Annotated in this window: 47 protein-coding genes (2 of these 47 only partly in view); 12 read left to right on the top strand and 35 right to left on the bottom strand. The window is 72.6% G+C overall.

All coding sequences use genetic code 11. The features are described from left to right. Positions 1-1,315, bottom strand: the 5' portion of a protein-coding gene (locus ACZ4NT_RS11260; protein WP_467724817.1) for an urease subunit alpha. Its footprint begins 410 nt before the window's first position; only the first 1,315 of its 1,725 coding nucleotides appear in the window; its start codon is at positions 1,313-1,315; the stop codon falls past the left edge of the window. Continuing rightward, positions 1,312-2,016 carry an urease subunit gamma gene (gene ureA / locus ACZ4NT_RS11255; RefSeq protein WP_121406143.1) on the bottom strand — a complete coding sequence of 235 codons (705 nt, stop codon included), beginning with the start codon at positions 2,014-2,016 and terminating at the stop codon, positions 1,312-1,314. Before ureA ends, ACZ4NT_RS11260 begins: the two co-directional genes overlap by 4 nt. Before the next feature lie 167 nt (positions 2,017-2,183). On the opposite strand from ureA, the gene ACZ4NT_RS11250 reads away from it, so the two are divergent. Then, positions 2,184-3,617 (top strand): cytosine permease, encoded by a 1,434-nt coding sequence (locus tag ACZ4NT_RS11250; RefSeq protein ID WP_467724814.1) that lies wholly within the window; start codon positions 2,184-2,186, stop codon positions 3,615-3,617. 88 nt (positions 3,618-3,705) lie between these two features. Here ACZ4NT_RS11250 and ACZ4NT_RS11245 read toward each other — a convergent pair whose 3' ends face one another. Both ACZ4NT_RS11245 and ACZ4NT_RS11240 read right to left on the bottom strand, forming a co-directional pair. Continuing rightward, positions 3,706-4,794 (bottom strand): branched-chain amino acid aminotransferase, encoded by a 1,089-nt coding sequence (locus ACZ4NT_RS11245; protein WP_467724812.1) that lies wholly within the window; start codon positions 4,792-4,794, stop codon positions 3,706-3,708. A gap of 251 nt (positions 4,795-5,045) precedes the next feature. Continuing rightward, a complete protein-coding gene (locus ACZ4NT_RS11240; RefSeq protein ID WP_121406140.1) occupies positions 5,046-6,098 on the bottom strand; it encodes a 3-isopropylmalate dehydrogenase in 1,053 nt (350 codons plus the stop codon). Between the two features lie 154 nt (positions 6,099-6,252). Between ACZ4NT_RS11240 and ACZ4NT_RS11235 the strand changes: the two genes are divergently transcribed. Next, positions 6,253-7,818: a purple acid phosphatase family protein gene (locus ACZ4NT_RS11235; RefSeq protein ID WP_467724811.1), complete on the top strand. Its 1,566-nt coding sequence runs from the start codon at positions 6,253-6,255 to the stop codon at positions 7,816-7,818. Positions 7,819-7,884: 66 nt separating this feature from the next. Here the strand turns inward: ACZ4NT_RS11235 and ACZ4NT_RS11230 are convergent, their stop codons facing one another. Together ACZ4NT_RS11230 and ACZ4NT_RS11225 are read right to left on the bottom strand one after the other, a co-directional pair. Further along, on the bottom strand, positions 7,885-8,013 hold the full coding sequence (locus ACZ4NT_RS11230; protein ID WP_121406138.1) for a hypothetical protein: 129 nt from the start codon (positions 8,011-8,013) through the stop codon (positions 7,885-7,887). Between the two features lie 269 nt (positions 8,014-8,282). Next, complete coding sequence (locus ACZ4NT_RS11225; protein ID WP_121406137.1) at positions 8,283-9,182, bottom strand: LysR family transcriptional regulator; 900 nt, start codon at positions 9,180-9,182, stop codon at positions 8,283-8,285. A gap of 101 nt (positions 9,183-9,283) precedes the next feature. Between ACZ4NT_RS11225 and ACZ4NT_RS11220 the strand changes: the two genes are divergently transcribed. Further along, positions 9,284-10,351 carry an MDR family NADP-dependent oxidoreductase gene (locus ACZ4NT_RS11220; RefSeq protein WP_121406136.1) on the top strand — a complete coding sequence of 356 codons (1,068 nt, stop codon included), beginning with the start codon at positions 9,284-9,286 and terminating at the stop codon, positions 10,349-10,351. A 19-nt stretch (positions 10,352-10,370) separates the two neighbouring features. Here the strand turns inward: ACZ4NT_RS11220 and ACZ4NT_RS11215 are convergent, their stop codons facing one another. After that, positions 10,371-10,910, bottom strand: a complete 540-nt coding sequence (locus ACZ4NT_RS11215; protein ID WP_467724809.1) for a GNAT family N-acetyltransferase — start codon at positions 10,908-10,910, stop codon at positions 10,371-10,373. A gap of 152 nt (positions 10,911-11,062) precedes the next feature. Between ACZ4NT_RS11215 and ACZ4NT_RS11210 the strand changes: the two genes are divergently transcribed. Next, on the top strand, positions 11,063-11,977 hold the full coding sequence (locus ACZ4NT_RS11210) for an alpha/beta fold hydrolase (protein WP_467724807.1): 915 nt from the start codon (positions 11,063-11,065) through the stop codon (positions 11,975-11,977). 3 nt (positions 11,978-11,980) lie between these two features. Here the strand turns inward: ACZ4NT_RS11210 and pruA are convergent, their stop codons facing one another. Together pruA and ACZ4NT_RS11200 are read right to left on the bottom strand one after the other, a co-directional pair. Further along, positions 11,981-13,612 carry an L-glutamate gamma-semialdehyde dehydrogenase gene (pruA, locus tag ACZ4NT_RS11205; RefSeq protein WP_121406133.1) on the bottom strand — a complete coding sequence of 544 codons (1,632 nt, stop codon included), beginning with the start codon at positions 13,610-13,612 and terminating at the stop codon, positions 11,981-11,983. Between the two features lie 37 nt (positions 13,613-13,649). Next, positions 13,650-14,576, bottom strand: a complete 927-nt coding sequence (locus tag ACZ4NT_RS11200; protein WP_121406132.1) for a proline dehydrogenase family protein — start codon at positions 14,574-14,576, stop codon at positions 13,650-13,652. A gap of 170 nt (positions 14,577-14,746) precedes the next feature. Here ACZ4NT_RS11200 and ACZ4NT_RS11195 point away from each other — a divergent pair, with 170 nt between their 5' ends. After that, positions 14,747-16,015 carry a PucR family transcriptional regulator gene (locus ACZ4NT_RS11195; protein ID WP_467724805.1) on the top strand — a complete coding sequence of 423 codons (1,269 nt, stop codon included), beginning with the start codon at positions 14,747-14,749 and terminating at the stop codon, positions 16,013-16,015. Positions 16,016-16,120: 105 nt separating this feature from the next. Here the strand turns inward: ACZ4NT_RS11195 and ACZ4NT_RS11190 are convergent, their stop codons facing one another. Further along, positions 16,121-16,720 (bottom strand): TetR/AcrR family transcriptional regulator, encoded by a 600-nt coding sequence (locus ACZ4NT_RS11190; protein ID WP_467724803.1) that lies wholly within the window; start codon positions 16,718-16,720, stop codon positions 16,121-16,123. A 123-nt stretch (positions 16,721-16,843) separates the two neighbouring features. On the opposite strand from ACZ4NT_RS11190, the gene ACZ4NT_RS11185 reads away from it, so the two are divergent. Together ACZ4NT_RS11185 and ACZ4NT_RS11180 are read left to right on the top strand one after the other, a co-directional pair. After that, positions 16,844-18,394 (top strand): MFS transporter, encoded by a 1,551-nt coding sequence (locus tag ACZ4NT_RS11185; protein ID WP_467724800.1) that lies wholly within the window; start codon positions 16,844-16,846, stop codon positions 18,392-18,394. Between the two features lie 233 nt (positions 18,395-18,627). After that, positions 18,628-21,642, top strand: coding sequence for a helix-turn-helix transcriptional regulator (locus ACZ4NT_RS11180; protein WP_467724798.1), 3,015 nt, complete (start codon positions 18,628-18,630; stop codon positions 21,640-21,642). Positions 21,643-21,722: 80 nt separating this feature from the next. On the opposite strand, the gene serA is transcribed toward ACZ4NT_RS11180, so the two are convergent. The 6 genes from serA to ACZ4NT_RS11150 form a co-directional block, all read right to left on the bottom strand. Then, the gene (gene serA, locus ACZ4NT_RS11175; protein ID WP_121406126.1) at positions 21,723-23,312 is read right to left on the bottom strand and encodes a phosphoglycerate dehydrogenase; all 1,590 of its coding nucleotides are present in this window, start codon (positions 23,310-23,312) and stop codon (positions 21,723-21,725) included. Between the two features lie 330 nt (positions 23,313-23,642). Then, the gene (gene ilvC / locus ACZ4NT_RS11170) at positions 23,643-24,644 is read right to left on the bottom strand and encodes a ketol-acid reductoisomerase (RefSeq protein ID WP_121406125.1); all 1,002 of its coding nucleotides are present in this window, start codon (positions 24,642-24,644) and stop codon (positions 23,643-23,645) included. A 155-nt stretch (positions 24,645-24,799) separates the two neighbouring features. Continuing rightward, entirely contained in the window at positions 24,800-25,324 is a 525-nt protein-coding gene (gene ilvN / locus ACZ4NT_RS11165) for an acetolactate synthase small subunit (RefSeq protein WP_121406124.1), read from the bottom strand. A gap of 26 nt (positions 25,325-25,350) precedes the next feature. Continuing rightward, positions 25,351-27,204 (bottom strand): acetolactate synthase large subunit, encoded by a 1,854-nt coding sequence (locus ACZ4NT_RS11160; protein WP_121406123.1) that lies wholly within the window; start codon positions 27,202-27,204, stop codon positions 25,351-25,353. A 229-nt stretch (positions 27,205-27,433) separates the two neighbouring features. Then, a complete protein-coding gene (locus ACZ4NT_RS11155) occupies positions 27,434-30,442 on the bottom strand; it encodes a putative bifunctional diguanylate cyclase/phosphodiesterase (protein ID WP_467724794.1) in 3,009 nt (1,002 codons plus the stop codon). A 397-nt stretch (positions 30,443-30,839) separates the two neighbouring features. Beyond that, a complete protein-coding gene (locus ACZ4NT_RS11150; RefSeq protein ID WP_467724792.1) occupies positions 30,840-31,781 on the bottom strand; it encodes a 2-hydroxyacid dehydrogenase in 942 nt (313 codons plus the stop codon). Between the two features lie 75 nt (positions 31,782-31,856). On the opposite strand from ACZ4NT_RS11150, the gene ACZ4NT_RS11145 reads away from it, so the two are divergent. Together ACZ4NT_RS11145 and ACZ4NT_RS11140 are read left to right on the top strand one after the other, a co-directional pair. Beyond that, positions 31,857-32,855, top strand: coding sequence for an aldo/keto reductase (locus tag ACZ4NT_RS11145; protein WP_121406120.1), 999 nt, complete (start codon positions 31,857-31,859; stop codon positions 32,853-32,855). 111 nt (positions 32,856-32,966) lie between these two features. Next, positions 32,967-34,115, top strand: coding sequence for a PQQ-dependent sugar dehydrogenase (locus ACZ4NT_RS11140; protein WP_467724790.1), 1,149 nt, complete (start codon positions 32,967-32,969; stop codon positions 34,113-34,115). Between the two features lie 29 nt (positions 34,116-34,144). Here the strand turns inward: ACZ4NT_RS11140 and ACZ4NT_RS11135 are convergent, their stop codons facing one another. From ACZ4NT_RS11135 to ACZ4NT_RS11070, 14 genes are all read right to left on the bottom strand, one after another. Continuing rightward, positions 34,145-34,492, bottom strand: a complete 348-nt coding sequence (locus tag ACZ4NT_RS11135; protein ID WP_467724845.1) for a DUF6191 domain-containing protein — start codon at positions 34,490-34,492, stop codon at positions 34,145-34,147. A gap of 33 nt (positions 34,493-34,525) precedes the next feature. Further along, positions 34,526-37,594, bottom strand: coding sequence for a helix-turn-helix transcriptional regulator (locus tag ACZ4NT_RS11130; protein WP_121406117.1), 3,069 nt, complete (start codon positions 37,592-37,594; stop codon positions 34,526-34,528). 188 nt (positions 37,595-37,782) lie between these two features. Beyond that, entirely contained in the window at positions 37,783-37,980 is a 198-nt protein-coding gene (locus ACZ4NT_RS11125; RefSeq protein WP_467724788.1) for a hypothetical protein, read from the bottom strand. Between the two features lie 187 nt (positions 37,981-38,167). Then, entirely contained in the window at positions 38,168-38,743 is a 576-nt protein-coding gene (locus ACZ4NT_RS11120; RefSeq protein WP_121406115.1) for a hypothetical protein, read from the bottom strand. Between the two features lie 97 nt (positions 38,744-38,840). Further along, a complete protein-coding gene (locus ACZ4NT_RS11115; protein WP_467724786.1) occupies positions 38,841-41,132 on the bottom strand; it encodes an MMPL family transporter in 2,292 nt (763 codons plus the stop codon). Positions 41,133-41,399: 267 nt separating this feature from the next. Continuing rightward, the gene (gene gatB, locus ACZ4NT_RS11110) at positions 41,400-42,914 is read right to left on the bottom strand and encodes an Asp-tRNA(Asn)/Glu-tRNA(Gln) amidotransferase subunit GatB (protein ID WP_121406113.1); all 1,515 of its coding nucleotides are present in this window, start codon (positions 42,912-42,914) and stop codon (positions 41,400-41,402) included. A 16-nt stretch (positions 42,915-42,930) separates the two neighbouring features. After that, complete coding sequence (locus tag ACZ4NT_RS11105; protein ID WP_121406112.1) at positions 42,931-43,173, bottom strand: hypothetical protein; 243 nt, start codon at positions 43,171-43,173, stop codon at positions 42,931-42,933. Further along, positions 43,170-44,675, bottom strand: a complete 1,506-nt coding sequence (gatA, locus tag ACZ4NT_RS11100; protein WP_121406111.1) for an Asp-tRNA(Asn)/Glu-tRNA(Gln) amidotransferase subunit GatA — start codon at positions 44,673-44,675, stop codon at positions 43,170-43,172. The genes ACZ4NT_RS11105 and gatA overlap by 4 nt, the downstream gene beginning before the upstream one ends. A 5-nt stretch (positions 44,676-44,680) precedes the next feature. After that, on the bottom strand, positions 44,681-44,977 hold the full coding sequence (gene gatC / locus ACZ4NT_RS11095) for an Asp-tRNA(Asn)/Glu-tRNA(Gln) amidotransferase subunit GatC (RefSeq protein WP_037622623.1): 297 nt from the start codon (positions 44,975-44,977) through the stop codon (positions 44,681-44,683). A gap of 254 nt (positions 44,978-45,231) precedes the next feature. Further along, positions 45,232-47,475, bottom strand: a complete 2,244-nt coding sequence (locus ACZ4NT_RS11090; protein ID WP_121406110.1) for a bifunctional diguanylate cyclase/phosphodiesterase — start codon at positions 47,473-47,475, stop codon at positions 45,232-45,234. Positions 47,476-47,735: 260 nt separating this feature from the next. Beyond that, a complete protein-coding gene (gene ligA, locus ACZ4NT_RS11085) occupies positions 47,736-49,940 on the bottom strand; it encodes an NAD-dependent DNA ligase LigA (RefSeq protein ID WP_121406109.1) in 2,205 nt (734 codons plus the stop codon). A gap of 15 nt (positions 49,941-49,955) precedes the next feature. Then, positions 49,956-50,963, bottom strand: a complete 1,008-nt coding sequence (locus tag ACZ4NT_RS11080) for a methionine synthase (protein ID WP_467724780.1) — start codon at positions 50,961-50,963, stop codon at positions 49,956-49,958. A 31-nt stretch (positions 50,964-50,994) separates the two neighbouring features. Continuing rightward, positions 50,995-51,693: an SDR family oxidoreductase gene (locus ACZ4NT_RS11075; protein ID WP_121406107.1), complete on the bottom strand. Its 699-nt coding sequence runs from the start codon at positions 51,691-51,693 to the stop codon at positions 50,995-50,997. 7 nt (positions 51,694-51,700) lie between these two features. After that, complete coding sequence (locus ACZ4NT_RS11070) at positions 51,701-52,240, bottom strand: LOG family protein (RefSeq protein WP_467724778.1); 540 nt, start codon at positions 52,238-52,240, stop codon at positions 51,701-51,703. 52 nt (positions 52,241-52,292) lie between these two features. Between ACZ4NT_RS11070 and ACZ4NT_RS11065 the strand changes: the two genes are divergently transcribed. Next, positions 52,293-52,616 carry a DUF427 domain-containing protein gene (locus tag ACZ4NT_RS11065; protein ID WP_121406105.1) on the top strand — a complete coding sequence of 108 codons (324 nt, stop codon included), beginning with the start codon at positions 52,293-52,295 and terminating at the stop codon, positions 52,614-52,616. A gap of 111 nt (positions 52,617-52,727) precedes the next feature. On the opposite strand, the gene mnmA is transcribed toward ACZ4NT_RS11065, so the two are convergent. Then, entirely contained in the window at positions 52,728-53,855 is a 1,128-nt protein-coding gene (mnmA, locus tag ACZ4NT_RS11060; protein ID WP_467724776.1) for a tRNA 2-thiouridine(34) synthase MnmA, read from the bottom strand. A 60-nt stretch (positions 53,856-53,915) separates the two neighbouring features. On the opposite strand from mnmA, the gene ACZ4NT_RS11055 reads away from it, so the two are divergent. Then, on the top strand, positions 53,916-54,596 hold the full coding sequence (locus ACZ4NT_RS11055) for a peptidoglycan recognition protein family protein (RefSeq protein WP_121406103.1): 681 nt from the start codon (positions 53,916-53,918) through the stop codon (positions 54,594-54,596). 77 nt (positions 54,597-54,673) lie between these two features. Here ACZ4NT_RS11055 and ACZ4NT_RS11050 read toward each other — a convergent pair whose 3' ends face one another. The 3 genes from ACZ4NT_RS11050 to ACZ4NT_RS11040 form a co-directional block, all read right to left on the bottom strand. Further along, a complete protein-coding gene (locus ACZ4NT_RS11050; protein WP_121406102.1) occupies positions 54,674-55,843 on the bottom strand; it encodes a cysteine desulfurase family protein in 1,170 nt (389 codons plus the stop codon). 72 nt (positions 55,844-55,915) lie between these two features. Further along, on the bottom strand, positions 55,916-56,182 hold the full coding sequence (locus ACZ4NT_RS11045) for a DUF4190 domain-containing protein (RefSeq protein ID WP_121406101.1): 267 nt from the start codon (positions 56,180-56,182) through the stop codon (positions 55,916-55,918). 68 nt (positions 56,183-56,250) lie between these two features. After that, entirely contained in the window at positions 56,251-56,418 is a 168-nt protein-coding gene (locus ACZ4NT_RS11040; protein ID WP_467724773.1) for a hypothetical protein, read from the bottom strand. Between the two features lie 151 nt (positions 56,419-56,569). On the opposite strand from ACZ4NT_RS11040, the gene ACZ4NT_RS11035 reads away from it, so the two are divergent. Continuing rightward, complete coding sequence (locus ACZ4NT_RS11035; RefSeq protein WP_467724771.1) at positions 56,570-57,196, top strand: TetR family transcriptional regulator; 627 nt, start codon at positions 56,570-56,572, stop codon at positions 57,194-57,196. Positions 57,197-57,324: 128 nt separating this feature from the next. Here the strand turns inward: ACZ4NT_RS11035 and ACZ4NT_RS11030 are convergent, their stop codons facing one another. Next, on the bottom strand, positions 57,325-57,671 hold the 3' portion of the coding sequence (locus ACZ4NT_RS11030) for a helix-turn-helix transcriptional regulator (RefSeq protein ID WP_467724769.1). The gene runs 646 nt beyond the window's last position; only the last 347 of its 993 coding nucleotides appear in the window; its start codon lies off the right edge, out of view; it ends in the stop codon at positions 57,325-57,327.

Here is a 57,671-nt window from a genome sequence, read left to right as displayed (position 1 = left end):
CCAGCTTGCCGGTCTCGATCGAGCCGACCTCGTGGGCGAGGCCGTGTGCGATGGCCGGGTTGATGGTCAGCTTGGCCATGTAGCGCAGGACGCGCGCGTTGTCGTCGCCGGTCTCCGCGGAGCCGTCGAGGGGGCCGAGCTCGGCCTTCATCTTCCCCGCCATCGCGAATGTGCGGCGTACGGTCTCGCCCGCCCGGCCCATGCCCTGCGCGTCCGACGAGGTGATGCCGATCGCGCCCAGGTCGTGCAGCACGTCCTCGGCGCCCATGGTCCCGGCCCGGATCCGGTCGCGGGCCATCGCGGCGTCGCCGGGCAGGTCGGTCTTCAGGTCGTGGACGGAGACGATCATCCCGTAGTGCTCGGCGACGGCGTCCCGGCCGAAGGGCAGAGTCGGGTTGGTGGAGGAGCCGATGACGTTCGGGACGCCCGCCATCTTCAGGACGTTCGGCACGTGGCCGCCGCCGCAGCCCTCGATGTGGAACGCGTGGATGGTGCGCCCCTCCAGGACCCGCAGGGTGTCCTCCACGGAGAGGCACTCGTTCAGCCCGTCGCTGTGCAGCGCGACCTGTACGTCGTGCTCCTCGGCGACCCGCAGCGCGGTGTCGAGCGCGCGGGTGTGGGCGCCCATGTCCTCGTGGACCTTGAAGCCGGACGCGCCGCCCTCGGCCAGCGCCTCGACGAGGGGCGCCTCGTGCGAGGACGAACCGCGGCCCAGGAAGCCGATGTTGACGGGCCAGGCGTCGAAGGCGTTGAAGGCGTGGCGCAGGGCCCAGGGCGAGTTGACGCCGACGCCCCACACCGGTCCGAACTCCTGGCCGATGATCGTGGTGACGCCGGAGGCCAAGGACGCCTCCATGATGCGCGGCGACAGCAGGTGGACGTGCGTGTCCACGGCGCCCGCGGTGGCGATGAGCCCTTCGCCCGACACGATCGACGTGCCGGTGCCGACGACCACGTCGACCCCGTCGAGGGTGTCCGGGTTCCCGGCCCGCCCGACGGAGCAGATCCGGCCCTCGCGGATGCCGATGGACACCTTCCTGATCCCCTGCGCGGCGTCGATCACGACGACGTTGCTGATGACGACGTCGCAGGTGTCGCGGACGGCCGCGGCCTTCAGGTGCAGCCCGTCGCGGGCGGTCTTGCCGAAGCCGGCGAGGAACTCGTCGCCGTACCGCTGGGCGTCGGCCTCGACCCGGACCGTCAGCCCGGAGTCGCCGAGCCGGATCCGGTCCCCGGCCCGGGGGCCGTGGGTCGCGGCGTACTCGTACGGGGTGAGGCGGCGGGGCTCCGCCGGGTGGCCTCCGGGGCGGCTCATCGCTCGGCCTCCTGGTCGCGGGTGTCCGGAACGCCGAGGTATCCGCAGGCGGCGGCCCGGCGCAGGGCCTCTTCCCTCGCTCCGGGCGCGTCCAGGGGGCCGTCGACCAGACCGGCGAAGCCGATGGCGATCCGTTCGCCGCCGATCGGCACGAGACCGACCTCGGCGCTCTCGCCGGGGCCGAAGCGGACGGAGGACCCGGCGGGGACCGCGAGCCGCATGCCGTAGGCCGCCGCCCGGTCGAAGTCGAGCCGCGGGTTGGCCTCGAAGAAGTGGAAGTGGGAGGTGACGGAGACCGGGACCGTCGCGGTGTTGGTGACGGCGAGCGCGACGGCGGCCTCGGGCTCGGCGTGGGCGGGCCCGGGCAGCAGCGCGCCGGGCGCGTTCGCGCCGAGCCCCGCGCCGATCGGGTCGCTCACCACCGCGAGCCGCGAACCGTCGTCGAACACGGCCTCCACGTGGACCTCGGTCACCACGTCGGCGACGCCCGGCAGGACGTCGTCGGGGCCGAGCACCGCCCGTGCGGCCGTGATCGCCTCGGCGAGACGGCGTCCGTCGCGGGCCGCCTCGCAGACGGTGTCGGCGATGAGGGCGGTCGCCTCGGGGACGTTGAGCCGCAGGCCCCGGGCCCGGCGGGCCCGTGCCAGTTCGGCGGCCCCGAAGAGCAGCAGCCGGTCACGCTCGGTGGGGGTCAGTCTCACGACGCGACACCTCCTTGCCTTCCACGATTTAGAGCATCACTCTAACCACAGCCTAACCGCGAGGAACATCCATGGGAAACATTGACGGGCCACCTTCGAACGCGTCACATTGAACGCCGCTCAAACTTTGGGTGTGCACACAGGCGGCCGATCGAAGGAGACCAGCCATGCCGATAGAACAGCGCGGAGTCGACACCATCCCCGACGAGGAACGCACCAGCGGCCCCCGCGACCTCGTCTCGATCCTGATCGGGTCCAACCTGTGCCTCGGAGTCGTCATCTTCGGCTGGCTGCCGCCGTCCTTCGGCCTCGACTGGTGGGCGTCGGTCAGCTCGATCGTGGCGGGCACGGTCGTCGGCACCGCGGTCACGGCCCCGCTCGCCCTGGTCTCGCTGCGCACGGCCACCAACCTGTCGACCTCCTCGGGCGCCCAGTTCGGCGTCCGCGGCCGGCTGATCGGCTCGGTCGTGGGCCTGTTGCTGGCCCTCGGCTACACCGCGCTGACCGTCTGGATCGGCGGCGACGTGATGGTGAGCGTCCTGAACCGGCTCTTCGGGCTGCCGGTGACGGACACCTCGTACGCCGTGGTGTACGCGCTGCTGGCCGCGGCGACGGTGGCCGGGGCGGTGTACGGCTACCGGGTGCTGCTCGCCGTGTCCCGTGTGCTGGCCGTCGGCATGACGGCGCTGCTGGTCGTGGGCGTGCTGGCGTACGCACCGCACTTCACCACCGCCGCGCTCCCGGAGACCGGCGGCTACCTGCTCGGCTCGTTCTGGCCGACGTGGCTGCTGGCGGCGGTCGCGGCGGGACTGTCCGGACCCATCGCCTTCATCACCCTGCTCGGTGACTACACGCGCTACATCTCGCCCGCCCGCCACACCTCCCGCACGGTCCTGCACGCCACCTGGCTCGGCCTGACCGCCGGGCTGCTGGTCCCGCAGCTGTTCGGCACCTTCACCGCCTACGCGGCCCGCGCCGCCCTCGACTACGCCGGACCGCTGGTGGCGGCCTCCCCCGGCTGGTACCTGGTCCCGCTGCTGCTCGCCGCCTCGGCCGGCTCGGTCGGCAACGCGGGGCTGATGCTCTACTCCATGGGCCTGGACCTCGACGCGATCCTGCCGCGCGCCTCCCGCGCCCGGGCCACCCTGACGGTCGCGGTCGTCGCCACGGCCTGCGTCTTCGTCGGCCACTACGCGTCCAGCGCCCAGGACGCGATGACGTCCTTCGTCCTGCTGCTCACGGCGATCGGCACGCCCTGGGCCGTCATCACCCTGATCGGCTTCGCCCGCTGTCGCGGCGTCTACGACCCGGACGCCCTCCAGGTCTTCAACCGCCGTGCCAGGGGCGGCGTCTACTGGTACCGCGGCGGCTGGAACGTGCGGGCGACGGCGGCCTGGGCGCTGGGCGCCTGCACCGGCCTGCTGGCCGTCTCGCTCCCCTCGTACGAGGGTCCGCTGCTGTCCCTGACGGGCGGTGTGGACTGCAGTTTCCTGCTGTCGGGGGCGGTCGGCGGCGCCGTGTACCTCGCCCTGACCCGGGGCACGGCCCGGACCCCGGCTCCCTCCGACACCGAGCACCGCCCGGCGCCGGTCGCGCCGTAGGGACGCCGCGAGCCCGCCCCCGTGCGGGGGCGGGCTCGTGCGGGACGGTGCCGCGGGCCTCGGGTGCCGGCCCGGCGGGGGGCGTGACTCAGCCCAGGGGGTGCATCCAGCCGTGCTTGTCCTCGCTGATGCCGCGCTGGATGTCCAGCAGGGCCTCGCGCAGCCGCAGGGTCACCTCACCCGGCTCGCCGCCCGACTGCTGCCACTCGGTGCCGGTGCGCTTGACCGTGCCGACCGGAGTGATCACGGCGGCGGTGCCGCAGGCGAAGACCTCGGTGAGGGTGCCGTTCTCCGAGTCGCGCTGCCACTGGTCGATGGAGATGCGGCCCTCCGCCGACTCGTAGCCGAGGTCGCGGGCGACGGTGAGCAGCGAGTCACGGGTGACACCGGCGAGCAGGGAGCCGGTCAGTTCGGGGGTGACGATCCGGTCGCCGTACACGAAGTACAGGTTCATGCCGCCGAGCTCCTCGACCCACTTGTGCTCCACGGCGTCGAGGTAGGCGACCTGGTCGCAGCCCTTCGCGGCGGCCTCGGCCTGCGCGAGCAGCGACGCGGCGTAGTTGCCGCCGGTCTTGGCGTCGCCCATGCCGCCGGGGACGGCGCGGACACGGTCCTCGGAGAGCCAGATGGAGACGGGCCGGACGCCCCCGGCGAAGTAGGCGCCGGCGGGCGAGGCGATGACCAGGAAGAGGTACTCGTTCGCGGGCTTCACGCCGAGGCCGACCTCGGTCGCGATCATGAACGGCCGCAGGTAGAGGGACTCCTCACCGCCGTGCGCCGGGACCCAGGCCCGGTCGTGCTGGACCAGGACGTCGCAGGCCTCGATGAACGTCTCGACCGGCAGCTCGGGCATGCCGAGGCGGCGGGCGGAGGACTGGAAGCGCCTGGCGTTCATCTCGGGGCGGAAGGTGGCGACGGACCCGTCGGGCTGGCGGTACGCCTTGAGGCCCTCGAAGATCTCCTGCGCGTAGTGCAGGGTCATGTTCGCCGGGTCGAGGGAGAGCGGGCCGTACGGCACGAGCTGGCCGTCGTGCCAGCCGCGTCCCTCCGTCCACCGGATCGTCACCATGTGGTCGGTGAAGTGGCGGCCGAAACCGGGGTTGGCCAGGATGGCCTCGCGCTCCGCCTCGGAGAGGGGGGCGGCCGAGGGCTTGAGCTCGATGGTGGGCGTCGTCATGAGTGGTTGTCCTTCACCGGTTGTGTGTGACGAGCCGCGCTCACGCCTGTACTGCCAGTGGCCAGTGCTAGGACGTCCGAGCATTCCCTCATTCCGCGGCTCCGTGTTCGATTATCGCGTGTGCGGAGCCTTGGACGAAAACGGTGTGAATGCGGCCCGGGGACTGATGGTGGCACCCGGCGAGGGCATAAGAAAAGCCGCCGGGTGCGGATGCGACCCGGCGGCTCCTGTGGAACGAGAGTGGCGCGGGGTCAGCCGGCTACTCGTACGGCGAGGGCGTCGCCGATCTCTTCGGTCGTGCGGGCCGGCTTGCCGACGCGCTCGGCCAGGTCGGCGGCGACGGCCTCCTCGATGCGGGCGGCCTCCGCCTCGTGGCCGAGGTGGCGCAGCAGCAGGGCGACGGAGAGCACGGTGGCGCTGGGGTCGGCCTTGCCCTGGCCCGCGATGTCGGGCGCCGAACCGTGCACGGGCTCGAACATCGAGGGGTACGCGCCGGTCGGGTTGATGTTGCCCGAGGCGGCGACGCCGATGCCGCCGGAGACGGCCGCTGCCAGGTCGGTGATGATGTCGCCGAAGAGGTTGTCGGTGACGATCACGTCGAAGCGCTCGGGCTGCGTGACCAGGTAGATCGTCGCCGCGTCCACGTGCATGTACTCGGTGGTGACCTCGGGGAACTCCTCGGCCACCCGGTTGAAGACGTCCGTCCACAGGTGACCGGCGAAGGTCAGCACGTTGTTCTTGTGGATGAGGGCGAGCTTCTTGCGCGGGCGGGCCTGGGCCCGGGCGAAGGCGTCCCGGACGACGCGCTCGACGCCGAAGGCCGTGTTGACGGAGACCTCGGTGGCGACCTCGTGCGGGGTGCCCTTGCGGATGGTGCCGCCGTTGCCGGTGTACGGGCCCTCGGTGCCCTCGCGGACGACGACGAAGTCGATCTCGGGCTGGCCCGCCAGCGGGGTGGCGACACCCGGGAGGAGCTTCGACGGACGCAGGTTCACGTGGTGGTCGAAGGCGAAACGGAGCTTGAGCAGGAAGCCGCGCTCCAGGACGCCGGACGGGACCGAGGGGTCACCGATCGCGCCGAGCAGGATCGCGTCGTGCTTCTGCAGCGCGTCCAGGTCGGCGTCGGTGAGGGTCTCGCCCGTGGCGTGGTAGCGCCGGGCGCCGAAGTCGAACTCCTTGGTCTCCAGCTTCACATCCTGCGGGAGGACGGCGGAGAGGACCTTCAGTCCCTGGGCCACGACCTCCTGGCCGATGCCGTCACCGGGAATCACTGCGAGATTGATGCTGCGAGAGCTTGCCGACATACGCAGCACCGTACTCCTTGTCCCATGGGATGACACGCGGTGTCCGGCATACGGACAGGACGGGGAGACCCCGCCCGGCCGGCGGAGACATTCGTCAGACTCCGTTCACCCGTGCGTTTGGCGGTGGTTGGGGATTGCTGGGAAGTTCACCGGCATGGACACCCCCGACGTCGGCATACCGGAGCAGCTCGCGCGCCGCATGAGCATGGCCGAGCAGCACGAGTACCTGCGCACGAGGCTGACGCGGCGCCGCGCGCTGGTGTCGGCGAGCGCGTTCGCGGGCGGCGGGCTGCTGGCCGGCTGCACGCCGGGCACCGGGAGCCGCCCGCGGACGGCCGACGCGTCACCGCGTCCGGCCACCGGCCGGGTTCCGGGCTCCGCCGTCGTGCCGTTCGGGCGTCACCTCGCCTTCGGCGCGGACCCGAAGACGCAGATGCGGATCTCCTGGCAGGTGCCGTCGGCGGTACGGAAGCCGTACGTCCGGGTGGGGCTGACACCCTGGTCGCTGAGCCGGCGGATCGAGGCCGAGGTGCGCGACCTGCACACCCCGGGCGTCGCCGGGCAGCGGCTCGCGCTCGACCAGTACTACCTGCACGCGGCGCTCGACGGGCTGCGCCCGGGGACGACGTACTACTACGGCGTCGGCCACGAGGGCTTCGATCCGGCCGGCAAGGAGCACCACGCGACGGTCGGCCACTTCCGCACGGCGCCCGCGCGTCCGGAGAAGTTCGTCTTCACGGCCTTCGGCGACCAGGGCGTCACGCCCGACGCCCTCGCCAACGACAAGGTGCTGCTCGGTCGCGGTCCGGCCTTCCACCTGCACGCGGGCGACATCTGCTACGCGGACGGGACCGGGCACGGCGAGGAGTCGGACGTCTACGACCCGGCCGCCTGGGACCTGTTCCTGAGGCAGACCGAGACGGTGGCCCGCACGGTGCCGTGGATGGTGACGACCGGCAACCACGACATGGAGGCCTGGTACTCGCCCAACGGCTACGGCGGCCAGTCCGCGCGCTGGTCGCTCCCGGACAACGGCTTCGACGCGGAGCGGGCGCCGGGCGTCTACTCGTTCGTCTACGGCAACGTCGGCGTCGTCGCGCTGGACGCCAACGACGTGTCGTACGAGATCCCCGCCAATCTGGGCCACTCGCACGGCAGGCAGACCGCCTGGCTCGACAGGCGGCTCGGGGAACTGCGCGGCCGGGTCGACTTCATCGTGGTCTTCTTCCACCACTGCGCCTACTCGACGGCGACGCACGCCTCCGACGGAGGGGTCCGGGACGCCTGGGTGCCGCTGTTCGCCAAGCACCAGGTGGACCTGGTGATCAACGGGCACAACCACGTCTACGAGCGGACCGACGCCATCAGGGGCGGCACCGTGGGGCGGCAGGTGCCCGTGGGCGCCACGACCGACCCGACCCGCGACGGCATCGTCTACGTCACGGCGGGCGGGGCGGGCAAGAGCCTCTACCGGTTCCCGGACGGGGTGAAGGACAGCTACGAGGGAAGGGTGAAGGACCGCGAGTCCGTCGAGACCTTCCACTGGACGAAGGCGCGGCGGCGGAAGCCGGACGCCGTCGAGTGGTCGCGGGTGCGGTACACCGGCTACTCGTTCCTCTCGGTGGAGGCCGAGGCCGGCCCGGCACCGCGGCTCACCGTGTCGGCGCTGGCGCAGGACGGGCAGCGGATCGACCACTTCGAGGTGCGGCGCGGCGCCTGAGCTCCGCGCCGCACCCCGCGCGGGTGCGGCTCCCGGCGAGTGGGCGGATCAGGGACGGGGCGGGCCTCAGTGGCCCGTCGCGCCGCCGTTGTCCCTGCGGTCGAGGGCGCGCTGGAGCGCGGCGGCGGCATTCTTGCGGTCGGACTCGCTGGTACGGGAAACGTGACGGACTCGGCGGACGGTCGTCTCGGCCATGACGGTCGGCTCCTTGCCTCCGGAAAACGGCAACCGGAAGTGGGGTGAGGGATACGAGACGCCGGAGGGGCGGGGAGCGGTGCCGCAGGGGTTGCCTGCTCGGGGCCCGGCTCACGACCGCCATTCGCTTGATCGAGCGAGACGTTCGGCTCCTACAAAGCTAGGCGAGGACCGCGCATCTGTCTCCACAATTACTCGGACTTCCTACTATCTGAGACAGAGACTCGAGCCGGACGCCGCTGACCTGCGGTGACGTGATCGGCCCGGGTTCACGCCCGCCGGGGGTGCAGAGCGCGCAGCTCCCTGATCAGCGCGCGGACGGCGAGGGTCGCGGCGAGTTCGGGAGTGGTGACGTACCCCACGGTGCGGGTCGGTCGCCGGGGCCCGAGGTCGGTGATCCCGACGGTGGGCGGCGCACCCGTGAGGGACAGGGCGGGCATGATCGCCATCCCGAGACCGCTGCTCACCATCGAGAGCACCGCTCCGTCGTCCTCGGCGCGCACCGTCGCGCAGGGGATCCAGTCCTGCGCCGCCCACCAGGTGCGCGTGTACGACGAGCAGTTCTCGGTCCAGTCGACCAGCGGCAGTGAGCGGGGACGGGGGTGGCCGGCCGGATGGACGAGCGCGTACGGCTCCTCCAGCAGCGCGTCACCGAGGAGTTCGGGCGGCACGGGCGCGTGCGTACCGATCGTGGCGATCCCGATGTCCGCCCGCCCCTCGGCCACCTCCCCCGCCGTGCCCGGCCCCACCTCGCGCACCACGCGCACGGAGGCCTCGACGCCGGGATGGCGGGCGGTCAGCCGCTCCAGGGCGGGCGGCAGCAGATGCAGGGCCGCACTGCGGAAGGCGGCGATGCGCAGCGGCCCCGTCACGGTGCCGCCCCCGTCCGGCCCGGTGGCGGCGCCGCGCGCCTCCGCGGTGAGCGTCCGCAGCATGCGCAGCACCCGGCGGGCGTGGACGGCGGCCCGCTCACCCGCGGGTGTGGGGCGCGCCCCGTACCGGCCCCGCTCGAACAGCACGACGCCCAGCTTGCGTTCGATGCCGCGGACGGCGTGCGAGACGGCCGACTGCGTCGTGCCGAGCGGTCCGGCGGCCGCCGAGAAGCCGCCCTCCCGGGCGACGGCCACCAGGATCCGCAGCTCCTGCGGAGTGAGGTCGGATGCGGTCATCGGTGCTCCCGGCAGGCTCCATGAGGACGGCTCATGGATGCCGTCGTCCCATGAGCGCAACCGGCTGCCCGGACCGCGCATTCCTCCCTACGGTCGCGTCCATGACCATCTCCCGCAGCCACGCCCCCGCCGTCGCCGGCGCGGCGGGCACACCCGTCGCCTCCTCCCGCGGCACCGCGCTCACCGTGCAGCAGACCGCCCGTCCGACCGGCTTCCCCACCCCGGAGCACTTCCGCTTCGTGGAGTCGCCGGTGCCCCGGCCCGCCCCCGGCACGGCCCTGGTGGAGAACCTGTACTGGTCCGTCGACCCGTACCACCGCGAGATGATGGACGGCGACTTCGCGCTCGGCGCCCCGCTGGAGGGCCGCGCGCTCGGCCGGGTGACCGAGTCCCGCGACCCGGCGCTGCCCGAGGGGGAGGTCGTCTTCCACCGGCAGGGCTGGCGCACCCACTCCGTCGTACGGCCGGCGGAGGCCCGGCGCCTCCCGCACCTCGACGGCGTACCGCTCTCCGCCCACCTGAGCCTGCTCGGCGGCACCGGCCTGACCGCGTACGCGGGCCTGACCCGCGTCGCGCGGCTGCGGGAGGGCGAGGACGTGTTCGTCTCGGCCGCCGCGGGCGGAGTGGGTACGGCGACCGGGCGGCTGGCCCGGGTGATGGGGGCCGGCCGGCTGGTGGGCAGCGCCGGGAGCCCGGAGAAGGTGCGGTACCTGACGGAACGGGTCGGCTACGACGCGGCCTTCGACTACCGTGCCGGCCCGGCGGCCCGGCTGCTGGCGGAGGCCGCGCCCGACGGCGTCGACGTCTTCGTCGACAACGTCGGCGGCGACCAACTCGGCGCGGCCATCGGTGCGTTGCGCAGGCGCGGCCGGGTGGTGCGGGTCGGCACGGTCGGCCAGTACAACGTCACCGACGCGCCGCCCGTGCTCTTCGACCACGCGGACGTGGTGGAGAAGAGTCTGCGCATCGAGGGCTTCCTGGTCCGCGACCACCTGGAACTCCAGGACGAGCTCTACGCGTTCGCGGTGCCGCACCTGCGGAGCGGACGCCTCGCCCTCGACGAGACGGTGGTGGACGGATTCGGCCGGATCGTGGAGGCGTTCCTGTCGATGCTGCGCGGCGGGAACACCGGGAAGATGATCGTGCGCGCCACGGACGCGTGCGCATGAGGGGCGCCGGGGACCCGCGTCACAGCACGTCGCCGTCCCGCCAGTCGAAGACGAGCGCGTCCTGCGGGTCGAGCGGGCCCGCGTTGCCGGGACGCACGAAGGTGCTGCCCTCCTCCTCCGCCAGCCGCACGACTCCCGCCGGGCCGAGGACGCAGACCCGGCCGGGCCAGACCTGCCAGCCGCGGGCCGTGTAGAGGCCGGCCCCCTCCTCGCTGGCGGAGAGCGCACCCAGGGCGTACGCGCCGTCCACGATCCGTTCGAGGGCCGCCATCACCCGGCCGCCCAGCCCCGTCCGGCGGACGTCGGCGCGCACGCCCACCGCCTCGACGTATCCGGTGCGCAGGGATCGCCCGTGGTGCAGGACCCGCCGCTGCACCACGGAGCCGTGGGCGGCGAGACCCCGCTCGTCGTGGACCAGGGCGTGGATGCCGCCGAGCCCGTGATCCCAGTCCTCGTCGCTGAAGTCCCCCTCGAAGGCGTCGTCCAGGAGGGCGCGGACGGCGCGGAGTTCGGCGGGGGCGAGCTCCGCCGTGTGAGCGGTACGCAGTCGGATGGCCATCGCCCCAGTATTCCCGGCGGCCCCGCGCCGGAGGCCGGCAACGGGCCACCGCCATTCTCTAACCCTCATAAAGCACTTGACCGGTTAGACGCATCCGTGGTGCACTGCTTGCGCCGAAGCAACCGTCAAAAACACTTTGAGGGGTTACAGCCATGACCGAGCACGGACTCCGCCGGACCTCCGCCTCTTCCGCCCGCCGGATCCGGCACCGCTCCGTCGTCGTCGACGGACACGAGATCCACTACCGCGAGGCGGGGCCCGACGGCGCCCCGGTCCTGCTGCTCCTGCACGGCTTCCCGAGCAGCTCGCACATGTTCCGCGACCTGATCCCGCTGCTCGCCGACCACTACCGCCTGATCGCCCCCGACCACCACGGCTTCGGCCGCTCGGCGGCGCCCGCGGCCGGCGACTTCCCGTACACCTTCGCCGAACTGGCACGCCTCACGGACGAGTTCACGGAGCGGCTGGGGCTCGGCAGGTTCGCGCTGTACATCCAGGACTACGGGGCGCCGATCGGTCTGCGGCTCGCCCTGGCGCACCCCGAGCGGGTGACCGCGATCATCACGCAGAACGGCAACGCGTACGAGGAGGGCCTGGGCGCGGAGGCCTGGGCGCCGGTCCGGGCGCTGATCGCCGACCGCACACCGCAGACCGAGGCGCCGGTCCGGGAGATCAGCAGCCCGGACGGCGTCAAGTGGCAGTACCTGCACGGCGTTCCCGAGGAGCTGCGGGACCTCGTCAGCCCCGACGCCTACGAGCACGACGCGGCGCTCATGGCGCGGCCCGGCCAGGCCGCGATCCAGCTCGACCTGATCTCCGACTACGGCAGCAACTTCGAGCTCTACCCGGCCTTCCAGGAGTACTTCCGCGACAGCCGGGTCCCGCTGCTCGCCGTCTGGGGCGCCCACGACGAGATCTTCGTCCCGGCGGGGGCCACGGCGTTCCTGCGGGACCTTCCCGGGGCCGAGGTCCACCTGCTGCCGACCGGCCACTTCGCCCTGGAGACGCACGCGGGCCAGGCAGCCGCCCTGATCGGCGACTTCCTGGCCCGGAACCTCGAAGGGTAGAGGTCAGCCCATGTGCGGGTACGTGTAGTCGGTCGGCGCGACCAGCGTCTCCTTGATGGCGCGGGTCAGCGTCCAGCGCATCAGGTTCTGCGGGGCGCCGGCCTTGTCGTTGGTGCCGGAGGCACGGCCGCCGCCGAAGGGCTGCTGGCCGACGACGGCGCCGGTCGACTTGTCGTTGATGTAGAAGTTGCCCGCGGCGTAGCGGAGCTTGTCCATCGTGTACGCGGCCGCCGCGCGGTCGTTGGAGATGACCGAACCGGTGAGCGCGTAGTCCGACACCGACTCCATCTGGGTCAGCATCTCGTCGTACCGGTCGTCCTCGTAGACGTGCACGGCCAGGAACGGACCGAAGTACTCCGTCCGGAAGACCTCGTTCTCCGGGTCCGAGCACTCCACGACCGTCGGGCGGACGAAGTAGCCGACCGAGTCGTCGTACGAGCCGCCCGCGACGATCGTGCACGACGGGTCCGACTTGGCGCGGTCGATGGCCGCCTTGTTCTTGGCGAAGGAGCGCTCGTCGATGACGGCGCCCATGAAGTTGGCGAGGTCGGTGACGTCACCCATGGTCAGGTAGTCGACCTCGGCCGCGAACTCCTCCTTGAAACCGGAGTTCCAGATGGAGGCGGGAATGTACGCGCGGGAGGTCGCGGAGCACTTCTGGCCCTGGTACTCGAAGGCGCCGCGGGTCAGGGCGGTCTTCAGCACGGCGCGGTCGGCGCTCGGGTGCGCGACCAGGAAGTCCTTGCCGCCGGTCTCGCCGACCAGGCGCGGGTAGGAGCGGTACTTCTCGATGTTGTTGCCGACCGTCTTCCACAGGTACTGGAAGGTCTTGGTCGAGCCCGTGAAGTGGATGCCCGCGAGGTCGCGGTGCTCCAGGGCGACCTCGGAGACCTCGATGCCGTCACCGGTGACGAGGTTGATGACGCCCTTGGGCATCCCCGCCTCCTCCAGGAGCTGCATCAGCAGCACGGCGGCGTGGGTCTGCGTCGGGGACGGCTTCCACACGACGACGTTGCCCATGAGCGCGGGGGCGGTGGGCAGGTTGGCCGCGATGGCGCTGAAGTTGAACGGCGTGATCGCGTAGACGAAGCCCTCCAGCGGGCGGTGGTCCATGCGGTTCCACACGCCCGGGGAGTTGGCCGGGGGCTGCTCGGCCAGGATGTTGCGGGCGTAGTGGACGTTGAAGCGCCAGAAGTCGACGAGCTCGCACGGGCAGTCGATCTCGGCCTGCTGGGCGGTCTTCGACTGGCCGAGCATGGTCGAGGCGGCGAGGGTCTCGCGCCACGGGCCCGACAGCAGCTCGGCGGCGCGCAGGATGATCGCGGCGCGGTCGTCGAAGGACATGGCGCGCCAGGCAGGGGCGGCGGCGAGGGCGGCGTCGATCGCGTCCTGGGCGTCCTGCTTGGTGGCGTGCGCGCCGGTGCCGATGACGGCCTTGTGGTTGTGCGGCTGCACGACCTCGAAGCGCTCACCGCCGCCGAGCCGCTTCTCGCCGCCGATGGTCATCGGGAGCTCGATCGGGTTCTCGGCCAGCTCCTTGAGCTTGACCTCCAGACGGGCGCGCTCCGGGGAGCCGGGGGCGTAGCCGTGCACCGGCTCGTTGACGGGGGTGGGGACCTGGGTCACAGCGTCCATGAGTTCCGTAACTCCTTAAGTGAGCGGTGGTTCGGGCTCAGCCCTTGGTGAGGATCGAGCGGGCGAAGAAGAGCAGGTTGGCCGGCTTCTCCGCGAGACGGCGCATGAAGTAGCCGTACCAGTCGGTGCCGTACGCGGTGTAGACACGCATCCGGTGGCCCTCGGCGGCGAGCCGCAGGTGCTCCTCGCCGCGGATCCCGTAGAGCATCTGGAACTCGTACTCGTCGAGCTTGCGCCCGGCGCGCCGGGCGAGCTCCTGGGCGATGGAGATCAGACGGGGGTCGTGGGACCCGATCATCGGGTAGCCGTCGCCCTCCATCAGGGTGCGCAGGACGCGGACGTACGCCTTGTCGATCTCGGCCTTGTCCTGGTACGCGACCTCGGCGGGCTCCTTGTACGCCCCCTTCACGATACGCACACGGCTGCCGTTCGCGGCGAGCCGGCGGGCGTCGGCCTCGGTGCGGAAGAGGTAGGCCTGGATGACGCAGCCGGTCTGCGGGAAGTCCTTCCGGAGCTCCTCGTGGATGGCGAACATCGAGTCGAGGGTGGTGTGGTCCTCGGCGTCCAGGGTGACCGTCGTGCCGATGGCCGCGGCGGCCTCGACGACGGGGCGCACATTGGCGAGGGCCAGCTCGTGCCCGCCCTCCAGCGCCTGACCGAACATCGACAGCTTGACGGACATCTCGGCCCGGGTCCCGAGCTCCAGCCGCGCGAGGTGCTCGACGAGCTCCAGGTAGGCGTCCCGGGCGGCGGCGGCCTGCTCGCGCGTGGTGATGTCCTCGCCGACGACGTCGAGGGTGACCTCGAGCCCGCGGGCGACGGCGTCCTGCACGATCGGCACCACCTGGTCGACCGTCTCACCGGCGATGAAGCGGGCGACCACCTGCTTGGTGCCGGGGGCCGCCGACACGAAGCGGCGCATCCTGTCGCTGCGCGACGCGGCGAGAATCACGGGACCCAGCACGGGGCACCTCCACGGAAAGTAAGGACGGCCGCGGGCCCCGGAAGAGGAACGCCCGGGTACGGCACGGAGAACCACCGTGAAACCTAAGGATCCCCCCGATCCTCGGCCATCGACAGCTGTCACGCATCCGTGCCCTGGATCTCAGACATATGTATGAGGCCCTCGGACACATGAGGGACAATGCCCCTGTGACGGGCGATTTCAGGGCGGGCAGAGCGGCCGGCCGCGGCGAGTACCAGGAGCTGGTCGACGAGATCTCGGCGCTCCTCGGCGCCCCCGCGACCCTGGAGAACCGCGACTTCGAGCTGATCGCCTTCGGCGTGTACGACAGTGAGGGCGACTTCGACGAGGCCTCCCTCGACCCCGTGCGAACCCGCTCGATCCTCACGCGCCGCTCCACCGCGGAGGTCCGGGCCTGGTTCGAGGGGTTCGGTATCGCGCGGGCCACCGGCCCGGTCCGCATCGCCCCGGCCCCGGAGGCCGGCGTCCACCGCGGACGCGTCTGCCTCCCGGTACGCCATCGGGGGGTGGTGCTGGGCTACGTGTGGCTGCTGGACCACGATCCGGGGCCGACCGCCGCACAGCTGGACGCCGCCATGCAGGTCGCCGCCCGCATCGGGGCACTGCTCGCCGACGAGGCCCAGGCGGGCGCGGACCTCACCCGTGAACTGCGGGCGGTCCTCACCGCGGAGCGGGGCTGGCAGCGGGACATGGCGGTCGCCGAGCTGCGCACCGCGCTGGGCCCCCGCGCGGACGGCCTGCACACGGTCGTCTGCGTCGCCCCGTGGCCCTCCGCCGACCCGGACGACGCCCCCTCGGTCCGTACGGTGCCGGGAGCGACCGCCCTGTGCACGGTGCCGTGGGGGACGGCCGGGCAGAGCCTGGCGCTGCTGATGCGGCTGCGGTCGGCCGAGGTGCTGACACCCGCGCTGTCGGCGGCATCCCGGTTCGTCCGCGAGGCGGCGGATCACCCGCCCGCCGGCGGTTCACGGTCGGCGGGTCCGTCGCCCGCGCCCTCCGTCGGGGCGACGGCGGCGGCCGGGGTGGCCGGGGCCCGTGCGGGCCTCGCCGACCTGGGCGCCGCCTGGCAGGAGGCGTCCGCCGCCGCCCGCGCGGCCCTGGCCGAGCCGCGTCTCGGGCCGGTCGCCGAGTGGGCGTCCATCGGCCCCTTCCGGCTTCTGACGTCCCTCCCGCCGGACACCGCGCACGACCCCGTCGTACGCACCCTGCTGTCCCCCGCCCACCGCGAACTCGCGCGCACCGCCGAGGTGTTCCTCGACCGCGCGGGCCAGGCGGGCCGCACGGCGGCGGAGCTCGGCATCCACCGTCAGACCCTGTACTACCGCCTGTCCCGGGTCGAGCAGCTCACGGGCCTGGACCTGGACGACGGCGAGGACCGGCTGCTGCTGCACATGGCGCTGAAGGGGGCGCGGCTGTAGCGATGGGGGCGGGGCCGGGCCACCGGACCGGGGCCGCGCCCTCCACGTCACCCCCGGGTCGGCCGCCCGTGCCACACCACCCCGCCCCACGTCCGTCACGTCACGTCAGCGGGTCGGGCCGTCCGCCTTCGCCGACGCCTCGATCACCCGTCGCAGGCCCTCGGTGAGCTGGGAGGAGTCCGTCGCGGACGCCGGGTCGAAGAGCCACTGCACGCACAGGCCGTTGAGCAGGGTCTGGTAGAAGCCGCCGAGCGTGCGCAGCGTGACGTCGTCGACGTCGGCCTCCCGGCCGCCCATCAGCATGGGGACGAGACCCCGGCGCCCCTCGTCCTGGGCCTTCACCAACTGCTCGCGCACCGTGGGCAGCCGGTCGGCGTTGGTGATGACCTCGAAGGTCAGCAGCCAGATCGGGCGGGCCTCGGTGAAGGACCGGGTGACGTTCCCCCAGACCTCCTCGAAGCGCTCCAGGGAACCCGGCTCCCCCACGGTGCCGTCCCCGACGAAGCCGTCGAAACCCTCGCCCAGGTTCGAGATCAGATCGACGTACGCCTGCGCGAGCAGCGCGTCCTTCGAGCCGTAGTGGTAGCCGATGGACGCCAGGTTCGTCCCCGACTCCTTGACGACGTCGCGCGCGGTGGTGCGCACGAACCCCTTCTCCAGCAGGCAGCGCTTGGCGCCCTCGAGCAGATCCTCACGATGTCCCATGCGGGTCAGCCTACCGCCGGTCCAGACAAGCGTCCCATACGGACGTATTACACAGGTGTCCTGTACGACCGTTCTATACAAACGTACTAGACAAGCGTTTAAGACGTCCGTACAGTCCCTGCCATGACGCACTCGACGAGCCCGACCCCCGCCCCCGGCGCCCGCGCCGGCCGCCGCGAATGGACCGCCCTCGGCGTCCTGATGCTTCCGCTGCTCCTCGTCTCCATGGACGTGTCGGTCCTCTACTTCGCGATCCCCGCGATCAGCGCCGACCTGGAGCCGAGCGGCACCCAGCAGCTGTGGATCTTCGACATCTACGCCTTCGTCCTGGCGGGCCTGCTCATGACGATGGGCTCGCTGGGCGACCGCATCGGGCGCCGCCGGCTGCTGCTGTTCGGCGCCGCCGCCTTCGGGACGGCGTCGGTCGTCGCCGCCTACGCCGACAGCCCCGAGACCCTGATCGCGGCCCGCGCCCTCCTCGGCATCGGCGGCGCGACCCTGATGCCGTCGACGATGGCGCTCATCCGCACGATGTTCACGGACCCCGGCCAGCGCGCGAAGGCGATCGGCCTGTGGTCCGGCGTGATGACCGGCGGCATCGCGCTCGGCTCGGTGATGAGCGGGATCCTCGTCGAGTACTTCTGGTGGGGCTCGGTCTTCCTCGTCAACCTGCCCGCGATGGTGCTGCTGCTGGTTCTCGGCCCGATCCTGCTGCCGGAGTCCAGGAAGCCCGCGCCCGGCCGCTTCGACCTGCCGAGCGTGCCGCTGTCGATGGCGGCCGTGCTGCCCCTGATCTACGGGATCAAGGAGATCCCCTCCGAGGGGTGGCGGACCGAGTACGTCCTCTCGATCGCGGTCGGCCTGCTGTTCACCGCCCTCTTCGTGCACCGGCAGCGCACCGCCGAATCCCCGCTGATCTCACCCCGGTTGTTCCGCGGACGCGGGTTCGCCCCCGCCGTCGTCCTCAATCTCGTGTCCTCGTTCGGGATGATGGGGTCGGCCTTCTTCACCACCCAGTACCTCCAGTCCGTGCTCGGCAAGAGCTCCATGGAGGCCGCCCTGTGGGCGCTGCTGCCCACGGTCCTGGTCGGCGTCGCGGCCCCGGTCGCCGCGCAGTTGGTGCAGAAGGGCGTGGACCGGGCCCACGTCGTCGCCGGCGGTTTCACCGTCGCCGCCTGCGGCTACGGACTCCTCGCCCTCGCCGGTACGGACTCGATGTGGCTGGTGCTGGCCGGCGCGGGCGTCCTCGCCTCCGGCATCGTCACCGTGATGTCCCAGATGATGGACCTCGCCCTCGGCACGGTCCCCGTCGGCAACGCGGGCACCGCGTCGTCCCTGCTGGAGACGGGCGCTGAGTTCGGCGGCGCGCTGGGGATGGCGGTCCTCGGCTCCATCGGCACCGCCGTCTACCGCCACGACATCCCGTCCACCGCTCCCGCCGCCGCCCACGAGACCCTGGGCGGGGCCCTGGCCGTGGCCCGGCACCTGCCCGACCGCACCGGCGACGCCCTCACGACCGCCGCCCGGGAGGCCTTCACCCACGGCATGAACGCCGCGGCCGTCGCCGGCGCACTCCTCCTCCTGGGCGCCGCGGCCCTCACCACGGCCACCCTGCGCCGGCCCCCCACCCGAACTCCCGCCCCCCGCCGACCGCAACGGTCCCTCACCCGATGACCCCGGCCGGGACGATCCCAGCGGCCGTCCAGGCCGAACCGGGGGCCCGGGGGCGCAGCCCCTGGACGGCACGACAACACCGCCCACCCCCGAACCCCGGCCGCGGAAATCCCAGCCCGTCCGGCGCTTGAGGACGAGGCCGTCCAGGCCGAACCGGGGGCCCGGGGGCGCAGCCCCCGGAGGGCCCCCTTAAAGCCGGGTGCCGTATCGGGCCCGCATGCCAGGATGGACCCGTGGCACAGACATTCGGTACGCCGTTCATCGGCCGGTCAGAGGAACTGGCCAGGCTCACCGGCGTGCTGGGCCGCGCCCACGAGGGCGACCCCCGCGCCGTCCTGGTCGCGGGAGACGCCGGCGTCGGCAAGACCCGCGTCCTCACCGAGGCCTCCGCGCACGCCGCCGGCACCGGCATGACGGTCCTCACCGGCCACTGCGTGGACCTCGGCGACGTCGGCCTGCCGTACCTCCCGTTCACCGAGATCCTCGGCGCCCTCGCCGCGGACGACCGGTTCGCCCCCGCCCTCGCGGCCCACCCCGCCGTCGACCGGCTGCTCGGCAGCGGTCCCGACGGCGCCTCGGACGCCGGCGGCCGACTGCGCCTGTTCGAGGGCGTGGCCGGACTCCTCGCCGACGCCTCCGCGATCGCCCCGCTCCTGCTCGTCCTGGAGGACCTCCACTGGGCGGACCAGTCCTCCCGCGACCTGCTGCGCTTCCTGCTCAGCCGCGGTCTCCGCCCACTCCCCCAGACCCGCGGCCCCCGGACGGGAGCACCGGCGGCCGACGCCCCCGTCCACCGCCTCGCCGTCTTCGCCTCCTACCGCGCCGACGACCTGCACCGCCGTCACCCGCTGCGCCCCCTGCTGGCCGAGCTGGTCCGGCTGCCCGCCGTCGACCGCCTGGAGCTGCGGCCGATGCACGACACCGAGGTGGCCCGCCTGGTGCGCGCCCTCGGCACGGACGCGGTGGCGGACACCACGGTGCGCCGCATCGTCGAGCGCGCCGAGGGCAACGCGTTCTACGCGGAGGAGTTGCTCGCCGCCACCGCCGACGCCGTGCCCGGCGCCCCCGACCCGGCGGCCGACGCCATGCCCAGCGGCCTGGCCGACGTCCTGCTCATCCGCTTCGAGCAACTGCCCGCCACCGCCCAGCAGGTGCTGCGCACCGCCGCCGTGGCCGGCCGCCGCGTCGAGCACGACCTGCTCCGCGACGCGGTCCAACTGCCCGAGGAGGAGCTGGAGTCGGCGCTGCGCGAGGCCGTCGGCCGGCAGCTCCTGGTCCCCGCCGACGGCGACACGTACACGTTCCGGCACGCCCTCATCCGGGAGGCCGTGTACGCCGACCTGCTGCCCGGTGAGCGGGTCCGGCTGCACCGCGCGTTCGCCACCCTGCTCGCCGGGCGCGGCGACCCGGCGAAGAGCGCGGCCGAGCGGGCCCACCACTCGCGGGAGAGCCACGACCTGGCCGACGCCCTCCGGGCGTCCCTGGAGGCCGCCGACCACGCGGCCGGCGTCGGCGCGCCCGCCGAGGAGCTGCGCCATCTGGAGTCCGCCCTCGACCTGTGGCCCGCGGTGGCGCCCACGGCACGGCCCGAGGACGGCCTGGACACGGTCACCCTCACCCTGCGCGCCTCGGCCGCCGCCGCGCACGCCGGCGAGAGCCACCGGGCGGTCACCCTGACCCGGGCCGCGCTCGCCCGGGCCGGCTCGGACGCCGACTCCGAACTCGCCGTCCGCGTCCGCTACACCCTCGCGGGCAACCTCATGCGCGTCGACCGCCTGAAGGCGGCGTTCACGTACAGCAGCGAGGCGCTCGCCATGACCCCCGCCGAGCCCCCGTCGCACACGTGGGTGTGGGCCGCGGCCACCCACGCCATGGCGGCCCGCTACATGGGCCACGACGAGGACGCCGAGCGCGTCGCCCGCCAGGCCCTGCGCGTCGCCGAGGACCTCGGACTCGCCGACGCCCGGGCGGACCTGACGATCTCCCTGGTCGGGCTCGAGGAGCACAACCGCCGCTCTCCGCAAGGGCGTCGCCGCCTGTCGGAGGCGCGCGCTCTGGCCCGGAGCGCCGGGAACGTGTCGGTGGAGATGCGTGCCCTGTTCAACCTGGCGGTCGGGTGCTACGAGTCCGGCGACCTGGACGAGTGCCTGACCTGGGTCACCGACGGATTGGAGCGGGCGGGCCGCTCCGGCCTGCTCTCCTCGCCGTACGCGCTGGAACTGCGCTATCTGCAGTCCCTGGTCTTCTACACCCTGGGCCGGTGGGACGAGTGCGCCCGCGCGGCCGCCGTCGACGCCGAGCGGCTGCCCGCGGCGGCCGGCTTCGCGACCGGTCCCGCCCTGTACGTGGCGCTGGCGCGCGGCGACCGGGAGACCGAGAGCCGCGCCCGCGCCCTGCTCGACGGGCCGTTCGACTGGATGGCCACGCTCGTCGCGAGCATCGTGCTGACCGACGCGGCGGCGTTGCGCGGGGACGCGGAGGCGGCCGTCGCCCGGGTCGGTACGACGCTCGCGACCCTCGCCGGAGAGGCGGGCGCCGAGCGGCCGGACGTCGCGGTGCGGCTGGCCGCCCTCGCCCTGGCCGCGGTGGCGGACCGGGCCGAACAGCTGCGCCTGACCGGCGACCGGGCGGCCGTCTCCCGCTGGACGGACACGGCGGACGAGCTGGTGGAGCTGGCCCGGGTCACGGCCGCGAAGGGCGAGGACGGCTCCCGGCAGGGTCCCGAGGGGCTCGCCTGGCTGGCCCGTGCCGAGGCCGAGTGGACCCGCGCCCGCACCGGTCCCGACGTCGCCGCCTGGGAGCGGGCCGTCGCCGCCTTCGACTACGGCGACCCGTACGAACCGGCCCGCTGCCGCCGCCGGCTCGCCGAGGCGCTGCTGGCCGCGGACAGGCGCGAGGAGGCGGCAGAGCAGATCCGCGCGGCCCGCGACACGGCCGTACGGCTCGGTGCCGTGCCGCTGCGCGAGGACCTGGACGAGCTCGTCCGGCGTCGCCGGCTGGCCCCGAGGGAGCCCGCAGGGCAGGACGGCGCGGCGGCCCTGACGGCCCGGGAGAACGACGTCCTGCGCCTCCTCGCCCTCGGCCGCACCAACCGTCAGATCGGCGAGGAACTGTTCATCAGCGGCAAGACGGCGAGCGTCCACGTCTCGAACATCCTCGCCAAGCTGGGCGCGGCCGGACGCACGGAGGCCGTCGCCATCGCCTACCGGCAGGGCCTGATCGAGCCGGAACGCGCCCCGTCCCCCTGACGCCCGCCCGCGGGAGACGACGAAGGGCCGGACCACCCGAAGGTGACCCGGCCCTTCGCCCACAGGCCGTTGGGCGTGACTCAGACGAGGTTGACCGAGCGGGCCGAGGTGGCGCCGATCTCGTCGGCGACCTCGGTGAGGACCGACTGCGGAACCGTGTCGTCGACCGTGAGGACCGCGAGGGCCTCCCCGCCGACGGCCGCCCGGGCGACCTGCATGCCCCCGATGTTGATACCGGCCTCGCCGAAGACGCGGCCGACGGTGCCGACGACGCCGGGACGGTCCTCGTAGCTCAGCACGACCATGTGGTCGGCGAGCGCGAGGTCCACGTCGTACTCGCCGACGGCGACGATCTTCTGGAGGTGCTTCGGGCCGGCCAGCGTGCCGGACACCGCGACCTCCTGGCCGTCGCCGAGCGTGCCGCGCACGGTGACCACGTTGCGGTGGTCCGGGGACTCCGAGCTGGTGGTCAGACGGACCTCGACGCCACGCTCCTGCGCGAACAGCGGGGCGTTCACGTACGACACGGTCTCGTCGACGACGTCCTCGAACACACCCTTGAGCGCCGAGAGTTCGAGCACCTTGACGTCGTGCTGGGTGATCTCGCCGTACACCTCGACGTCGAGACGGACCGCGACCTCGCCGGCGAGGGCGGTGAAGATGCGGCCGAGCTTCTCGGCGAGCGGCAGGCCGGGCTTGACGTCCTCGGCGATGACGCCGCCCTGGACGTTCACCGCGTCCGGCACGAGCTCACCGGCGAGGGCGAGGCGCACCGAGCGGGCCACCGCGATACCGGCCTTCTCCTGGGCCTCGTCGGTGGAGGCGCCGAGGTGCGGGGTGCAGACGACCTGGTCGAGCTCGAAGAGCGGGGAGTCCGTGCAGGGCTCCTTCGCGTACACGTCGAGACCGGCGCCCGCGACGCGGCCCTCCTTGAGCGCCGAGTACAGCGCCTCCTCGTCGACGATCCCGCCGCGCGCGGCGTTGACGATGCGCACCGACGGCTTGACCTTGTGCAGCGCCTCGTCGCCGATCAGACCGAGGGTCTCGGGGGTCTTGGGGAGGTGGACGGTGATGAAGTCGGCGACCTCCAGCAGCTCGTCCAGCGACAGGACCTTCACACCCATCTGGGCGGCGCGCGCGGGCTGCACGTAGGGGTCGTAGGCGACGACCTTCATGCCGAACGCGGACATGCGCTGGGCGACCAGCGCGCCGATGCGGCCGAGGCCGACGACGCCGAGGGTCTTCTCGGCCAGCTCGACGCCCGTGTACTTGGAGCGCTTCCACTCGCCGTTCTTCAGGGCGGTGTTGGCCTGGGGGATGTGGCGCGCGGTGGCCAGCAGGAGACCGCAGGCCAGCTCGGCCGCGGTCACGATGTTCGACGTGGGGGCGTTGACGACCATGACGCCGGCCTTGGTGGCGGCGGAGACGTCGACGTTGTCCAGGCCGACGCCGGCTCGTGCGACGACCTTCAGCTTCTTCGCGGCGGCGACGGCCTCCGCGTCGACCTTGGTGGCCGAACGGATCAGGATCGCGTCCACGTCGGCGATCGCGGGCAGCAGTTCGGCGCGGTCCGCGCCGTTGCACTGGCGGATCTCGAAGTCCGGGCCCAGGGCGTCCACGGTCGCGGGCGACAGCTCTTCAGCGATGAGTACGACAGGTTTCGAGCTCACGTGAGTCCTCACAAGTCCAATGCGGACGGCCGTCCCGACGGCCGCATGCGGTGGAGGGTTGTCGGCGGCCCCGAAGAGTGCCGGTGCCGTCCCGCGCCGAGCGGCGTGGGGGCGTGCCTTCACTTCCTCGGTGTCGCTTGAGCCGCGTGGAAGACGCACGACGCTGTGGGCCTGACGCGTTTGTTGTGCAGCAGTCTAGTGCCGCTGCGGGGGCCGTCCTGCGCCTCCGCGGAAGGATCACCCGGACGAGGCTGGCCGCAATGGACAACAGCGTTACCCCGGGTTCGGCGACGGGCCGGAGCGGTGCGCTCCGGCCCGTCGTCCCAAGGCTTACGCCTCGTCGTCGTTGACCCAGCTCATGAGCTTGCGCAGCTCCTTGCCGGTGGTCTCCAGGAGGTGGTTCTCGTCCTGGGTCTTGTACTCGTTGTACTTCTTCAGGCCGCCGTGGTACTCGTCCATCCACTGCTGGGCGAACGTGCCGTCCTGGATCTCGGCGAGGACCTTCTTCATCTCCGCCTTGGTGGCGTCGGTGATGATCCGCGGGCCGGTGATGTAGTCGCCCCACTCGGCGGTCTCGGAGACCGACCAGCGCATCTTCTCCAGGCCGCCCTCGTACATCAGGTCGACGATGAGCTTCAGCTCGTGGAGGCACTCGAAGTAGGCGATCTCCGGCTGGTAGCCGGCCTCGGTCAGCGTCTCGAAGCCCGCCTTGACCAGCGCGGCCGTACCACCGCAGAGCACGGCCTGCTCGCCGAAGAGGTCGGTCTCGGTCTCCTCGGTGAAGGTCGTCTTGATGACGCCCGCGCGGGTGCCGCCGATGCCCTTGGCGTAGGAGAGCGCCAGCGCGAACGCGTTGCCCGTGGCGTCCTGCTCGACGGCCGCGATGCAGGGAACGCCGCGGCCCTCCTCGTACTGGCGGCGCACGAGGTGGCCCGGGCCCTTGGGGGCGACCATGCACACGTCGATGCCGGCCGGGGGCTTGATGAAGCCGAAGCGGATGTTCAGGCCGTGGCCGAAGAACAGCGCGTCGCCGTCGTTCAGGTTGTCCTTGATGGACTCCTCGTAGACCTGGGCCTGGATCGGGTCCGGCACGAGGATCATGATGACGTCGGCCTCGGCCGCCGCCTCCGACGGCGTCACCACGCGCAGGCCCTGCTCCTCGGCCTTGGCCTTGGACTTCGAGCCCTCGTGCAGACCGACGCGGACGTCGACACCCGAGTCACGGAGCGACAGCGCGTGGGCGTGGCCCTGGCTGCCGTAACCGATGACCGCGACCTTGCGGTTCTGGATGATGGACAGGTCGGCATCGTCGTCGTAGAACAGCTCGGCCACTGGGGTTCTCCTTGGTGTGCTCGTGTTGCGTCCCACCGTACGGCGGGCGGAGGAAGGGAAGTCTTCGGGTCTCGGAATACGGGCGGTCGGCGGCTGCGAACCGGCCGTTTCCGGTCGGGCCGGAGCCGGGGACGGTCCGTCCCCGGCGTCGGCGGTCAGGCGGACCGGTCGAGGGCGCGCAGCGACCGGTCGGTGATGGAGCGGGCGCCGCGGCCGATGGCGATCGTGCCGGACTGGACGAGCTCCTTGATGCCGAACGGCTCCAGCATCTTGAGCATGGCCTCCAGCTTGTCGCTGCCGCCGGTGGCCTCGATGGTGACGGCCTCCGGGGAGACGTCGACCGTCTTGGCGCGGAACAGCTGGACGATCTCGATGATCTGGGAGCGCGTCTCGTTGTCGGCGCGCACCTTCACCAGAACGAGTTCCCGCTGAACGGCGGAACCCGGCTCCAGTTCGACGATCTTCAGGACGTTGACGAGCTTGTTGAGCTGCTTCGTCACCTGCTCCAGCGGGAGGTCGGCGACGCTCACCACGATGGTGATGCGGGAGATGTCGGGGTGCTCGGTGACGCCGACCGCGAGCGAGTCGATGTTGAAGCCGCGACGCGAGAACAGCGCGGTGATACGGGCGAGGACACCCGGCTTGTTCTCGACGAGGACGGAGAGCGTGTGCTTGGACATGGGTCTCGTTCCTTTTCCTACGGCTCTCAGTCGTCTTCGTTGTCGCCGAAGTCGGGGCGGACGTCACGGGCGAACATGACCTCGTCGTTGGAGGTGCCGGCGGCGACCATCGGCCACACCATCGCGTCCTCGTGGACGATGAAGTCGACCACGACGGGGCGGTCGTTGATCGAGTTCGCCTCCTCGATCACCTTGTCGAGGTCGTCCGGGGACTCGCAGCGGATCGCGTAACAGCCCATGGCCTCCGACAGCTTGACGAAGTCGGGGACGCGGGTGCCGGCGCTCGGCTGCTTGCCGTCCGCGTCCGGGCCGCTGTGCAGCACGGTGTTGGAGTAGCGCTGGTTGTAGAAGAGGGTCTGCCACTGGCGGACCATCCCGAGGGCGCCGTTGTTGATGATGGCGACCTTGATCGGGATGTTGTTCAGGGCGCAGGTGGTGAGTTCCTGGTTGGTCATCTGGAAGCAGCCGTCGCCGTCGACCGCCCAGACCGTGCGGTCCGGCTGTCCCGCCTTGGCGCCCATCGCGGCCGGGACCGCGTAGCCCATGGTTCCGGCGCCGCCCGAGTTCAGCCAGGTCGCGGGCTGTTCGTACTGGATGTAGTGCGCGGCCCACATCTGGTGCTGGCCGACGCCCGCGGCGAAGATCGTCCCCTCGGGGGCGAGTTGACCGATGCGCTCGATGACCTGCTGCGGGGAGAGCGAGCCGTTGTCGGGCTGCTCGTAGCCGAGCGGGTACGTCTCACGCCAACGGTCGAGGTCCTTCCACCAGGCGCTGTAGTCGCCCCGGTGTCCCTCGCTGTGCTCCTTCTGGACGGCCTGCACGAGGTCGGCGATGACCTCGCGGGCGTCACCGACGATCGGCACGTCGGCGGCGCGGTTCTTGCCGATCTCGGCCGGGTCGATGTCGGCGTGGACGATCTTCGCGAAGGGCGCGAAGCTGTCCAGCTTGCCGGTGACGCGGTCGTCGAAGCGGGCTCCGAGGGCGACGATCAGGTCGGCCTTCTGCAGCGCGGTGACGGCGGTGACCGCACCATGCATGCCCGGCATTCCCACGTGCAGCGGGTGGCTGTCGGGGAATGCGCCGAGCGCCATCAGGGTGGTGGTGACGGGCGCTCCGGTGAGTTCTGCGAGGACCTTCAGCTCGGCGGTGGCCTGGGCCTTCAGGACGCCGCCGCCGACGTACAGGACCGGCCGCCTGGCGGCGGTGATCAGCTTGGCGGCCTCGCGGATCTGCTTGGCGTGCGGCTTGGTCACCGGGCGGTAGCCGGGCAGGTCCTGGGTGGGCGGCCAGCTGAAGGTGGTCTGGGCCTGGAGTGCGTCCTTGGCGATGTCGACGAGGACGGGTCCGGGGCGGCCGGTGGAGGCGATGTGGAAGGCCTCCGCGATCGTCCGGGGGATGTCCTCGGCCTTGGTCACCAGGAAGTTGTGCTTGGTGATCGGCATCGTGATGCCGACGATGTCCGCCTCCTGGAAGGCGTCCGTGCCGATCGCCTTGGAGGCGACCTGGCCGGTGATGGCGACCATCGGCACGGAGTCCATGTGCGCGTCGGCGATCGGCGTGACCAGGTTGGTGGCGCCGGGGCCCGAGGTGGCCATGCAGACGCCGACGCGGCCGGTGGCCTGCGCGTAACCGGTGGCCGCGTGACCCGCACCCTGCTCGTGACGGACGAGCACGTGGCGCACGCGCGTCGAGTCCATCAGCGGGTCGTACGCCGGGAGGATCGCACCGCCGGGAATGCCGAATACCGTGTCGGCCCCGACCTCCTCGAGCGAACGGATGAGGGACTGCGCACCCGTGACGCGCTCGGGGGCGGACTGATGTCCTCCGGAACGGGGCCGCGGCTGCGGATGGGCCCCGGTGGCCTGCTCGGTCATCGGCATTCTCTTCTCGATGCTGAGGGTTTTTGCGAGGTTTGTGCGGGTGTACGACTGGTGCCTGTGCAACAAAAAACCCCTCGTGCCGTGAGGCAAGCGAGGGGAGCGCGCCGGGTGCGGTCGCTGGGTGTTCCGGATCGTCCTCCGGTGTGCCCCAGCTTCAGCCGACGCGCTTTCCAAGTACGAGAATTCGGGTGCGCATGGCATTGACCCTCCCCCCGGCACGCACCGACTGTCAAGTGGGTGGGACGGGAGTCTCATTATGTGAACGCAGGGTCGTGCCACCTCCGAAGACGGCGGGCAGGCCACTCCCGTACATACCCGGACCCCCGCCGGCGAACGCGGGCTCGACCGGGCCGTGCGGCACCGGATAGTGGCCGGAAGACAGCGCTCGGCGCAGCCGGTACTCGTCGAGAGGACCCGAGAAGGCCATGCCCTGGCCGTGGGTGCAGCCCATCGCGCGCAGGGCGACGACCTGCTCCGGAAGGTCCACGCCGTCGGCGACGGACTGCAGCCCCAGATCGGTGGCGATGCGCAGCAGCCCGCTGGTGATCTTGTGCAGCCGCGCGGACTCGACGACCCCCTCGACCAGCCCGCGGTCGAGCTTGAGTACGTCGACCGGAAGCCGGCGCAGGGCCGTGATCGCCGCGTAGCCGCTGCCGAAGCCGTCCAGGGAGATCCGGACACCCATCCGCCGCAGCGCGTTCAGCCGCCGCTCCAGCTCGTCCAGGGAGACCCTGGGGTCCATGTCCGACAGCTCGACGACCAGGGCGCCCGAGGCGAGGCCGTGCCGGGTCAGCAGTGCCTCGACGGAACCGAGCGGCACGGAGCGGTCCAGCAGCCTGCGGGCGCTCATCCGGACGGCGACGGGGACGGACAGACCGGTCGCGGTGCGCTCGGCGGCCTGCTGGACGGCCTGCTCCAGCATCCAGCGGCCGAGCTCGGCGGTGCGGTCGTTGTCCTCGGCGACCCGCAGGAACTCGGCCGGGGTGAAGAACACCCCCTGGGAGGAGCGCCAGCGGGCCTGGGCGGCGACCGATGCGATCCGGCCGTTCTCCAGGGAGACCACCGGCTGGTGCAGCAGCGCGAACTCGCCGTCGTGCAGGGCGGCCCGCAACCGGGTCGCCAGTTCGGCCTTGCGGACGACGTCCTGCTGCATCTGGGGCGCGTACAGCTCGACGCGGCCCTTGCCGGCCCCCTTGGCCCGGTACATGGCGAGGTCCGCGTTGCGCTGCAACTCGCCCGCGCCGAGGCCCGGTTCCGCGAAGGCGACGCCGATGGAGGCGGCCACCCGGACATCGTTGCCGTCGATCGCGTAGGGCTGCGACAGGGTGATCCTGAGCCGGTCGGCCAGCTCCATGATGTGGCGCTCCCGCGCGGTGCGGTCACGGGCGCCGTCACCCACGATGAGGGCCGCGAACTCGTCGCCGCCGAGGCGGGCGGCCGTGTCGCCCTGCCGCACGGAGTCCTGGAGCCTCCGGGCGGCCTGGACGAGGAGCTCGTCGCCCGCCTGGTGCCCGATGGTGTCGTTCACCGCCTTGAAGCCGTCCAGGTCGATGAAGAGGACGGCGGTGCCGCGGTCGGTGGAGCGGCGGCCGGACAGCGCCTGCTGGACCCGCTTGGTGAACAGGGCGCGGTTGGGCAGGTCGGTGAGCGGATCGTGCTCGGCGTTGTGCTGCAACTGCGCCTGCAGTCGGACCCGTTCGGTCACGTCGCGGCTGTTGAAGATGAGGCCGCCGTGGTGCCGGTTCACGGTGGACTCCACGTTGAGCCAGCCGCCGTCGCCGGACTTGAAGCGGCACTCGATGCGGGTGGTGGGCTCCTCGGTGTGGCTGGTGGCCAGGAAGCGGCGCACCTCGTGCACCACGCAGCCGAGGTCCTCGGGGTGGATCAGTGCGGCCAGTTCGGACCCGACGAGCTCCTCGGCGGGCCGGCCGTAGACCCCGGCGGCGGCCGGGCTCACGTACCGGAGGATCCCGTTGGGCGCGGCGATCATGATGACGTCGCTGGAGCCCTGCACCAGGGAGCGGAAGTGGTTCTCCTTCTGGGCCAGTTCCTGGGTGAGGGTGATGTTGTCGAGCAGCATGATGCCCTGGCGCACGACGAGGGCGAGCACCACCGTGCCCCCGGTGATCAGCACGACGCGGTCGACGCTGTGGCCGTTCAGCACGTTGTAGAGGATCCCCAACGTGCAGACCGCGGCGGCCAGATAGGGCGTGAGCGCGGCCAGCGAACCGGTGATGGGCCGGGTGGCCGGATACCGCGCGCGGTCGCCGCCCTGCGCGGGGCCCGGCAGCGGAGCGTGTCCGGGCGCGAAGGCGTGCCCGTGCACCGGGCCGCCGGGACGCTGCCCGGGGACGTGCTCGTGCACCACGCGCGTGTGCTTCTCGTCGGCGGGCCCGGCGGGGGTGCCGACCCAGGGGGCGTAGGCGAGCAGCAGGGAGCCGGCGAACCAGCCCGCGTCGAGGAGCTGTCCCGAGCGGTAGTTGTTGTGCAGCAGGGGCGAGGTGAACAGGGCGTCGCACATCACCGTCAGGGCGAGCGCGCCGATGGCGGTGTTGACGGCGGACCGGTTCACGGCGGAGCGCCGGAAGTGCAGGGCCAGCACCATGCTCACCAGGGCGATGTCCAGGAGCGGGTACGCGAGCGAGAGCGCGGTGTGCGCGACGCTCGGGCCGTCCATCTTCGCCGCCTGCGCGAGGGCCAGGCTCCACGACAGGGTCAGCAGCGAGCCGCCGATCAGCCAGGCGTCCAGCGCCAGACAGACCCAACCCGCCTTGGTCACAGGCCTCTTGGCCAGGACGAGGAGGCCGACGATGGCGGGCGGCGCGAAGCACAGGAAGAACAGGTCGGCGCAGCTGGGGCTGGGCACGGCGATCCCGAGCACGACCTCGTACCACCCCCAGACCAGGTTGCCCAGCGCGGCCATCGCGGAGGAGAGGGAGAACAGCAGCCAGGCCGGCCGGAAGCGGATGCGTCGCCTGCGCGCGTAGAGGAAGCAGGAGACCGCGGCCGTCCCCGCCGCGGCACTCAGTCCGAAATCGCCCATCACCAGTGCGGCGCCCGGGGAACCCCAGCCCAGCGCGGAACCGATGGCGTACCCCGCGCACACCAGGGCCAGCACCAACTGCGACCGCAGGCCCGTCCCGCCGCCGGGCGCCGGTCGGCGGCTCAGCAGAGTCCCGAGGAGGCGCTGTACGCGCAGGCCTCCGTCGAGCGCGGTGGGGGGCGGCGGCGAACTCACCGGGCCCACCCGGCCCGTGCCGCTCCCGGGTCCCGCTGGTCCCGGTGGGCCGGATGCGCGTGCCTCCTGCGCCCGCTGTGCCTGCGATGGTGGTGACGGCCGCCGTGGCCGTGGCCGCGCGTCACCGCGAGCCGGGGTCGCCGGCGGCGACCCCGCCGCGTCGGATCGTTGGTCCATAGGCCGTGCATCGCCCGTCGCCCCCCTCGCAGTCCTGAATGCTCATCCCCGGCGCCGAACGGTGCGCGGCGCAGCCCCTGTCGGGACGATACACCAGTCTCGTCACTCAGGGACATAGTTCCTCTACGCTCCGTGACGACCAGCGGGAATGCCGGTACGGAACGCGTCCGGGGGACTCCGGAGGGTGCCCGAAGCGGACGGGTGGTGAACGGTACGCCTCTTACGCGCCGGTTGTGAGCACTACGTTCTGGAGCGGCTCCCCGCGCGCGAAACGGTTCAACTGTGCGGCCAGGAGCCGCTTGGCGCGCGGCAGGAACGCGGAGGTGGGCCCGCCGACGTGCGGGCTGATGAGCACGCCCGGCGCGTGCCACAACGGGTGCCCCGGGGGCAGCGGTTCGGGGTCGGTGACGTCGAGCGCCGCGGTGATCCGGCCGGTCTCCAGTTCGGCGAGCAGCGCCTTGGTGTCCACGACGGGCCCGCGGGCCACGTTGACGAGCAGGGCACCGTCCTTCATGCGGGCGAGGAACTCGGCGTCGGCCAGGCCGCGGGTGCCGTCGTTGAGCGGGGTGGACAGGATGACGACGTCCGCCTCGGGCAGCAGGGCGGGCAGTTCGGTGAGCGGGTGCACCGGACCGCGCTCCGCCGTGCGGGCGGAGCGTGCGACGCGCACCACCCGCGCGAGCTCGAACGGCGCGAGCCGGTCCTCGATCGCGGCGCCGATCGACCCGTAGCCCACGATGAGGACGGACCTGTCGGCGAGCGCGGGACGGAACCCGGACCGCCACTCCTCCTTGTCCTGCCCCCGCACGAAGTCGGGGATCCCGCGCAGCGAGGCGAGGACGAGCGCGAGGGTGAGTTCGCCGGTGCTGGCCTCGTGGACGCCGCGCGCATTGCACAACTGCACGCCCGGGCGGAGGTGCTTGAGGCCCGGCTCGACGTGGTCGATGCCGGCGGACAGCGTCTGCACCGCCTGCACGGACGTCATCCCGGGCAGCGGACGCACGGAGACACCGGCGCCCTTCATGTACGGCACCACGTAGAAGGCGCACTCGGCGGGGTCCGCGGGAAAGTCCTGGTCACCGTTCCAGAAACGGTAGTCGAGGCCCTCGGGCAGGCCCTCGATCTCGTCTGCGGCGAACGGGAGCCACACATCGGAAGTCATGGTCAGGAGGCTATGCGAAAGCCGGGCCTGCCCATTGGTTAGTTTGGGGTGCCAGGAGAGGGAGGGTTCGGCCAGGTGGAGCGCAGGACGATCGGTGCGGCGACGCTCGATGTGGGGGCCGTCGGACTGGGGTGCATGCCCATGAGCTGGGCGTACACCGGTTCGCGGCAGCGGGGCGACGAGTCGCTGCGGACCGTGCACCGGGCCCTCGACCTGGGCTCGTCGCTGCTCGACACCGCCGACATGTACGGCCCGTTCACCAATGAGCTGCTGGTGGGGCGGGTGCTGAAGGAGCGGCGCTCCGACGCGTTCGTGTCGACCAAGGTCGGGCTGCTGGTGGGTGAGCAGCACATCGTGGCCAACGGCCGCCCCGGCTACGTGAAGCGGGCCTGCGACGCCTCGCTGCGCCGGCTGCAGACGGACGTGATCGACCTCTACCAGCTGCACCGCGCGGACCCCGAGATACCGGTCGAGGAGACCTGGGGCGCGATGGCGGAGCTGGTGGCGGCGGGCAAGGTGCGGGCGCTGGGGCTGTGCGCGGTGGGCGCGCGTTCCGGCCGCCGGCCGGGCGCGCGGCTGCACGACGGGACGATCCGGCAGCTGGAGCGGGTGCAGCAGGTGTTCCCGGTGAGCGCGGTGCAGGCGGAGCTGTCGGTGTGGTCGCCGGAGGCACTGGACGCGCTGCTGCCGTGGTGCGCGGCGCGCGGGGTGGGGCTCCTCGCGGCGATGCCGCTCGGCAACGGCTTCCTGACCGGGACGCTGACCCCCGGGGAGGGCTTCGAACGGGACGACCTGCGCGCCCGGCATCCGCGCTTCACGGCCGAGATGATGGCCGCCAACCAGCCGATCGTCGTCGGGCTGCGCCGGATCGCGGAGCGGTACGGCGACGAGGTGACCCCCGCGCAGGTGGCCCTGGCCTGGGTCCTGGCGCAGGGGCCGCACGTGGTGCCGGTGCCCGGTACCAAGCGGGAGCGGTGGGTGACGGAGAACGCGCGGGCGGCGGCGCTGCGGCTGACGGCCGAGGATCTGGCACGGGTGGCGCGGCTGCCGGCGGCGCGGGGATCCTGGGACTGACCGGAGTTCCCCGGCATCCACCGAGGGTGATCGGGAACCTGGGGGACGTCTGCGGTGTATGAACAGTAGGACCGCCGCGTCGAAGGGACCTTGATCGTGCAACGTCGAGCTGTGACGGCCGTGTTGGCCACGGCCGCGCTACTGCTGACGGCCGGCTGCTCCTCCGGCGACGGAGGGGAACCGGACGGCTTCCCGAAGCCCTCATCGGACAGCACGACCCCGGGGGCGTCGTCCCCGGGGAGGGCGAAGAAGGACGTGCCGCCCGCGAAGGGCTCGGTCGAGGTGGTGCGGACGGTCGCCAAGGACCTGAAGACCCCCTGGGGACTGGCCCCGCTGCCGGACGGCGACCTGCTCGTCTCCTCCCGCGACGAGGGCACCGTCACGCGGGTCGACGCCGGGACGGGCAGGAAGACGGAGCTGGGCCGGGTGCCCGGGGTGGCACCGGAGGGCGAGGGCGGGCTCCTGGGCCTGGCCCTCTCCCCCGAGTACGCCTCGGACCACATGATCTACGCGTACTTCACCACGGCGTCGGACAACCGCATCGTCCGCATGCTGTACGAGGAGCGGAAGCCGGCGGGAGAGCAGCTGGGAGCACCGGACACTGTGTTCCGCGGGATCCCGAAGGGGTTCATCCACAACGGCGGCCGGATCGCCTTCGGCCCGGACGGGATGCTGTACGCGGGCACGGGCGAGACCGGGGACGGCGGGCTCGCCCAGGACAAGAAGTCGCCGGCCGGCAAGATCCTGCGGATGACGCCGGAGGGCGAGCCCGCCCCGGGCAACCCCTTCGACGGCTCCGTCGTCTACTCGTACGGTCATCGCAACGTCCAGGGGCTCGCCTGGGACGACAAGCAGCGTCTGTGGGCGTCCGAGTTCGGCCAGGACACCTGGGACGAGCTGAACCACGTCGGCCCCGGCGACAACGACGGCTGGCCCGAAGCCGAGGGCCGGAACGACGACGGCGCGTATAAGAACCCGGTGGCCCAGTGGCACACGGACGAGGCCTCCCCCAGTGGCGTCGCCTGGGCCGAGGGTTCGGTCTGGATGGCGGGACTGCGCGGTCAGCGGCTGTGGCGGATCCCGCTGGACGGCACCAAGGCCTCGGCCGAGCCCCAGGCGTTCCTCAAGGGCGACTACGGCCGACTGCGCACGGTGGTCTCCGCGGGCGGCGACAAGCTGTGGCTGGTGACGAGTGAGACCGACGGGCGCGGGTCCCCCGACGGCGGGGACGACAGGATCCTGGAGCTGAAGGTGACGTAGGCGGCCGTCCGCGGGGACGCAGGGAGGCGTCAGGCCGCGTCGGGCCCTGCGTCCGTGGCGGGAGCCTCGCGGGCCTCCGGGGTGCCGGAGGCCTCCGAAGCCCCGGGAGGGCCGGGGGGCTCGGGGGTGCCGGGGGCCGTTTCGCCCGTGGCCCGCGGGCCGTCCGTGACGTGCGGCGCCTCCGGGTCCCGCGTGGCCGGACCGCGCACCGCGGGCGCCGGTCGCGGCGGCCGCGCGCGGACGACCACCTTGCCCGACGACAGGTCTATCGGGCCGCGCCCGGGATCTCCGTCGTTCAGGTCGACGCGGGTCAGCTCCAGGCGCCTGCGCTCGTCCCGGGTGTGCTTGCGGCCAGGTGCGAACAGTTCCTCGAACATGTTGAACACGGCGCCTCCCTCGGCCCGGATCCGTTACAGCGTAGGCCGCCGCCCCACCGCGTGGGCGGCGGGCGTCTCCGGCGGGAAGAGCCGCAGCCGGTGGGCCAGGGCCGCCGCCTCCCCGCGGCCGGAGACGCCGAGCTTGGCGAGGATGTTCGAGACGTGGACGCTGGCCGTCTTGGGCGAGATGAACAGCCGCTCGGCGATCTGGCGGTTGCTGCGACCGGCGGCGACCAGCCGCAGCACGTCGCGCTCGCGGCTGGTCAGACCGAGAGCCTCGACCGGATCGGCGGTGGTCCGCGCGGACTCGGCGGGGGCGTGGCTCAGGGTGAGACGGGCGCGCTGGGCGAGCAGGGCGACGGAGTCGGCGAGAGGCCGGGCGCCGAGGTGGACGGCCGCCGCCCGGGCCAACCGCAGCAGCTCGGTGGCACGGACGCGGTCGTCCTCGTCCGCCCCCGCGGCGAGCAGCGACTCGGCGAGGCGGTGGCGGACGCGGGCCAGGTCGTAGGGGCGCGCCAGGGGTTCGAAGGCGGTGACGACGTCGGACCATACGTCCGGAGCGGCCACGCCGTCGGCGCGGTCGAGCTCCGCGCGCACCCACTGCTCGTAGGCCCGCCAGATGGGCGCGCCGGTGGCGAGGGAGCGGACGGCGGTGCGGAGGCGGGCGAGGACCTCGGCACGGCCCGGTCCGGCGGGCGGGAACCCGCGGGCGGCGGCCTCGGCCGTGGCGCCGGACAGCAGCACGGGCCAGCCGTAGCGCTGGGTGCCGGGCGGGAACCCGGCGTCGAGGGCCTCGTGCAGCGCGGTGCGGGCGTCCGGCAGGCGGCCCTCGCCGGCGGCGACGCCGATGGTGATGCGCAGCAGCGGCAGGGCGTTCTGCGGCATCGGGTCGTGGGTGCCGTAGAAACCGCGGGCGGCGGCCAGGTGGCGGGCCGCCGCGGCCATGTCGCCCCGGGCGAGGGCGATGTGGGCGAGCCGGGTGGAGCTGCCGCCGCGGGGCTTGGCGCTCTGTCCGGTGGTCTGCGCGTTGGTCGCGGCCTCGGTCGCCTCGTCCCAGCGGCCCAGTGAGTAGAGCGACTCGGAGAGGTTGGTCCACACCCACGCCTCGGAGTCCAGCAGGCCCATCCGCCGGGTGAGTACGAGTCCCTCGCGGAGGATGGCGACCGCCTCCTCGGAGCGGCCGACGCCTTCCAGGACGGACGGCAGGTTCACGTGGCTGCGGCCCACGACATGGGTGACACCGCGCTCGACGACACGGTCCCTGACCTCGTACATCTCGGCGAGTCCGGCCTCGGTGTCGCCCGCGTCGACCATCAGGCCGCCGAGGGTGAGGCGGGCGTTCAGCTCGATCTCGTCGGCGCCCACCATGCGCGCGTACTCGACGGCCCGCTGGGCGTCGGAGAGCGCGTCGGGGCCGGGTTCGTGGAGCATGGACCAGCCGGCGACCATGGCGAGGACCTCGGCGTGCACCTCCGACGGCGGCAGCCCCCGGACCAGTTCCTGGGCGGTGGCGAGTTCCTTCCAGCCGTCGCCGCGGGCCTGTGCCTGGACGAGGCGGGAGCGCTGCACCCAGAACCAGGCCGCGCGCAGGGGGTCGCCCTCGTCCTCCAGGATCCGCAGCGCCCGCTTGGTGATCTTCATGGCGCGTTCGCGTTCCCCGCACAGGCGCCCCGCGACCGCGGCCTCGGCCATCAGGTCGAGATAGCGCAGGGGCGTGGTGGCCGGGTCGCAGCCGCAGGGCGGGTACACCTCGGTGTAGTCGACGGGGCGCAGCTCGGCGCGTACGGCCTCGGGGGCGACGTCCCACAGCTCCATCGCCCGCTCCAGGAGCCGCAGTTGCTCCGAGGGCGCGTGCCGGCGGCGGGCCGCCACGGAGGCGTGCAGGACGGCGGGCAGCGCCTTGGCGGCGTCGTGGGCGTGATACCAGTAGCTGGCCAGGCGGGTGGCGCGCTCGTCGGCCGGCACGAGCTCCGGGTGGGCTTCCAGGGCTTCGGCGTACCGGCGGTTGAGGCGGGAGCGTTCGCCGGGCAGCAGGTCGTCGCTGACGGCCTCGCGGACCAGGGAGTGGCGGAAGCGGTAGCCGTCGCCGCCGGGTGCGGGCAGCAGGATGTTGGCGCCGACGGCCGCGCGCAGCGCCTCGATCAGGTCGTCCTCGGCGAGCCGGGCCACGGCGGCGAGCAGCGGGTACTCGACGGTGGAGCCGCCCTCCGCGACGATCCGGGCGACCCGCTGGGCGTCCTCGGGCAGTCCTTCGACCCGGACGAGCAGCAGGTCGCGGAGCGAGTCGGTGAGGCCGGCGTTGCAGTCCTCGGGCGAGGCGACGGCGAGTTCCTCGACGAAGAAGGCGTTGCCGTCGGAGCGTTCGAAGATCTGGTCGACCTGGGCGGGGTCCGGTTCGTGGGCGAGGATCCCGGCGATCTGGCGGCCGACCTCGGCGCGGTTGAAGCGGCCCAGTTCGATGCGGCGGACCGTGCGGAGCCGGTCGAGCTCGGCGAGCAGGGGGCGCAGGGGGTGGCGCCGGTGGATGTCGTCGGCGCGGTAGGTGGCGAGGACGACCAGCCGGCCGCTGCGCAGGGTGCGGAAGAGGTAGGCCAGGAGGTGCCGGGTGGAGGCGTCGGCCCAGTGCAGGTCCTCCAGGGCGAGGACGACCGTGCGGTCGGCCGCGACGCGTTCCAGGAGGCGGGCGGTGAGCTCGAAGAGGCGGGCCGTGCCGTCCTCGTCGTGGCCCCGGCCGCGGGTCGCCTCGCCGAGTTCCGGCAGCAGGCGGGCCAGTTCCTCCTCCTGCCCGGCCGCGGCGGAGGCGAGTTCCTCGGGGAGTTGGCGGCGCAGGGCGCGCAGGGCGCCGGAGAACGGGGCGAAGGGGAGCCCGTCGGCGCCGATCTCGACGCAGCCGCCGAGTGCGACGACGGCTCCGTCGGCCGCGGCGGCGGTCGCGAACTCCTCCAGCAGCCGGGTCTTGCCGACCCCGGCCTCGCCGCCGAGCAGCAGCGCCTGCGGCTCGCCCGCCGCGGCGCGGTCAAGTGCCTCGCTCAGAGCCTCGAGTTCGTCGGCCCGGCCGATGAACACCGGGCTGACAGACCTGGTTTCCACAGCGCCGAGCATCGCACAGGGGTCCGACGGAGCGGCATCGGTTATTCGCGGCACCACGACGGATCCCGCCGCGGGCGCCCTGCCGGTGGCGGGAACCGGGACGGCCGTCGTCCCGGCAGCCGGGCCGGCTGCCGGGACGACGGCGTTCGGTGTGCGAGGACGGCCGACCCCCGTGCGGCCGCCCTCCTCCGCCCCCGTGCTCACGCGGCGCGGGCGAAGCGGTGCCGGCGGGGACGGTCGGTATGGTCCCGCCCTCCGGCGTCGTGGCGTGCCGACGCGAGGGCGGCGGCGCGGCGGGCGGCCCGGCGGCCGCGGAGCGCCTCGCGCACCAGGCGCTGGTTCTCGGCCTGGCGGATGAGGTCGGCGGAACGGGTCTGGTGGATCTCGTACTCGAACATCTCGTGTCCCCTGGTGAAGAGTCGGTTTCGGTCCTCGCTCCTTGCGATGCCTCAACTCTCGTCTCCCAGGGGGGTCCGCCACATCGGGAGAGTTCCGCATCTTGGACGCGGAAGGGGCCTTAGAGCGGCCGTAGGTGACTCACGGCGGCTCTAAGGCCCCTCAGAACGTGCGGGTCGTGCGGGGTCCTCAGCCGGTGGAGGGCAGCCCGAGCAGCAGGTCGGAGTACTTGGCGACGGCGAGCAGGAGTCCTACGACGCCGAGGGCGACGCCCGCCCAGGCGACCGACTTGATCCAGGGGGCCTGGGGCCTGCCGGGGGCGCCGAAGGCCGGCCGGGCCAGCACCACGACGCCGACGATCAGGGCGGCCAGCGCGAAGAGGCCGCCGATCAGCGCGGTGACCTGCCAGGCGTCCCCGTAGACCTCCTGGACCTGCTTGGCGACGCTCGCGGACGAGGAGGTCTGCAGCTGGCCGACCAGGGTCTCGCGGGCCGCGGCCACGGTCCCGACCCAGCTGCCGGTGAGCGAGACGACACCGAGGCCGGCGGAGACGACGGCGGCGGCACCCGTGCCCACCCCGGAACCGCCGGCGGCTTCCGCCTCCGCGTCGGCTTCCTGCTCGTCGGTCACGGCCTCGGGCCGGTCCTGCTCCCCGGCGGTGGCCTGCTCCGGCGCGGCGGCCTTGGTGACGTCCACGGTGTTCTCGTCGCTCTTCGCCTCGGTGCCGGTCTCGGTTCCGGCTTCGTCGGCTGTCTTGATACCCATGCGTGGCACGGTACGGACGGAGTCTGAGAGGTTCCTTAATGTTGTCTGTGTCGGTGCATAACGATCGGCGCACGAGGGACGCGGCCGTGTCCCGTCGTCATCCGGAGGCGTCGCGGACGTTCCCCGGGCGCTCCTGCGCCGGCACGTCGACCAGCGCGGCGTCGAGGGCCCGCGCGTCGTCCGGCGCGGCGTCGGCGTCCGCGCGCCGGGCCGGAACGGTGGCGCGGGCGATGTGGGCGGCGCGGCAGTCCGGCGGTTCGATGCTGATGCGGGGCAGGCGCCGGTCGAGCCAGCCCGGCAGCCACCAGTTGGCGCCGCCGAGCAGGTGCATCAGCGCGGGGACGAGCAGGGTGCGCAGGACGAAGGCGTCGAGGGCGACGGCCGCGGCGAGGGCGATGCCGAACATCGCGATGACACGGTCGCCGCTGAGCACGAAGGCGAGGAAGACCGAGATCATGATGACGGCCGCGGAGTTGATGACGCGGCTGGTCTCGGCGAGGCCGACGCGGACGGCCCGCCGGTTGTCGCCGGTCTCCAGCCATTCCTCGTACATCCGGCTGACCAGGAAGACCTGGTAGTCCATGGAGAGCCCGAAGAGGACCGAGACCATGATCACGGGCAGGAACGGCTCGATCGGCCCGGCCCGGCCCAGCCCGAGCAGTTCACTGCCCCAGCCCCACTGGAAGATCGCCACCACCACGCCGAAGGCCGCGGCCACGGCGGCGATGTTCATCACGGCGGCCTTCAGCGGGATCCCGAGGGACCGGAAGGCGACCAGGAGCAGCAGGCAGCCGAGCCCGATCACGACGCCCACGAAGAGCGGGAGTTTGCCGACGATGACGTCGGCGAAGTCGTCGTAGCTCGCGGTCACCCCGCCGACGTGCACATCGAGCGAGGTGCCCGTCTCGGCGCGCGGCAGCACCTCGCCGCGCAGCCGGTCGACGAGTTCGCTGGTGTGCTGGGACTGCGGCGCGGACTCCGGGACCACGGTGAGATACGCGGTGTCCCCCGCGGTGTTGTACGTCACCGCGCTCGCCGACGCGACGCCCTCGGTGGACCGGAGGGTGGCGTCGAGGTTGTCGAGCGCCAGCCGGTCGGCGCCGCCGTCGACGGGGGTGACGAGGGTCAGGGGGCCGTTCAGTCCGGGCCCGAAGCCGTCCCCGAGGAGGTCGTAGGCCTGGCGGGTGGTGGACGTCGTCGGGCCGTTGCCCTGGTCGGAGGTGCCCAGGTGCAGGGAGAGCGTGGGCAGGGCGAGCAGGGCCATGACGGCGACGGCGAGGGAGCCGAGCAGCTTGGGGTGGCGCTCCACGAAGGCGGACCAGCGGGCGGCCAGCCCGGTCGGGACCTCCGGCTCGGGTCCGTGCTCGGCCAGCCGTCGGCGCTCGCGCCGGCTCAGGGCGCGGGGGCCTACGAAGGACAGCAGGGCCGGCAGCAGCGTCACCGAGGCGGCGACGGTGAGCACCACGGTCAGGGAGGCCGCGATGGCGACTCCGTTGAGGAAGCCGAGCCGCAGTATGAGCATGCCGAGCAGGGCGATGCAGACGGTGGCGCCCGCGAAGACGACGGCCCGGCCGGTGGTGGCGACGGCGTTCTGCGCGGCCTCTGCCACCGGGAGCCCGCGCTTCAGGCCCCGCCGGTGCCGGGTCACGATGAACAGCGCGTAGTCGATGCCCACCCCGAGCCCTATCAGCATCCCCAGCATGGGGGCGAAGTCGGCGACGGTCATGGCGTGCCCGAGGAGACCGATCGCGGCGTACGCGGTGCCGACGCCGACCAGCGCGGTGGCGATGGGCAGCATCGAGGCGGCGAACGAGCCGAAGGCGAGGAAGAGGACCACGGCCGCGACGGCCACGCCGATGACCTCGGCGAGGTGTCCGCCGGCCGACTCGGTGGCCGCGATGGCGGTGCCGCCCAGTTCCACCTGGAGTCCGTCGGTCTCGGCGGCCTTGGCGGTGTCGACGACGGCCTGTGCCTCGGCCTCGTCGACGTTCTCGGCCCGGTCGTCGAAGGTGACCGCCGCGTAGGCGGTGCGGCCGTCGGCGCTGATCTGCCCGCTGTGCCGCCCCTCGTAGGGGCTGACGACCGAGGCGACGCCCGGCAGGCCGGCGATCCTGTCCAGGGTGCGGGTCATGGTCTGCTCGACGTCGGCGGAGCGGACGCTGCCCGGCGTGGTGTGCCAGACGACGGTGTCGCTGTCGCCGCCGAGGTCCGCGAACCCCTCCCGCAGGAGCTGGGTGGCGCGGCCGGACTCGGTGCCGGGGGCCTCGTAGTCGTTCGAGTACGCGGAGCCCGCGACGGCCGCCGCGGCGGTCGTGCCGCCGAGCGCGAGGAGCCACAGCAGTACGGCGACGAGGCGGTGCCGGACACACCAGCGCGCAAGGGCTGCCACGGACGTGCTCCCTGGAGGTTTGTGATCTTTGGTCGGGAACAGCCGATTATGTAACTGAACAACCCGCAAAGAACGTATGAGCAATGCCCACACACTCTTACAGCCGGAAATGATCGTTTGTCCCATTCGTGGGCTTACTCACAGCACTGCGAGGCAGCTCACAGGACAGGTGCGGGGACTTGGTCGCTCCGCGTGACACCCCCGGAACGCACCGAGGGGGATGCATCGGTTGCGATGCATCCCCCTCGGTTTTCGGAGAGCGGCGGATCAGCTCTCGCCGGCGCCCAGCTTCTCCAGGATCAGCTCCTTGACGCGGGCCGCGTCGGCCTGCCCCCGGGTGGCCTTCATGACCGCGCCGACGAGCGCGCCCACGGCCTGGACCTTGCCGCCGCGGATCTTGTCGGCGATCCCCGGGTTCCCGGCGATGGCCTCCTCGACGGCCGTGGTCAGCGCGCCCTCGTCCGAGACGACCTTCAGCCCGCGCTTCTCGACGACCTCGTCCGGCGTGCCCTCGCCGGCGAGGACGCCCTCGATGACCTGCCGGGCCAGCTTGTCGTTCAGGTCGCCGGCGGCGACGAGCTGCGCCACCCGGGCGACCTGCGCCGGGGTGATCGGGAGGTCCTCCAGGGGCCGGCCCGACTCGTTGGCACTGCGGGCCAGTTCACCCATCCACCACTTGCGGGCGGAGGCGGCGTCGGCACCGGCCTCGATCGTGGCGACGATCGGGTCGATGGCCCCGGCGTTGAGGATCGACTGCATGTCGTGGGCGTTCACGCCCCACTCCTCGCGCAGCCGGTTGCGGCGGGCCAGCGGCTGCTCGGGCAGCCCGGCGCGCAGCTCCTCGACCCAGTCGCGGGACGGGGCGACGGGGACGAGGTCGGGCTCCGGGAAGTACCGGTAGTCCTCGGCCTCCTCCTTCACCCGGCCCGAGGTCGTGGACCCCGTGTCCTCGTGGAAGTGGCGGGTCTCCTGGATGATCGTGCCGCCGGACGAGAGCACGGCGGCGTGGCGCTGGATCTCGAAGCGGGCCGCACGCTCCACGGAGCGCAGGGAGTTGACGTTCTTCGTCTCCGAGCGGGTGCCGAACTTCTCCTGGCCGTGCGGGCGCAGCGACAGGTTCACGTCGCAGCGCATCTGGCCCATCTCCATGCGGGCCTCGGAGACGCCGAGTGCCTTGATGAGCTCGCGCAGCTCGGCGACGTACGCCTTGGCGACCTCGGGGGCGCGCTCGCCCGCGCCCTCGATCGGCTTGGTGACGATCTCGATGAGCGGGATGCCCGCGCGGTTGTAGTCGAGCAGCGAGTGCGAGGCACCGTGGATGCGGCCCGTGGCACCGCCCACGTGGGTGGACTTGCCGGTGTCCTCCTCCATGTGGGCGCGCTCGATCTCCACGCGGAAGACCTCGCCGTCCTCCAGCTGGACGTCCAGGTAGCCGTTGAAGGCGATCGGCTCGTCGTACTGGGAGGTCTGGAAGTTCTTCGGCATGTCCGGATAGAAGTAGTTCTTCCGGGCGAAGCGGCACCACTCGGCGATCTCGCAGTGCAGCGCGAGACCGATCTTGATGGCGGACTCGACGCCGGTCGCGTTGACGACGGGCAGCGCGCCGGGCATGCCGAGGCAGGTCGGGCACGTCTGCGAGTTGGGCTCGGCGCCCAGCTCGGTCGAACACCCGCAGAACATCTTCGTCTTGGTGCCGAGTTCGACATGGACTTCGAGGCCCATGACGGGGTCGTAGGACGCCAGCGCGTCCTCGTACGACACCAGGTCGGTCGTGGTGGTCACGGTGAAAACTTCCCTCTCAGCCCAGCAGGACGTCGTCGTCGCCCAGGCGCTTGAGCTCCCGGTAGAGGATGGCGAGGCCGGTGACGATGGCGGCGGCGGACACGGCGGCGTCGATCAGGCGCAGCGTGTCGTTGTCGGTGCGGGCCAGCTTGGCCTGCTTGGCGACGCTGAGCGCGCCGAAAGCGGTCGTGGCCATGGACAGGTACAGGCCGGACTTGGACTTCTTGAAGCCTTTGGCCTTCGACAGGGTCTTGCTCACAGCGACGGAGCCTCCTCGATCAGCGGGTGACCCCACCTTTCCACGAAGGCGGCCTCCACGGCTGCGCCGACCTTGTACAGCCTGTCGTCCTTCATCGCCGGAGCGATGATCTGCAGCCCGACCGGGAGGTTGTCCTCCGGCGCGAGGCCGCAGGGCAGCGACATGGCCGCGTTGCCCGCCAGGTTGGTCGGGATGGTGCACAGGTCCGCGAGGTACATCGCCATCGGGTCGTCGGCGCGCTCGCCGATCGGGAAGGCGGTGGTGGGCGTGGTCGGCGAGACGATCACGTCGACCTGCTCGAAGGCCTTCTCGAAGTCGCGCGTGATGAGCGTGCGGACCTTCTGGGCGCTGCCGTAGTAGGCGTCGTAGTAGCCGCTGGACAGGGCGTACGTGCCGAGCATGATGCGGCGCTTGACCTCGTCGCCGAAGCCCGCCTCACGGGTGATGGCGGTGACGTCCTCCGCCGAACGGGTGCCGTCGTCGCCCACGCGCCGGCCGTAGCGCAGGCCGTCGAAGCGCGCGAGGTTCGAGGAGCACTCGGAGGGGGCGATCAGGTAGTACGCCGACAGGGCGAGGTCGAAGGACGGGCAGTCCAGCTCGACGATCTCGGCGCCGAGCTCCTTCAGGAGGGCGACCGACTCGTTGAACCGCTGGACGACACCGGCCTGGTAGCCCTCGCCGGCGAACTGCTTGACGACGCCGACGCGCATGCCGGCGACGCTGCCGTTGCGGGCTGCCTCGACGACCGGCGGGACCGGGGCGTCGATGGAGGTGGAGTCGAGCGGGTCGTGCCCGGCGATGACCTCGTGCAGCAGGGCCGCGTCCAGGACCGTGCGGGCACAGGGGCCGCCCTGGTCGAGGGAGCTGGAGAAGGCGACCATGCCGTAGCGGGACACCCCGCCGTAGGTGGGCTTGACGCCGACCGTGCCGGTGACGGCGGCGGGCTGGCGGATCGAGCCGCCGGTGTCCGTGCCGATGGCGAGCGGGGCCTCGAAGGACGCGAGCGCGGCGGAGGAGCCGCCTCCCGAGCCGCCGGGGATGCGCGAGAGGTCCCACGGGTTGCCGGTGGGACCGTACGCGCTGTTCTCCGTGGAGGACCCCATGGCGAACTCGTCCATGTTGGTCTTGCCGAGGATGACGACGTCGGCGTCCTTCAGCCGCTTGGTGACGGTCGCGTCGTACGGCGGGATCCAGCCTTCGAGGATCTTGGAACCGACCGTGGTCGGGACGCCCTCGGTGGTGAAGATGTCCTTGAGCGCGAGGGGCACGCCGGCGAGGGGGCCGAGCTTCTCGCCCCGCTCGCGCTTGGCGTCGACGGCGCGGGCCTGGGCCAGCGCACCCTCGCGGTCGACGTGCAGGAAGGCGTGCACCTTCTCGTCGACCGCGCCGATGCGGGCGAGGTGGGCCTCGGTGACCTCGACGGCGGTGAGCTCGCCGGCGGCGATCTTCTGGGCGATCTCGGCCGCGGTGAGCTTGATGATGTTGACGTTGGTGTCCGTCATGGTGATTAGTCCTCCCCCAAGATCTGCGGCACCTTGAAACGCTGCTGCTCCTGGGCCGGGGCGCCGGAGAGCGCCTGCTCGGGGGTGAGCGACGGACGGACCTCGTCCACGCGCATGACGTTCGTCAGCGGCAGCGGGTGAGAGGTCGGCGGTACGTCTTGGTCGGCGACCTCGCTGACGCGGGCGACCGCGCCGATGATGTCGTCGAGCTGGCCGGCGAAGTGGTCGAGCTCTTCGCCCTTCAGCTCCAGACGCGCCAGCCGTGCGAGGTGGGCGACCTCCTCGCGCGTGATGCCAGGCATGCAGCGATCCTCTGGGGTGAGTGAGTGTGGTTTGGCCCAATCCTATGGGGCCGGACGCCATGCCTGCGCCCGGGTTTCCCCGGGCCCCACCCACGGAAGCAGCCCGGCCTCCCGGAAACCGGCCACGGACGCGAGGACGCCGACGGCTGACGGCCCCCACAGGAGGGCCCGACCTCTCGGGAGACGGGCGGAGCGCCGGCGGGCGCACACCCGGCCGAAGGCCGGCAGGGCCCCCGGCCCTGCAGGAGACGGGGCTACTCCGCCGCGGGCAACGCGGCCCGAGGCCGCTGCCACCCCCGCACCCCCCGGGCGAGCAGCCACGCCGTGGCCTCCTCCGGCGGCATCGCCGCGGCGACCAGCCACCCCTGCACGGCGTCGCAGCCGAGGTCCCGCAGCCGCTCCCACGTCTCGTCGTCCTCGACCCCCTCCGCGACGACGAGCAGCCCGAGCGAATGCGCGAGGTCGACGGTGCACCGCACGATCTCCGCGTCCTCGTTGTCGACGGCCAGCCGCGCCACGAAGGACCGGTCGATCTTCAGTTCGCTGACCGGCAGCCGCCGCAGGTGCACGAGCGAGGAGTACCCGGTGCCGAAGTCGTCGAGCGACATCTTCACGCCGTGCCCGGTCAGCGCGGCCAGGGTGTCGGCGGCACGCTGCGGGTCCTCCAGCAGCACGTGCTCCGTGATCTCCAGCTGGAGTGCTCCGGCCGGCACCCCGTGCCGGGCGAGCCGGGCGGCGACCGAACCGGCGAAGCCGGGCGTGTGGACGTCGCGCGGCGAGACGTTGACCGCGACCGGCACGTGCAGGCCCTGGGCCCGCCACCGCGCGACCTGCGCGAGCGCCGTCTCCAGGACGTACTCCGTGAGGTGCGGCATCAGTCCGGACGACTCGGCGATCGCGATGAACTCGTCCGGCGGCACCTTCCCGCGCTCGGGATGCACCCAGCGGACCAGTGCCTCAAGACCGGCCACCTGCCCGTCGAAGCGGACCTTGGGCTGGTAGTGCAGTTCGACGTCACCGGCGTCGAGGGCCCGGCGCAGATCGCCCAGCAGGCCGAGGCGGTCAGGGGTGTTGGAGTCCCGCTTGGACTCGTACACCTCCACCCCCGTACGGTCCCGCTTCGCCTGGTACATCGCGACATCCGCGCGGCGCAGCAGCCCCTCCGCGTCGAGCGCGTGGTCGGGGAAGACGGCGAGCCCGGCGCTCGCCTCCAGGACGAGGGTGAGGCCGTCGAGGTCGAGCGGCGAGCCGAGGGCGGCGACGAGGGAGCGGGCGACCCGCGTGGCGGAGGTCGTGGAGTCCGCCACCGGCAGTAAGACGGCGAACTCGTCGCCGCCGAGCCGCGCGGCCTCCGCCCCGCGCGGCAGGGCCAGCCGCAGCCGGTCGGCTATCTGCAGCAGCAGCCGGTCCCCGGCGAGATGGCCGAGCGTGTCGTTGACCGAACGGAAGCGGTCGAGGTCGATCAGCATCAGGGCGGCGCGGGCGCCGATCCGCTCGGCGTCGTCCAGGGCCGTCCAGGTCCGTTCGAGCAGCCACTGCCGGTTGGGCAGTCCGGTCAGCGGGTCGCGCAGCTGCTCCTCGGCCCGGGCGCGGGCTATCCACAGGGTGGAGTCGAGCGCGATGAGCGGGATCGAGAACAGCGGCAGCAGCAGCGGGAGTGCCTGGGCCACCACGCAGATGAGGGGCGCGATGCCGAGCAGCGCGACGGCGACGAGGCCCTGCCTGGCCAGGGCGGTGCGGGCGACGGTCGGCAGCCCGCCGGTGCGCGGGGCGTGCAGGTACCAGAGCAGGCCGCGGGTGACGGCGAGATAGCCGGCGGCGACGAGGACCACCTGGGGTGCCGCGTAGACCGTCCAGGTCTGCGGGTCCCAGGGCGTCTCGACGGACGGGACCCTCCCGAAGACGGCGAGCACCAGTGCCCCGGCCCCGATCCCGAGGATGTCGACCGCGCCGTGCAGGACGCCCTGGCGCCACCGGTTGCGGCGGGCGACGCCGACCAGGACGACCACGGTGAGGCTGACCATGCCGGCGGGCACCCAGCCGTACAGCAGCAGGACCGCGAGGGTGAGGGCGGCGCCCGATCCCGTGCCGCCCCACCAGCGGGAGCGGCCGAGGGCGACCAGATGGCCGACGATGACGCCGGTCAGCACGGCGAGCGACCAGCCGGCGGTGCCGGACGGGAAGAGCGCGTGGTGCCCGCTGAACGCCCGGTAGAAGCCGGCGCCGAGGACGAAGGCGGCGGCCGCGACGACTCCGGCGGGCAGGGACGGCCACGTCAGGTGCGGCCGCTCGGGCTCGTGTCCCGCCGGTCCGGCGGGACGCGCGGTGGTGGGCCCGAAGGGGCCCGGAGAGCGTCCGACGGTGAGCTGTGCGCCACCGCGGGCGGGCACGCCCGCACCCGCCGACGGCCGACCCGTCCGGAGTCCGGCCAGCCATGCGCCCGATATCCGGTGCAGGCGCAGCCGGGAGCCCGGAGCGGCGCTCTCGGTCGGTTCCATTCCCGTCCCTCTCACAGCCGGCGGTGCCCACGCCACGCGGTCCGATGCCGGCGAACGATCAGCGGCACCGCGTGTGACAACCCTTCCCCGGGCCCGCGAGGAGCAAGGGGATGCGCCCGGCCGCGGCCGGGCGCGGCAGACGCACTTCTCAACAGTAGGCCGCGGAAGGCTTCCACGGGCAGCGGTCGCGGACGGTTGCCCGAATGCGACCCGGCCACCCGTATGCATCTGATATGCGCCGAACGGGTGGCCTTCAACCGCTACTCCTCGGTCGGAAGTGCAACTTCCGCGGCGGCTTCCGGCCCTTGTGCGAGCAGGACCGCGAAACCTTCCTCGTTCAGAACCGGAACCTTCAGCTGCATCGCCTTGTCGTATTTCGATCCGGGGTTGTCACCCACGACGACGAAGGACGTCTTCTTCGAGACGGAACCGGTCACTTTGGCGCCGCGGCTCTGCAGGGCCTCCTTCGCGCCGTCCCGAGTGTGGTGTTCGAGGGTGCCGGTGACGACGACCACGAGGCCATGGAGGGGACGCGGCCCCTCGTCCTCGCCGGAGCCCTCCTCCTCCATGCGCACCCCGGCGGCACGCCACTTGCGGAGGATCTCCTGGTGCCAGTCCACCGCGAACCACTGCTTCAGCGAGGCCGCGATGATCCCGCCCACGCCGTCGGTGTCGGCGAGCTCCTCCTCGGTGGCCTGCTGGATGCGGTCGATCGAGCGGAACTCGCGGGCCAGCGCCTCGGCCGCGACCGGTCCCACATGACGGATCGACAGCCCGGTCAGCACCCGGGCGAGCGGGCGCTCCTTGGCCGCCGCGATGTTCTCCAGCATGGCGAGGGCGTTCTTCTTCGGTTCGCCCTGCTGGTTGGCGAAGACGGTGGCGATCTTCTCCTCGCCCGTCTTCGGGTCGCGCTTGGGCAGGCCGCTGTCCTGGTCGAGGACGTACGCCTTGATGGGCAGCAACTGCTCGATGGTCAGGTCGAAGAGGTCCCCCTCGTCCACGAGCGGCGGATCGGCGGGCTCCAGCGGCTTGGTGAGGGCCGCCGCGGCGACGTACCCGAAGTTCTCGATGTCCAGGCTCTTGCGGCCGGCGAGGTAGAACAGCCGCTCGCGCAACTGGGCCGGGCAGGTGCGGCCGTTCGGACAGCGGAGGTCGATGTCGCCCTCCTTGGCGGGCGCCAGCGGGGTGCCGCACTCGGGGCACTCGGCGGGCATCACGAACTCCCGCTCGCTGCCGTCCCGCAGGTCGGCGACCGGCCCGAGGATCTCCGGGATGACGTCACCGGCCTTGCGCAGCACCACCGTGTCCCCGATGAGGACGCCCTTGGCCTTCACCACGTCCTGGTTGTGCAGGGTCGCGAACTCGACCTCGGACCCGGCCACCGTCACCGGCTCGACCTGCGCGTACGGCGTGACGCGGCCCGTACGGCCGACGCCGACCCGGATGTTGATCAGCTTGGTGTTGACCTCCTCCGGCGCGTACTTCCAGGCGATGGCCCAGCGCGGGGCGCGCGAGGTGGAGCCGAGGCGGCCCTGGAGCGGGATCTCGTCGAGCTTGACCACCACGCCGTCGATCTCGTGCTCCACGGAGTGGCGGTTCTCGCCGAAGTCCGCGATGAACTTCCGGACGGCGTCGAGGTCGTCGACCACCTTGTTGTGCCGGGCGGTGGGCAGGCCCCACTCGCGCAGCAGGCCGTACGCCTGCGAGAGGCGGTCGATGTCGAAGCCCTGCCGCGCGCCGATGCCGTGGACCACCATGTGCAGCGGGCGGGTGGCGGTGACGCGCGGGTCCTTCTGGCGCAGTGAACCCGCCGCCGCGTTGCGCGGGTTGGCGAAGGGCTTGTCGCCGCCCTCCACCAGGCGGGCGTTGAGCTCCTCGAACTTCTCCATCGGGAAGTAGACCTCGCCGCGGATCTCCACGAGGTCCGGGATGCGCTCGCCCCTGAGGCGGTCGGGGATCTCGGCGATCGTGCGGACGTTGGGCGTGATGTCCTCGCCGGTGCGTCCGTCGCCGCGGGTGGCCGCGCGGGTGAGACGGCCGTGCTCGTACGTCAGGTTGACCGCGAGGCCGTCGACCTTGAGCTCGCACAGGAAGTGGTAGCCCGGAGTGCCGACGTCCTTGGCGACGCGGTCGGCCCAGGCGGCGAGCTCCAGGTCGTCGAAGGCGTTGTCCAGGGAGAGCATGCGCTCCCGGTGCTGGACCGCGGTGAACTCGGTCTCGTAGGCGCCCGCGACCTTCTGGGTCGGGGAGTCGGGGGTGCGCAGCTGCGGGTACTCGTCCTCCAGCGCTTCGAGGGAGCGCAGCAGCTTGTCGAACTCCGCGTCGCTGACGACGGGAGCGTCCTTCACGTAGTACCGGAAGCGGTGCTCCTCGATCTGCTCGGCGAGCTGCGCGTGCTTCTCCCGTGCCTCGGCGGGCAAGGGGTGCGCGGTCGAGGCGGTCTGTGCGTCCTGGTCGCCGGCCACCGTGTCGTCCTCCCGTTACTCAGGGTTGTCCGCGAGGGATCTCGCCGCCCGGGCGCAGTGGGCGAGTGCCGCGCGGGCGTAGTCGGGGGAGGCCCCCGCGAGCCCGCACGACGGAGTGAGCGTGAGCGTCTCCGCGAGAAGCCCCGGATTCAGCCCCAGCCTGCGCCACAGCGTCCTGACACCCATGACGCTACCGGCAGGGTCCGACAATGGGGCGTCCGTGCCCGGCACGACACCGGCGAAGAGCCGGGTGCCTCCCTCCACGGCCTCCCCGATCGCGTCGTCGTCACGCTCGGTGAGGAGGGAGAAGTCGAAGGAGACCGCCGCCGCGCCGGCCCGGCGCAGCAGCGCGAACGGCACGTCGGGCGCGCACGAGTGGACGACGACCGGCCCCGCGTCGTGCACGCCGACGACGTCCCGCAGCGTGGACTCGACGACCTGCCGGTCGACGGCCCGGTGGGTCCGGTACCCGCTGGCGCTCTTCACTCGGCCGCGCAGCACGGCGACGAGGGAGGGCTCGTCGAGCTGGAGGACCACGTCGGCCCCCGGCACCCGCCGTCGCACCTCGGCGAGGTGCGTGCGCAGCCCCTCCGCGAGCGATCCGGCGAGGTCGTGGCACGCGCCCGGGTCGGAGAGCGCCACTTCGCCGTTGCGCAGTTCCAGCGCGGCGGCCAGCGTCCAGGGCCCGACGGCCTGCACCTTGAGCGGCCCCCGGTATCCCTGGGTGAACTCCTCGAAGGCGTCCAGGTCCTCGCCGAGCCAGGACCTGGCCCGCCTGGTGTCCCGTCCGGGCCGGTCGCCGAGGCGCCAGCCGCTGGGCTCCACGCGCGCGTACAGCTCGACGAGCATCCCGGCCGTCCGCCCGATCATGTCGGCCCCGGGGCCGCGCGCGGGCAGTTCGGGCAGATGGGGGAAGTCCTCGAAGGATCCGACGACGGTCTTGGCGGCCTCCCGGGCGTCGCCGCCCGGCATGGATCCGACGCCGGTCGCCGGCCCGAACCCGAACACGCTGTTTTCGCTCACCCCGGCAGCCTACGGAATCCCTCCGCCGAGGTCAGCGGCCCGGTCGGACCGTCAGGTCGTTCACCTCGGCGTCGCGCGGCAGGTCGAGGGCCATGACGATCGTCGTGGCGACCGACTCCGGGTCGATCCAGCGGGAGGCGTCGTACGGCTTGCCCTCCTGCTGGTGGACCTTGGCCTGCATGGGGCTGGCGGTGCGGCCCGGGTAGACCGAGGTGACGCGGACCCCGTGGTGGTGCTCCTCGTGCCGCAGGGAGTCCGCCAGCGCCTTCAGTCCGTGCTTGGAGGCGGCGTACGCGGACCAGTCGGCGTGGGCACTGAGTCCGGCACCGGAGTTGACGAACACCACGTGCCCCTGGGCGAGGCGGAGTTGGGGAAGGAAGTGGCGGGTCAGCTCGGCGGGTGCGATCAGGTTCACGTTGAGCTGGTGGCGCCAGGACTTGGGGGTGAGTTCGCCGACGGGGCCGAGGTCGACGACGCCGGCGATGTGCAGGAGCGAGTCGATCCGGTCGGGCAGCGACTGGTGGGAGAAGGCCCAGGAGAGCTTGTCCGGGTCCGCGAGGTCGCCGACCAGGGTGCGCGACCCGGGGTACTCCCCCGCCAGTTCCTTCGCGCGGCCCGCGTCGCGCGCGTGCAGGACGAGTTCGTCCCCGCGCGCGTGGAGGCGGCGCGCCACGGCCGCGCCGATGCCGGAACCCGCCCCGGTGATCACATGTGTAGCCATGCCCGCCATGCTCGCATCACTGCGTGCCCCGGCTCTCCTCGAGGTACGCCAGCGCGCCGACCGGCTCCTCGGCGAAGAAGACCAGGTCCGTGAGGGGCCGGGGCAGGAACCCCTCGTCGTCCATGCGCCGGAACTGCTCCTTCAGGCCGTCGTAGAAGCCGGCGGTGTTGAGCACCACGACCGGCATCTCGGTCATGCCGTGCTTCTTCATCTCCAGGATCTCGGTCGCCTCGTCGAGCGTCCCCGTGCCGCCGACCATGACGACCACGGCTTCCGCCTTCCTCAGGAGGAGCGCCTTGCGTTCGGCGAGGTCGCGCGCGACGACCATCTCGTCGGCGCCCTCGCGCGCCTTGGCCGCCAGGAAGCCGACCGAGACGCCGAGCAGCCGCCCGCCCGCCTCCTGCACGCCGTCGGCGACCACCTTCATCAGACCGACGTCGGAGCCGCCCCACACCAGGGTGTGACCGCCCTTGCCGAGCAGCTCGGCGAACTCGCGCGCGGGGCGGGTGTAGCGGTCGTCGAGGTCGGCGGCGGAGAGGAACACACAGATATTCATGCGCCCACCGTACGAGGGGGAAGAACCGCGGTCCCGCCGGTGCTGTCCAGGTATGGCTGATGGACACACGATCACGATCGAGCAAGGCACCGCACGCGTACGCGTGGTGCACGGCGGCCGGGTCCTGGCGGAGACCGAGCGGCCTCTGCTGCTGCGCGAGACGGGCTGTCCCGTGCGCTACTACCTGCCGCCGGAGGACGTCCGCCTCGACCTGCTGACGCCCTCGGAGACGCACACCTACTGCCCCTTCAAGGGCACGGCCTCCTACTGGTCCCTGCCGGAGGCGCCCGACCTGGTGTGGGCCTACCCCGACCCCAAGCCGGATGTCGCGCAGATCAAGGACCACCTGTGCTTCTACGAGGTGGAGGTCGTCTGACCTGCGGCCGGCGGGACCGACCGCCCGAGGTCGCCCGACCTCCGGCGGAACGGGACCGGCCGCCCGCGGGTCGGTCCGCGGGCGGCCGGCGAGAAGGGGCCGGACGCGTCCCTAGACGGCGGCCTTGGCGCGCGTGGTCGTCGCGATCGTCGCCGATCCGACCACGCGCGTGCCGTCGTACAGGACGAGCGCCTGGCCGGGTGCCACGCCCCGGACCGGCTCGGTGAACGTCACGTCCAGCGTGCCGTCGACCAGCTCGGCGGCCACCTCGGTCTCCCCGCCGTGGGCGCGCAGCTGGGCGGTGTAGGTACCCGGTCCGGACGGCGCGGCGCCGCACCAGCGGGGCTTGATCGCGGTCAGGGCGGTGACGTCCAGGGCCTCGGCGGGGCCGACCGTCACCCTGTTGTCCACCGGCGAGATGTCCAGCACGTAGCGGGGCTTGCCGTCGGGGGCCGGGGTGCCGATGCGCAGCCCCTTGCGCTGGCCGATGGTGAAGCCGTAGGCGCCGTCGTGCGTGCCGAGCCGGGTGCCGGACTCGTCGACGATGTCGCCCTCCGCCCGGCCCAGCCGGCCGGCCAGGAAGCCCTGGGTGTCGCCGTCGGCGATGAAGCAGATGTCGTGCGAGTCGGGCTTCTTGGCGACCGCCAGGCCGCGGCGCTCCGCCTCCGCGCGGATCTCGTCCTTCGTGGTGACCGTGTCGCCGAGCGGGAACAGCGCGTGCGCCAGCTGCCGGTCGTCGAGCACTCCCAGGACGTACGACTGGTCCTTGGCCATGTCGGAGGCGCGGTGCAGCTCGCGGGTGCCGTCCTCGCGGACGATCACCTGGGCGTAGTGGCCGGTGCAGACGGCGTCGAAGCCGAGGGCGAGCGCCTTGTCCAGCAGCGCCGCGAACTTGATCTTCTCGTTGCAGCGCAGGCACGGGTTCGGGGTGCGGCCCGCCTCGTACTCGGCGACGAAGTCCTCCACCACGTCCTCGCGGAAGCGCTCGGCGAGGTCCCACACGTAGAAGGGGATGCCGATCACGTCCGCCGCGCGGCGGGCGTCGCGGGAGTCCTCGATGGTGCAACAGCCGCGCGCACCGGTCCGGAAGGACTGCGGGTTCGCCGAGAGGGCGAGGTGCACTCCGGTGACGTCGTGCCCGGCCTCCGCGGCGCGGGCGGCGGCGACGGCGGAGTCCACACCGCCGGACATGGCGGCGAGTACGCGGAGGGGGCGGGGGCGCTGCGGGGTCTCAGTCATAGCCCCTCCAGGGTACGGGGCGCCGGGAACCGAAGCCCGCGCGTATCCGTTGAAGATCGCATGGGGGACACGAGCGGCGGGCCCGGCGGGGGCCGCGCGGACGGAGACCGGCACCCGGGGCGCCGGGCCCTGCTCATCGGCGGCACGGCGGCCGCGGTGGGCAGCCTGGCGCTGGCCCGCGACGAGCTGGCGCACCTGTGGTGGCGGCTGCCCGGGGTGGAGAAGCCGCGCGAGGCGGGCGCGGTGGACTTCCCGGGGGCCCGCTGGGTGGCGGCGTCCCCGGCGAACTGGCGGCGCGCGGACCGCCCCGACGACTACGGCATAGACCGGGTGGTCGTCCATGTCACCCAGGGCAGCTTCAAGGACGCGGTGAAGGTCTTCCGGGATCCGGGGCACGGCGCGGCCGCGCACTACATCGTGCGCAGGGACGGGCACGTCACGCAGATGATCCGGGAGCTGGACGTCGCCTTCCACGCGGGCAACCGCGACTACAACGAACGCAGCGTCGGCATCGAGCACGAGGGCTTCGTCGACCGCCCCGCGTCCTTCACCGACGCGATGTACGCCGCCTCGGCGCGGCTCGCGGCCGGGATCTGCACGCGGTACGGGATCCCGGTCGACCGGGAGCACCTCGTCGGGCACGTCGAGGTCCCGGGCACCGACCACACCGACCCGGGTCCGCACTGGGACTGGGACCGGTACATACGGCTGGTGCGGCGGGCCCGCTCGGCGTCGGCCTGACGGCGGCCCCGGCGTGATGCGGACGACACCCCTGGCGGAGCCCCGCCGACCGTGGCCGCTCCACGGCGGGGCACCCGCTAGCTGAGCCCCGCCGACCGCGCCCGCTCCACGGCGGGACCGATCGCGTGGGCCACCGCGGCCACGTCCGCCTCCGTGGAGGTGTGCCCGAGGGAGAAGCGCAGGGTGCCGCGGGCCAGGTCGGGATCGGTGCCGGTGGCCAGGAGGACGTGGCTGGGCTGGGCGACGCCCGCCGTGCACGCGGATCCGGTGGAGCACTCGATGCCCTGGGCGTCGAGCAGCAGCAGCAGGGAGTCGCCCTCGCAGCCCGGGAAGGTGAAGTGCGCGTTGGCCGGCAGCCGGCCGGCGGCCGCGGGGTCGCCGCCGAGCAGCGCGTCCGGCACCGCCTTGCGGACGGCGTCGACCAGGTCGTCGCGCAGTGCGCCGATCTCGCGGGCGAACCACTCCCGCTGTTCGGCGGCCAGCCGCCCGGCGACGGCGAACGAGGCGATCGCGGGCACGTCCAGGGTCCCGGAGCGCACGTGCCGCTCCTGACCACCGCCGTGCAGGACCGGTACGGGGGTGTACTCGCGTCCGAGGAGCAGGGCCCCGATGCCGTACGGCCCGCCGATCTTGTGGCCCGACACCGTCATCGCGGCGAGCCCTGAGGCGCCGAAGTCGACGGGGACCTGACCGAAGGCCTGCACGGCGTCGGCGTGCAGCGGGACGTCGAACTCCGCGGCCACCTCGGCCAGTTCACGGACCGGCAGCACCGTGCCGATCTCGTTGTTGGCCCACATCACGGTGGCGAGGGCGACGTCGTCGGGGTTGCGGGCGATGGCCTCGCGCAGCGCGTCGGGGTGGACGCGTCCGTACGCGTCCACGGGGAGGTACTCGACCGTGGCGCCCTCGTGCTCGCCGAGCCAGTCGACCGCGTCGAGGACGGCATGGTGCTCGACCGGGCTCGCCAGCACGCGGGTGCGGGCGGGGTCGGCGTCGCGTCGGGCCCAGTACAGGCCCTTGACGGCGAGGTTGTCGGCTTCGGTGCCGCCGGAGGTGAAGACCACCTCGCTGGGGCGGGCGCCGAGGGCCTCCGCCAGGGTCTCGCGGGACTCCTCGACCGTTCGCCGGGCGCGGCGGCCCGCGGCGTGCAGGGACGAGGCGTTGCCCGTGACGCCCAGCTGGGCGGTCAGGGCCTCTGCCGCCTCGGGAAGCATCGGCGTGGTCGCGGCGTGGTCGAGGTAAGCCATGGTGGGCCCGATTCTACGGGCCCGCGGTGCGGCGCCTCGGCCCGGCGGTGGGCGTCCGGTCCGGGTGGACGCTCAGAAGCTCCAGGACACCGTGTTGTCGGCCTGCATGAAGGCCAGCAGCACGATCAGGTCGGCGAAGCCGAGGCCCAGTCCGAGGAGGGCGCGACCACGGCGGGCGGTGCCGCGCCAGAGGGCGACGGAGGCGAGGACGATGGCGATCGGGCCCAGGAAGACGTTCAGGACGAGCAGGCCGAGGAGCCCGAGGATGAAGGCGGCCACGGCCATGCCGTCGGTGTCGCGGGCACCGGTCCGGCGGGTGGGTCCGGCGGTGAGTTCCATGAGGTGGATCAACTCCCAGCAGTCGGTGGGTTCGGTCGGGGCGGGCGTCGGCCGGAGCGGGGCGTCCGTCAGGGGGCGGAGGTGCGGCACCGCCGGGAGTGCCGCTCGCGCATCGCGAAGACCACCAGCCACACGCCGATGACGGCGGCGGCGACGAGGGTGAGGGGCAGCGGCGCGTGGGCCACGGAGCCCATGACGACACCCAGCAGCAGTAGGGCGGCGACGAGGATCAGCATGTCGTTCCTCTCGTGGAGTGAGGCAACACCGCGGATGTTTCGCGGACTTGACGCTCCAGTGAACAGTTGTGGTAACACTTGTTCACTGACTTATGAGTCTAGCGCGTCCGACGGCTTTTCAATTCCAGAGAACAGTTGTTAACTGCATGGCATGAGTCACACCCTCGGCATCCGGCAGGCGCAGAAGCAGAAGACCCGGCAGGCGCTCCTGGACGCGGCGCTCGGCCTGCTGGAGGAGCAGAGCCTGAGCAGCCTGGGGCTGCGCGAGGTCACCCGCGAGGTCGGCGTCGCGCCGACCGCGTTCTACCGGCACTTCCGCTCCACGGCGGACCTCGGCGTGGCGCTCGTCGAGGAGGCGCTGGGCAGCCTGCACCCGATGATCGGGCATACGGTCTCCGCGGCCGGCGACAGCGACGAACGCATAGCGCGCGCGGTCGCCCTGATCGCCCGTCACGTGGAGGCGTTCCCCGCGCACGTCCGCTTCATCGCGCGGGAGCGGCACGGCGGGGTGCAGCCCGTGCGGGAGGCCATCAGGGCGCAACTGGAGCGGTTCTCGGAGGAGGTGCGGGCCGAGCTCGCCAAGCACCCCGAGTCCGCGGGGTGGAGCGAGGACGACCTGCTGATGCTCGCCGCCCTGTACGTCGACCAGATGCTGGTGACGGCCTCGCTCTTCCTGGAGGCGCTGGAGTCCACCGAGGAGGAGCGGGACCGGGTGGCGCGCCTCGCGAGCCGTCAGCTGCGGCTGATCAGCATCGGCCGCCGGCACTGGCTGGGGTGACGGCGGGCCGCCGGCCGGGGTGACCGTCGACGGGCACCTCCCGGCGTGGGGAGGGTTCCCGAGGGCGAACCCGTCCTCCGCTCGCGAGCGGAGGACGGGTTCGCACCGCGCCCGGTCCGCGGCCCCGCTCAACCTGCCCCGCTCCTGGGGTCGTTCGCGTCCGCCTCCCGGTACAGCGTCGTGACCGCGGCCGCCGCACCGGCCAGTTCCGCGCGCACCTCGGGCGGCGACAGCACCTCGATCCGGTCGGCGAAGACGAGCAGGGAACGGGCCTCCCGGACCACGCCGTAGGACAGCCGGGCGGTCACCCACTCGCTCTCGCCGTCGTCCTCGGGCAGTTCCCGCAGCGCTGCCGCGTTCAGGCGCACGAACATGTCGAGGCGGGACCGCGGCACCCGGACCGTGACGTCGACGCCACCCGGCCGCTCCTCGACCTGACGGCGCAGCACCTCCCAGGCCCCGGCGAGTTCCACGC

The sequence above is a fragment of the Streptomyces sp. NPDC026417 genome, from assembly GCF_055567695.1.
This window is presented reverse-complemented; position numbering and strand designations above follow the sequence as displayed.

Bases quoted from the DNA above. Each gene is read 5' to 3' on its own strand.
- ACZ4NT_RS11250 (WP_467724814.1), top strand. From the start codon at position 2,184: ATGCCGATAGAACAGCGCGGAGTCGACACCATCCCCGACGAGGAACGC.
- ACZ4NT_RS11245 (WP_467724812.1), bottom strand. From the start codon at position 4,794: ATGACGACGCCCACCATCGAGCTCAAGCCCTCGGCCGCCCCCCTCTCC.
- ACZ4NT_RS11240 (WP_121406140.1), bottom strand. From the start codon at position 6,098: ATGTCGGCAAGCTCTCGCAGCATCAATCTCGCAGTGATTCCCGGTGAC.
- ACZ4NT_RS11235 (WP_467724811.1), top strand. From the start codon at position 6,253: ATGGACACCCCCGACGTCGGCATACCGGAGCAGCTCGCGCGCCGCATG.
- ACZ4NT_RS11230 (WP_121406138.1), bottom strand. From the start codon at position 8,013: ATGGCCGAGACGACCGTCCGCCGAGTCCGTCACGTTTCCCGTACCAGC.
- ACZ4NT_RS11225 (WP_121406137.1), bottom strand. From the start codon at position 9,182: ATGACCGCATCCGACCTCACTCCGCAGGAGCTGCGGATCCTGGTGGCC.
- ACZ4NT_RS11220 (WP_121406136.1), top strand. From the start codon at position 9,284: ATGACCATCTCCCGCAGCCACGCCCCCGCCGTCGCCGGCGCGGCGGGC.
- ACZ4NT_RS11215 (WP_467724809.1), bottom strand. From the start codon at position 10,910: ATGGCCATCCGACTGCGTACCGCTCACACGGCGGAGCTCGCCCCCGCC.
- ACZ4NT_RS11210 (WP_467724807.1), top strand. From the start codon at position 11,063: ATGACCGAGCACGGACTCCGCCGGACCTCCGCCTCTTCCGCCCGCCGG.
- pruA (WP_121406133.1), bottom strand. From the start codon at position 13,612: ATGGACGCTGTGACCCAGGTCCCCACCCCCGTCAACGAGCCGGTGCAC.
- ACZ4NT_RS11195 (WP_467724805.1), top strand. From the start codon at position 14,747: ATGAGGGACAATGCCCCTGTGACGGGCGATTTCAGGGCGGGCAGAGCG.
- ACZ4NT_RS11190 (WP_467724803.1), bottom strand. From the start codon at position 16,720: ATGGGACATCGTGAGGATCTGCTCGAGGGCGCCAAGCGCTGCCTGCTG.
- ACZ4NT_RS11185 (WP_467724800.1), top strand. From the start codon at position 16,844: ATGACGCACTCGACGAGCCCGACCCCCGCCCCCGGCGCCCGCGCCGGC.
- ilvN (WP_121406124.1), bottom strand. From the start codon at position 25,324: ATGTCCAAGCACACGCTCTCCGTCCTCGTCGAGAACAAGCCGGGTGTC.
- ACZ4NT_RS11160 (WP_121406123.1), bottom strand. From the start codon at position 27,204: ATGCCGATGACCGAGCAGGCCACCGGGGCCCATCCGCAGCCGCGGCCC.
- ACZ4NT_RS11150 (WP_467724792.1), bottom strand. From the start codon at position 31,781: ATGACTTCCGATGTGTGGCTCCCGTTCGCCGCAGACGAGATCGAGGGC.
- ACZ4NT_RS11135 (WP_467724845.1), bottom strand. From the start codon at position 34,492: ATGTTCGAGGAACTGTTCGCACCTGGCCGCAAGCACACCCGGGACGAG.
- ACZ4NT_RS11130 (WP_121406117.1), bottom strand. From the start codon at position 37,594: ATGCTCGGCGCTGTGGAAACCAGGTCTGTCAGCCCGGTGTTCATCGGC.
- ACZ4NT_RS11125 (WP_467724788.1), bottom strand. From the start codon at position 37,980: ATGTTCGAGTACGAGATCCACCAGACCCGTTCCGCCGACCTCATCCGC.
- ACZ4NT_RS11120 (WP_121406115.1), bottom strand. From the start codon at position 38,743: ATGGGTATCAAGACAGCCGACGAAGCCGGAACCGAGACCGGCACCGAG.
- gatA (WP_121406111.1), bottom strand. From the start codon at position 44,675: ATGACGGACACCAACGTCAACATCATCAAGCTCACCGCGGCCGAGATC.
- gatC (WP_037622623.1), bottom strand. From the start codon at position 44,977: ATGCCTGGCATCACGCGCGAGGAGGTCGCCCACCTCGCACGGCTGGCG.
- ACZ4NT_RS11090 (WP_121406110.1), bottom strand. From the start codon at position 47,475: ATGGAACCGACCGAGAGCGCCGCTCCGGGCTCCCGGCTGCGCCTGCAC.
- ACZ4NT_RS11075 (WP_121406107.1), bottom strand. From the start codon at position 51,693: ATGGCGGGCATGGCTACACATGTGATCACCGGGGCGGGTTCCGGCATC.
- ACZ4NT_RS11070 (WP_467724778.1), bottom strand. From the start codon at position 52,240: ATGAATATCTGTGTGTTCCTCTCCGCCGCCGACCTCGACGACCGCTAC.
- ACZ4NT_RS11065 (WP_121406105.1), top strand. From the start codon at position 52,293: ATGGCTGATGGACACACGATCACGATCGAGCAAGGCACCGCACGCGTA.
- mnmA (WP_467724776.1), bottom strand. From the start codon at position 53,855: ATGACTGAGACCCCGCAGCGCCCCCGCCCCCTCCGCGTACTCGCCGCC.
- ACZ4NT_RS11055 (WP_121406103.1), top strand. From the start codon at position 53,916: ATGGGGGACACGAGCGGCGGGCCCGGCGGGGGCCGCGCGGACGGAGAC.
- ACZ4NT_RS11050 (WP_121406102.1), bottom strand. From the start codon at position 55,843: ATGGCTTACCTCGACCACGCCGCGACCACGCCGATGCTTCCCGAGGCG.
- ACZ4NT_RS11045 (WP_121406101.1), bottom strand. From the start codon at position 56,182: ATGGAACTCACCGCCGGACCCACCCGCCGGACCGGTGCCCGCGACACC.
- ACZ4NT_RS11040 (WP_467724773.1), bottom strand. From the start codon at position 56,418: ATGCTGATCCTCGTCGCCGCCCTACTGCTGCTGGGTGTCGTCATGGGC.
- ACZ4NT_RS11035 (WP_467724771.1), top strand. From the start codon at position 56,570: ATGAGTCACACCCTCGGCATCCGGCAGGCGCAGAAGCAGAAGACCCGG.